Origin of the sequence: Catenulispora sp. GP43 (genome assembly GCF_041260665.1) — a bacterium.
Taxonomy (GTDB): Bacteria; Actinomycetota; Actinomycetes; order Streptomycetales; family Catenulisporaceae; genus Catenulispora.
Genome location: NZ_JBGCCT010000011.1, coordinates 225,609 through 283,279 on the forward strand (window position 1 = coordinate 225,609; position 57,671 = coordinate 283,279).

At 72.3% G+C, this 57,671-nt stretch carries 47 protein-coding genes and 1 tRNA gene (1 of these 48 only partly in view); 21 read left to right on the forward strand and 27 right to left on the reverse strand.

Annotated elements, in window-relative coordinates; translation table 11 throughout:
- Positions 1–132: the 3' end of a carbon-nitrogen hydrolase family protein gene (locus ABH926_RS23815; RefSeq protein WP_370367935.1), read on the forward strand. 897 nt of this gene lie to the left of the window's left edge; only the last 132 of its 1,029 coding nucleotides appear in the window; its start codon lies beyond the left edge, outside the window; the stop codon is at positions 130–132.
- Positions 133–151: 19 nt separating this feature from the next.
- Here ABH926_RS23815 and ABH926_RS23820 read toward each other — a convergent pair whose 3' ends face one another.
- From ABH926_RS23820 to ABH926_RS23830, 3 genes are all read right to left on the reverse strand, one after another.
- Positions 152–1,756, reverse strand: coding sequence for an alkaline phosphatase family protein (locus ABH926_RS23820; protein WP_370367936.1), 1,605 nt, complete (start codon positions 1,754–1,756; stop codon positions 152–154).
- 145 nt (positions 1,757–1,901) lie between these two features.
- The gene (locus ABH926_RS23825; RefSeq protein ID WP_370367937.1) at positions 1,902–2,918 is read right to left on the reverse strand and encodes a DMT family transporter; all 1,017 of its coding nucleotides are present in this window, start codon (positions 2,916–2,918) and stop codon (positions 1,902–1,904) included.
- A 172-nt stretch (positions 2,919–3,090) separates the two neighbouring features.
- Positions 3,091–3,489, reverse strand: a complete 399-nt coding sequence (locus ABH926_RS23830; RefSeq protein WP_370367938.1) for a hypothetical protein — start codon at positions 3,487–3,489, stop codon at positions 3,091–3,093.
- A gap of 217 nt (positions 3,490–3,706) precedes the next feature.
- On the opposite strand from ABH926_RS23830, the gene ABH926_RS23835 reads away from it, so the two are divergent.
- Positions 3,707–5,011, forward strand: coding sequence for a helix-turn-helix transcriptional regulator (locus ABH926_RS23835; protein WP_370367939.1), 1,305 nt, complete (start codon positions 3,707–3,709; stop codon positions 5,009–5,011).
- Positions 5,012–5,033: 22 nt separating this feature from the next.
- Here ABH926_RS23835 and ABH926_RS23840 read toward each other — a convergent pair whose 3' ends face one another.
- Positions 5,034–5,606 carry a class IV adenylate cyclase gene (locus tag ABH926_RS23840; RefSeq protein ID WP_370367940.1) on the reverse strand — a complete coding sequence of 191 codons (573 nt, stop codon included), beginning with the start codon at positions 5,604–5,606 and terminating at the stop codon, positions 5,034–5,036.
- A 175-nt stretch (positions 5,607–5,781) separates the two neighbouring features.
- A tRNA-Ser gene (locus ABH926_RS23845) sits at positions 5,782–5,872 on the reverse strand.
- A gap of 88 nt (positions 5,873–5,960) precedes the next feature.
- Here ABH926_RS23845 and ABH926_RS23850 point away from each other — a divergent pair.
- Together ABH926_RS23850 and ABH926_RS23855 are read left to right on the forward strand one after the other, a co-directional pair.
- Positions 5,961–6,092 carry a hypothetical protein gene (locus tag ABH926_RS23850; RefSeq protein WP_370367941.1) on the forward strand — a complete coding sequence of 44 codons (132 nt, stop codon included), beginning with the start codon at positions 5,961–5,963 and terminating at the stop codon, positions 6,090–6,092.
- Between the two features lie 148 nt (positions 6,093–6,240).
- Positions 6,241–9,588, forward strand: coding sequence for a PAS domain-containing protein (locus tag ABH926_RS23855; RefSeq protein ID WP_370367942.1), 3,348 nt, complete (start codon positions 6,241–6,243; stop codon positions 9,586–9,588).
- A gap of 91 nt (positions 9,589–9,679) precedes the next feature.
- Here the strand turns inward: ABH926_RS23855 and ABH926_RS23860 are convergent, their stop codons facing one another.
- The 7 genes from ABH926_RS23860 to ABH926_RS23890 are packed head-to-tail and all read right to left on the reverse strand — an operon-like array spanning position 9,680 to position 25,225.
- Positions 9,680–11,698, reverse strand: a complete 2,019-nt coding sequence (locus ABH926_RS23860) for a hypothetical protein (RefSeq protein ID WP_370367943.1) — start codon at positions 11,696–11,698, stop codon at positions 9,680–9,682.
- A complete protein-coding gene (locus ABH926_RS23865; RefSeq protein ID WP_370368019.1) occupies positions 11,695–12,810 on the reverse strand; it encodes a VWA domain-containing protein in 1,116 nt (371 codons plus the stop codon). Before ABH926_RS23865 ends, ABH926_RS23860 begins: the two co-directional genes overlap by 4 nt.
- A gap of 50 nt (positions 12,811–12,860) precedes the next feature.
- The gene (locus ABH926_RS23870; RefSeq protein WP_370367944.1) at positions 12,861–15,227 is read right to left on the reverse strand and encodes a DUF5682 family protein; all 2,367 of its coding nucleotides are present in this window, start codon (positions 15,225–15,227) and stop codon (positions 12,861–12,863) included.
- Positions 15,227–16,372, reverse strand: coding sequence for an AAA family ATPase (locus ABH926_RS23875; protein WP_370367945.1), 1,146 nt, complete (start codon positions 16,370–16,372; stop codon positions 15,227–15,229). Before ABH926_RS23875 ends, ABH926_RS23870 begins: the two co-directional genes overlap by 1 nt.
- Positions 16,369–18,639: a DUF4132 domain-containing protein gene (locus ABH926_RS23880; protein WP_370367946.1), complete on the reverse strand. Its 2,271-nt coding sequence runs from the start codon at positions 18,637–18,639 to the stop codon at positions 16,369–16,371. The genes ABH926_RS23875 and ABH926_RS23880 overlap by 4 nt, the downstream gene beginning before the upstream one ends.
- Positions 18,636–21,863 (reverse strand): DUF4132 domain-containing protein, encoded by a 3,228-nt coding sequence (locus tag ABH926_RS23885; protein ID WP_370367947.1) that lies wholly within the window; start codon positions 21,861–21,863, stop codon positions 18,636–18,638. The genes ABH926_RS23880 and ABH926_RS23885 overlap by 4 nt, the downstream gene beginning before the upstream one ends.
- A complete protein-coding gene (locus ABH926_RS23890; protein ID WP_370367948.1) occupies positions 21,860–25,225 on the reverse strand; it encodes a DUF4132 domain-containing protein in 3,366 nt (1,121 codons plus the stop codon). The genes ABH926_RS23885 and ABH926_RS23890 overlap by 4 nt, the downstream gene beginning before the upstream one ends.
- 232 nt (positions 25,226–25,457) lie before the next feature.
- On the opposite strand from ABH926_RS23890, the gene ABH926_RS23895 reads away from it, so the two are divergent.
- Genes ABH926_RS23895 through ABH926_RS23905 form a run of 3 tightly spaced genes read left to right on the forward strand, consistent with a single transcriptional unit; the run spans position 25,458 to position 29,492 of the window.
- A complete protein-coding gene (locus ABH926_RS23895; protein ID WP_370367949.1) occupies positions 25,458–27,716 on the forward strand; it encodes a putative bifunctional diguanylate cyclase/phosphodiesterase in 2,259 nt (752 codons plus the stop codon).
- Positions 27,716–28,972, forward strand: coding sequence for an aminotransferase class I/II-fold pyridoxal phosphate-dependent enzyme (locus ABH926_RS23900; RefSeq protein ID WP_370367950.1), 1,257 nt, complete (start codon positions 27,716–27,718; stop codon positions 28,970–28,972). The genes ABH926_RS23895 and ABH926_RS23900 overlap by 1 nt, the downstream gene beginning before the upstream one ends.
- Before the next feature lies 1 nt (position 28,973).
- Entirely contained in the window at positions 28,974–29,492 is a 519-nt protein-coding gene (locus tag ABH926_RS23905) for an MgtC/SapB family protein (RefSeq protein ID WP_370367951.1), read from the forward strand.
- 56 nt (positions 29,493–29,548) lie between these two features.
- Here ABH926_RS23905 and ABH926_RS23910 read toward each other — a convergent pair whose 3' ends face one another.
- The 7 genes from ABH926_RS23910 to metG form a co-directional block, all read right to left on the reverse strand.
- The gene (locus ABH926_RS23910) at positions 29,549–29,839 is read right to left on the reverse strand and encodes a YiaA/YiaB family inner membrane protein (RefSeq protein WP_370367952.1); all 291 of its coding nucleotides are present in this window, start codon (positions 29,837–29,839) and stop codon (positions 29,549–29,551) included.
- A gap of 59 nt (positions 29,840–29,898) precedes the next feature.
- Entirely contained in the window at positions 29,899–32,409 is a 2,511-nt protein-coding gene (locus tag ABH926_RS23915; RefSeq protein WP_370367954.1) for a protein kinase, read from the reverse strand.
- Between the two features lie 73 nt (positions 32,410–32,482).
- Positions 32,483–33,433: a 4-(cytidine 5'-diphospho)-2-C-methyl-D-erythritol kinase gene (locus ABH926_RS23920; RefSeq protein WP_370367956.1), complete on the reverse strand. Its 951-nt coding sequence runs from the start codon at positions 33,431–33,433 to the stop codon at positions 32,483–32,485.
- Complete coding sequence (rsmA, locus tag ABH926_RS23925; protein ID WP_370367957.1) at positions 33,430–34,443, reverse strand: 16S rRNA (adenine(1518)-N(6)/adenine(1519)-N(6))-dimethyltransferase RsmA; 1,014 nt, start codon at positions 34,441–34,443, stop codon at positions 33,430–33,432. The genes ABH926_RS23920 and rsmA overlap by 4 nt, the downstream gene beginning before the upstream one ends.
- Before the next feature lie 49 nt (positions 34,444–34,492).
- Positions 34,493–35,623, reverse strand: coding sequence for a ubiquitin-like domain-containing protein (locus ABH926_RS23930; RefSeq protein ID WP_370367958.1), 1,131 nt, complete (start codon positions 35,621–35,623; stop codon positions 34,493–34,495).
- A gap of 209 nt (positions 35,624–35,832) precedes the next feature.
- On the reverse strand, positions 35,833–36,768 hold the full coding sequence (locus tag ABH926_RS23935; protein ID WP_370367959.1) for a TatD family hydrolase: 936 nt from the start codon (positions 36,766–36,768) through the stop codon (positions 35,833–35,835).
- 10 nt (positions 36,769–36,778) lie between these two features.
- Complete coding sequence (gene metG / locus ABH926_RS23940) at positions 36,779–38,596, reverse strand: methionine--tRNA ligase (protein ID WP_370367960.1); 1,818 nt, start codon at positions 38,594–38,596, stop codon at positions 36,779–36,781.
- Between the two features lie 80 nt (positions 38,597–38,676).
- Between metG and ABH926_RS23945 the strand changes: the two genes are divergently transcribed.
- Both ABH926_RS23945 and ABH926_RS23950 read left to right on the forward strand, forming a co-directional pair.
- Positions 38,677–38,814, forward strand: coding sequence for a hypothetical protein (locus ABH926_RS23945; RefSeq protein ID WP_370367961.1), 138 nt, complete (start codon positions 38,677–38,679; stop codon positions 38,812–38,814).
- Positions 38,811–39,182: a type II toxin-antitoxin system death-on-curing family toxin gene (locus ABH926_RS23950; RefSeq protein WP_370367962.1), complete on the forward strand. Its 372-nt coding sequence runs from the start codon at positions 38,811–38,813 to the stop codon at positions 39,180–39,182. The genes ABH926_RS23945 and ABH926_RS23950 overlap by 4 nt, the downstream gene beginning before the upstream one ends.
- A gap of 21 nt (positions 39,183–39,203) precedes the next feature.
- Here the strand turns inward: ABH926_RS23950 and ABH926_RS23955 are convergent, their stop codons facing one another.
- The 3 genes from ABH926_RS23955 to rsmI all read right to left on the reverse strand — a co-directional run bounded on the left by ABH926_RS23955 (position 39,204) and on the right by rsmI (position 40,703).
- A complete protein-coding gene (locus ABH926_RS23955) occupies positions 39,204–39,464 on the reverse strand; it encodes a Txe/YoeB family addiction module toxin (RefSeq protein WP_370367963.1) in 261 nt (86 codons plus the stop codon).
- Complete coding sequence (locus tag ABH926_RS23960; protein ID WP_370367964.1) at positions 39,461–39,742, reverse strand: type II toxin-antitoxin system Phd/YefM family antitoxin; 282 nt, start codon at positions 39,740–39,742, stop codon at positions 39,461–39,463. The genes ABH926_RS23955 and ABH926_RS23960 overlap by 4 nt, the downstream gene beginning before the upstream one ends.
- An 85-nt stretch (positions 39,743–39,827) precedes the next feature.
- The gene (gene rsmI / locus ABH926_RS23965) at positions 39,828–40,703 is read right to left on the reverse strand and encodes a 16S rRNA (cytidine(1402)-2'-O)-methyltransferase (RefSeq protein WP_370367965.1); all 876 of its coding nucleotides are present in this window, start codon (positions 40,701–40,703) and stop codon (positions 39,828–39,830) included.
- A 68-nt stretch (positions 40,704–40,771) separates the two neighbouring features.
- Here rsmI and ABH926_RS23970 point away from each other — a divergent pair, with 68 nt between their 5' ends.
- The 8 genes from ABH926_RS23970 (at position 40,772) to ABH926_RS24005 (ending at position 49,197) form a co-directional block, all read left to right on the forward strand.
- A complete protein-coding gene (locus ABH926_RS23970) occupies positions 40,772–42,493 on the forward strand; it encodes a dolichyl-phosphate-mannose--protein mannosyltransferase (RefSeq protein ID WP_370367966.1) in 1,722 nt (573 codons plus the stop codon).
- A 94-nt stretch (positions 42,494–42,587) separates the two neighbouring features.
- Positions 42,588–43,382: an alpha/beta fold hydrolase gene (locus tag ABH926_RS23975; protein ID WP_370367967.1), complete on the forward strand. Its 795-nt coding sequence runs from the start codon at positions 42,588–42,590 to the stop codon at positions 43,380–43,382.
- 123 nt (positions 43,383–43,505) lie between these two features.
- Positions 43,506–44,753, forward strand: a complete 1,248-nt coding sequence (locus ABH926_RS23980) for a TNT domain-containing protein (protein ID WP_370367968.1) — start codon at positions 43,506–43,508, stop codon at positions 44,751–44,753.
- A 168-nt stretch (positions 44,754–44,921) separates the two neighbouring features.
- Positions 44,922–45,785, forward strand: coding sequence for a M48 family metalloprotease (locus tag ABH926_RS23985; protein WP_370367969.1), 864 nt, complete (start codon positions 44,922–44,924; stop codon positions 45,783–45,785).
- Positions 45,786–46,066: 281 nt separating this feature from the next.
- Positions 46,067–46,450: a group 1 truncated hemoglobin gene (locus ABH926_RS23990; protein ID WP_370367970.1), complete on the forward strand. Its 384-nt coding sequence runs from the start codon at positions 46,067–46,069 to the stop codon at positions 46,448–46,450.
- A 2-nt stretch (positions 46,451–46,452) separates the two neighbouring features.
- Positions 46,453–47,571 carry a globin domain-containing protein gene (locus tag ABH926_RS23995; RefSeq protein WP_370367971.1) on the forward strand — a complete coding sequence of 373 codons (1,119 nt, stop codon included), beginning with the start codon at positions 46,453–46,455 and terminating at the stop codon, positions 47,569–47,571.
- Positions 47,568–48,335, forward strand: a complete 768-nt coding sequence (locus ABH926_RS24000; RefSeq protein WP_370367972.1) for a hypothetical protein — start codon at positions 47,568–47,570, stop codon at positions 48,333–48,335. The genes ABH926_RS23995 and ABH926_RS24000 overlap by 4 nt, the downstream gene beginning before the upstream one ends.
- A 55-nt stretch (positions 48,336–48,390) precedes the next feature.
- Entirely contained in the window at positions 48,391–49,197 is an 807-nt protein-coding gene (locus ABH926_RS24005; protein WP_370367973.1) for an NAD(P)-dependent oxidoreductase, read from the forward strand.
- A gap of 172 nt (positions 49,198–49,369) precedes the next feature.
- On the opposite strand, the gene ABH926_RS24010 is transcribed toward ABH926_RS24005, so the two are convergent.
- Complete coding sequence (locus ABH926_RS24010) at positions 49,370–50,224, reverse strand: class I SAM-dependent methyltransferase (protein ID WP_370367974.1); 855 nt, start codon at positions 50,222–50,224, stop codon at positions 49,370–49,372.
- A 17-nt stretch (positions 50,225–50,241) separates the two neighbouring features.
- Between ABH926_RS24010 and ABH926_RS24015 the strand changes: the two genes are divergently transcribed.
- Positions 50,242–51,063: a TrmH family RNA methyltransferase gene (locus ABH926_RS24015; protein WP_370367975.1), complete on the forward strand. Its 822-nt coding sequence runs from the start codon at positions 50,242–50,244 to the stop codon at positions 51,061–51,063.
- A 39-nt stretch (positions 51,064–51,102) separates the two neighbouring features.
- On the opposite strand, the gene ABH926_RS24020 is transcribed toward ABH926_RS24015, so the two are convergent.
- From ABH926_RS24020 to ABH926_RS24030, 3 genes are all read right to left on the reverse strand, one after another.
- On the reverse strand, positions 51,103–51,474 hold the full coding sequence (locus ABH926_RS24020) for an ADP-ribosylation/crystallin J1 (RefSeq protein ID WP_370368020.1): 372 nt from the start codon (positions 51,472–51,474) through the stop codon (positions 51,103–51,105).
- A gap of 425 nt (positions 51,475–51,899) precedes the next feature.
- On the reverse strand, positions 51,900–52,739 hold the full coding sequence (locus ABH926_RS24025) for an amidohydrolase (RefSeq protein WP_370367976.1): 840 nt from the start codon (positions 52,737–52,739) through the stop codon (positions 51,900–51,902).
- A gap of 2 nt (positions 52,740–52,741) precedes the next feature.
- Complete coding sequence (locus ABH926_RS24030) at positions 52,742–53,068, reverse strand: L-rhamnose mutarotase (RefSeq protein WP_370367977.1); 327 nt, start codon at positions 53,066–53,068, stop codon at positions 52,742–52,744.
- Between the two features lie 101 nt (positions 53,069–53,169).
- On the opposite strand from ABH926_RS24030, the gene ABH926_RS24035 reads away from it, so the two are divergent.
- From ABH926_RS24035 to ABH926_RS24045, 3 genes are all read left to right on the forward strand, one after another.
- Positions 53,170–54,240 (forward strand): FUSC family protein, encoded by a 1,071-nt coding sequence (locus ABH926_RS24035; protein ID WP_370367978.1) that lies wholly within the window; start codon positions 53,170–53,172, stop codon positions 54,238–54,240.
- A gap of 99 nt (positions 54,241–54,339) precedes the next feature.
- Positions 54,340–55,491, forward strand: coding sequence for an LLM class flavin-dependent oxidoreductase (locus ABH926_RS24040; RefSeq protein WP_370368021.1), 1,152 nt, complete (start codon positions 54,340–54,342; stop codon positions 55,489–55,491).
- A gap of 470 nt (positions 55,492–55,961) precedes the next feature.
- Positions 55,962–56,627, forward strand: a complete 666-nt coding sequence (locus ABH926_RS24045) for an FMN reductase (RefSeq protein WP_370368022.1) — start codon at positions 55,962–55,964, stop codon at positions 56,625–56,627.
- A gap of 9 nt (positions 56,628–56,636) precedes the next feature.
- On the opposite strand, the gene ABH926_RS24050 is transcribed toward ABH926_RS24045, so the two are convergent.
- The gene (locus tag ABH926_RS24050) at positions 56,637–57,656 is read right to left on the reverse strand and encodes a beta-ketoacyl-ACP synthase III (protein WP_370367979.1); all 1,020 of its coding nucleotides are present in this window, start codon (positions 57,654–57,656) and stop codon (positions 56,637–56,639) included.
- Positions 57,657–57,671: the final 15 nt, after the last annotated feature.

Sequence of the window (57,671 nt, forward strand, 5' to 3'; positions counted from 1 at the left end):
GACGACGGCGCGGCAGAGGTCGAGATCGCCGTGCGCCACGCGCGGCCGTGGCGGCGGGAGGCGCGCGGCGGGTTGTACGAGCAGCATCGAGTGGTGGCGGATCCGCGCAGCGAAGCGCGGAGCGCTTTCTAGTGCGATGCCTGGATAGTCACTAGGGAACGTCCGGCCGAGCAGGCGTGCTCTCCTGCACCGGCATGCTGTTGGACGTCGGCAGCGGATAGGGGATGCCGACGTCCAACGTGCCGGCCAGCGCGTTGAGTACCGCCTGCTCGGCCACCGAGGTGTCGCCGATGGAGACCACCGGCAGCGTCGGGAACGCCGGGTCCGCCGGTGCGGTCAGGTTCAGGGCGCCGGTGAAGTCGCCGGTCACGCCGCGGCGCCAGGCCGACAGGTTCGGCACCTCGACGCCGAAGCGGGTCTCGATGAACCGCAGCACCGAGGTGTGGTCCAGGGTGCCCGAGTACTTGAAGCCGCCCGCGCTGAACGGCGAGATCACCAGCGCCGGGGTGCGGAATCCCAGCCCGATCGGGCCGTTGACGCCGCCGGCCGCCGAGGGCAGGGTCGCCAGCCACTCCCCGGCCGTGCCCTCGGGCGCGGTCGGCGGCGGGACGTGGTCGAAGAAGCCGCCGTTCTCGTCGTAGACCACGAACACGACGGTCCGGGCCCACACCTCCGGGTTGGACACCAGCGCGGCCAGGACCTCCTGGACGAAGTACTCGCCGTAGTAGGGCGGCGCGGCCGGGTGTTCGCACTGCGCGACCGGCGGGATGATCCACGACACCGCCGGCAGCTTGCCGGAGGCGATGTCGGCTTTGAAGTCGTTCGGGTAGTTCGGCGTCAGGCCGCGGCCTATCAGCTCCAGGCCGGTGATGGAGAACGGGTTGTCGTAGTTCTTGAAGTACGGCAGCGGGCTCAGCGCGAGCAGGCCGATCGGGTCGTTGTAGACCTTCCAGCCCACCCCGGCCGCCAGCAGCCGCTCCGGCATCGTCTCCCAGCTCAGCTTGCCGGTCTCGCCGATCCGGTTGCCGAAGGTCTCGACCACCGGGCCGCCGTGCGCGCCCTCGGGGTCGATCGAGGCCGACATCAGCATCAGCCGGTTGGGGTCGGTCGGGCCGAGCACCGAGCAGTGATAGCCGTCGCAGATCGTGAAGGCGTCGGCCAGGGCGTGGTAGAAAGCGAGATCTTGGCGCGTGAAATAGCCCATGGTCACCGGGCCGTTGGTGGCGCCGTCGGCGGCCAGGTGCGCGGTGACGAAGGAGTCCAGCGCGCCGTCGTTCCAGCTCTGGTGCTGCGTGGCCCAGCTGTGCGAGACGTCGTTGGTGGTCTGCCCGTTCTCCAGCGGCGGGTTGCTGACCAGCTGGAAGGGCTGTAGATACCCGGTCGCGGAGGCGCCGATGCCGGGCGCGAACCCGAACTGGTTGAAGACCGGGTACTGCGTCCCGCCGACGGTCTGCGTCGGCACCGCCGGGTCGGAGAACCCGCGCACGCCGGACAGCGTCCCGAAGTACTGGTCGAACGAGCGGTTCTCCTGCATCAGGACCACGACATGCTCGACGTCGCTCAGGCTCGCCGCACCGCTCGCCGACGCCGCCAGAGCGGTGTCCAGGATCTTCTTCTGCGCGTCGGTGGGCTGCCCGGGCCCGCTGTGCGCCCCGACACCGGCCAGCGCGGCCGCACCGAGCGCACCGGCGGATCCGGCGATCAGGTCCCGGCGGCTGAAGTCGGGCTTTTCCGGACGTGCGGATGGGTCGCTCATGGATTCCTCCGTTACAGACGGTTCCGATGGCTGCGCTACGCGTCAGTAACTTAACGATCCGGGGCGTATTGACAAGCTCTGCGACCGGTCGGGGCGGCGACGATCCGGTGAAAAGGGGCCGCCGTCCGCGTTCCAGCGGGCTGCTTCAGCGGCGGTTGCCCGGCGTGAGTTCGAGCACGAGGTTCTCCGACGGAGGTTCGGGATCCTCGACATCCTCGACCGGCGCCGCCCGCGCGGGTTCGGGGGCAGGCGGCCGCGTCCGGTTGGCGGTGTTCAAGCCGACCGCGCAGGCCACGATGAGCGTCCCGCCGACCAGCTCCCCGACCCCGGGCACCTGCCCGAAGAAGATGAGCCCGAAGGCCAGACCCCAGACGCATTCGAGGGTCAGCAGGTTGCCCGCCCGCACCGCGTCCACGCGCTCGAAGGCGTAGTTGATCAGGAAGACGTTCAGCACGTTGAGCACACCGGCCGCGGCCACCGCGAGCCACAGCCGCCAGGAGTCCGTCGCGTGCGGCAGGCCCTCCCGGTGGAGCAGGGACAGCGCGGCGACGCTGAGCGCGCCCACGCCGACCAGCAGCGCGGTGATCTCCTGGTTGTTCAGCGGTACGCGGGACGGCCCGACCGGCCGGTGCCAGGGGCGCGTGAAGTAGCTGACGGCGATGGCGAGCATCGCGACGAGCGCCATCAGGTCGCCGAGATTGGCCTCCGAGAGCCTGGTCAGATGCCAGGCCGGCGCGCCGCCTCCGGAGCTTCCGAACCCGGACAGGATCGCCGCGCCCACGGCCGACCCGAGGACCCACGAGGTCCGCGCGCCCGTCGCCCGCGTGCGGCGGGAGACCAGGCCCAGCGCCGACACCAGGGGCAGCGCGGCGATGAAGGACACGTCGCCGACCGAGGTCATCGTCGCGGCGCGGGAGTAGATCGTGGTGCCGATCGCGTACAGGAGGACGGCCCGCAAGACGATCACGCCCCATTCCCGCGGGCCCACCCGGCGCACCACGGCTCGCCACCGGATCTTGCGGCGGAAGGCGACGACCGCCACCAGGAACGCCATCAGGGAGCGCAGGTACACCTGCTGGGCGATCGTGAAGCCGGTGTTGAGATAGCGCGCGAGGACGGTCAGCAGGGCGAACGAGGCCGCCAGCACGATCAGCGCGAACACGCCTCGCAGGTCATCGCCACGAGAGCGCGCTGAAGCGGATTCGTTCTCTGAGATCTCGTCGATGGTGTCAGCGTAGCGCCAACGCCAAGCCGGAAACGGGCATCTCACAGGACTGCGGGACACGGTGTGGCTTGCGCGCCGGGGGCGGAGGCGGGCGGGACGGCGGCGGCCGTCACCGCTCGCCGTCTGCCACGTCCCGGCCCCGCTTGCGGAAGGCCCCGCGCCCGCGACAGCGACCGCGACCGCGCGTGCGGCTCTCGTGGCGGTGTCCGCCGCGACTGTGGGACAGGTGTCCGCCGCGGCCGTGGGACAGGTGTCCGCCGCGGCCGTGGGACAGCAGCGTGATGGCCACCCACCCGGCCGCCAGCGTCGCCGCGGTGGTCACCCGCAGCGCCCAGGCGCTGGACAGGAACACCCCGAACAGGCTCATCGCCATCGGCGCGACCTGCACCAGCTGCAGCAGGAATCCCATGTGGTCCAACCGGTTCGGCTGCCTGGACGTCCCGTCGTCGGCGACGACCGGCTCCGGCGGCGGGTCCTGGCCCGCGAGGAGGTTGCTCGGCTCCGTCATGGCTCGAGGATCGGCGCTGCTCAGGGCCGCGCACCACAAACCGGCGGCTCTGCTCGCGTCGCGCGAAACCCGGTCTGCACGCGGCGCGAGAAAAGCGCCGGCGGCCTCGACGTGCCCGGCGCCCCGCCGTACGTTCTCAGTGGCCGCACAGCGGCTGCACTCGGTCTTCAGTCGGGGCTGGAGGTGCTTCGTGGGGGACAGGCGTTCGATTCACCCGGTGTCGTGCGGGCGGAGGCTCGCGCGGGGTGTCGCCGAACAGGGCGGCACGACGTGGGACGCGGTACAGGCGGTCCATCTGCACTGCGGGGTCACACTGCTGCGGGCGCACCGCATCGCGCACAACATGACCCTCGCCGAGGTCGCGGAGCGGATATCGGACATCCTGCGGCGCGAGGGGATCGACTGCGGCGTGGTGCACCAGAGCGTGTCCCGCTGGGAGAAGCAGCTGGATCTGCCCTCGCACCACTTCCTCAATGCGCTGTGTCAGCTGTACGAGACGCGGACCGATCGTCTCGGCTTCGGTGCCGACTACACACGCGGCGGGGACAGCGCATCTGGCGGCGCGGAAGGAGCGGCGGGAGCGGACGGAGCGGCGGTCCCGCTGCCGCCGTTCCAGCCGTCGCCCCTCGCACCGCCCACGCAGCGGCAGAACCGGGCGGCGACGTCCGCGGTCCGGACCCTCGAGGAACGGACCGAGCGCAGCGGGTACTACATCAACGCGCTGCCGCCGTCAGAGTTCATCGAAGCCCGGATGCACGATCTGGCCCAGGTCTACGGCCTGCTCCGCACGGTCCGCTCCGAGGACAGCCGCAAGCGCCTGCACCGGGTGGAGGCCAAGAACGCCGGCTTCATCGCCGGCCGCCTGGGCGACGTCGCCGAACTGGAGGAAGCCCTCGGCTGGTTCCGCCTGGCCCAGCGCGCGGCCCGCCAGTCGGGGGACGTGAGCCTGGAGGCGTGGGTCTGCGCGTACCTGTCGTACGTCCACGTCTGCTTCCGCCGCTCCCTCGACGCCGGCCTCGGCGCGGCCCGGGCCGCCCAATCGATCGCCGGCCCCCGCCCCACCCCGGCCCGCGTCCTGGGCCTCCTGGTCGAAGCCGGCGTCCACGCCCGCCGAGGCCGCCGCCGCGAGACCCTGGACGCCATCCGCGAAGCCGAACAAGTCCGCGACCGCCTCCCCAGCTCCGCGACCGAGGCCGACGGAATCGGCGCATCGGAATACCGCCTCCGCTGGCACCAGGCCCACAACCTGGGCGCCCTCGGCGAACAACGCATAGCCGCCGAACTCCGCCACCGCGCCCTGGAACTCCCCCAGGCGGGCCCCGACCTCGTCGGCCGCGCCATGCTGGAACTCGACGAAGCGGTGATGCTCCTCCGCAAGGGCGAGGCCGAACACGGCTGCGAGCAGATCCGCCAGGTGTGGCAGTCCCTCCCGGCCGAATACCGGCACGGCCTCGTGGCGCGCCGGCTCACGCAGATCGCGAGCGAGGTGCCGGCGGCGCAGCGGGTGCTGTTGGGGGGTTGAGGGCGCGGAGGCCCGGACTCAGCTACGCGGCGGACGCCCTCATCGCCGCCGCGACAGCGTCGGTGTAGAGCTCAGTGGTCAGATCATGGTCGGCGATACCCAGCTCCACGAGCGTGGCCCGGGCCGCGTCCAGCGCCGCCGAGAGGTCCCCATCGGCCTCGGCGACGGTCTCCAACTCGACGAACGTCCCCTCGATCTCAGGCACGGTGACGACGGTCGCCAGCAAATCCCGCCCACCCTGCCGCCACCGGTAGTTCGAGCACTGCTTCCACAACGCGACCATCGGCCGGTACCCGAGGCCCAGCACGATCGACTCGGCGACGTCGGCATCACCGACGGTGGTCTCGTACTCCGGCCGGGAGCCGCTGGCCGCGTCGGCACCGGACTTCCGGAACGTCAGCAGATTCCGCACACCGGCATCGGTCTCGACGGTCCGGATCCGCAACTCGTGCCCGGCCGACGCGAAGGTTCCATCAGGACTGTCGAAGTAGCGGTCGTGGCAAACGACCATCTCCCGCTCAGCGCGCCTGTCCAGCGCAGCCAGCAGCGCGGGCACGTCACGGACGCGGGCCTTCAGCTCGGCTTCGATCGGCATGATCGCGGGTTCCCTCGTCCTCCCAGGCGAAGAGTACGGCCGTCTCGGTCATCTCCCGAGGGGGGCGGCGGAAACCTCCAGCGGATGTTCGAATGCGGGAACATTCGGTGACGACAGGAGTGGCGCAGGCAGCAAAAAAGGCCGGAAGATCATCTAGATCTCCCAGCCCTTACTGCGGAGGCGGAGGGATTTGAACCCTCGATGGGGTTTAAGCCCCAAACCGCATTAGCAGTGCGGCGCCATAGACCGGACTAGGCGACGCCTCCAAAACCCACCCCCGCCGGGTCACCGGCGGTTGTACGGTCGCCGATAGCGTACCCGGTCGTCTCACCGGAGACAAAAGCCTTTGCCGACGTGGTGCGAGAGCTGGTCGCAGACCTGCTGACCGACACGCCCGGCGACGCGCTCACCGACTCGCTCGCCAACCTGGCGGTGCGCCGGGATCTCGTAGGCGGGGGAGACGTGCTCGGGGTGCTTGTGGGATAGTCGCCTATCGGTGACCATCGCCACCTTTTCTTCCTCTGCCGCCATCCCTGGTGCCGGTGTGGGGCGGGATGGTGGGCCCGGCGACGAGTACCTGTCGCTCGCGGGGGTAGTGGCGCCTGACGCACGCCACGAGGAGGGCCACGGCTGGATGGACCGTTCACCGGTGCGGGGTGTCGCCCGGTTGGCGGCGATACTCGACTCGCTGCCCGAGGCGCTGCTGCTTGTCGACGGCGGCGGGCGTGTGGTCAACGCGAACGCCGTGGCTGTGGGGTGGTTCGAGGCGCCGGGTGCGCCGCTGGTCGGACGGCCCGTCACTGATCTTCTGTCCGGCTTCGGTACCGCCTTGGCGCGGGTCGCCTCGCCGGATCCGACTGCTGGGGTCTGGACCGATCCGGGGGAGTCCGGGGGCGGGTCCGTTTCCGGTTCCGATGCCGGGGTGCCCACGCGGATGGTCGCCAAGTTGGCCGACGGGTCGGGGTTCCCGGCCGAGGTCGTGCGGTCCTTCCTGCCGGCCGGCCATGGCGGGCTGGAGGTCGTGGTGGTGCGCGACGTCTCCGGGGTCGCCGATGCCGAGGCCGAGTTGCGGCGCCAGCAGCGGCAGACCGAGCTGATCCTGCGTGCCGCCAGTGAGGGCATCGTCGGGGTGGACACCGGTGGGCGCGTGGTGCTGGTCAACCCGGCCGCCGCTCGGGTGCTGAAGTACCGGGCCTCCGAGCTGGGCGGGTTGGAGTTCGACGCGCTGATCGGCGGGTCCGCGCCGGGCGAGCCGTCGCCGGTGGCCGACACGCTGCGCACCGGGCGCAAGCACCGTCTCGGCAGCGAGGCCGGGTTGCACCTGGTCGCCAAGGGCGGCGGGGCCGTGCCGGTCGAGCTCTCGACCGCGCCGGTGATGGAGGACGACGCCCTGGTCGGGGCGGTCGTCACCTTCGTCGACCTGTCCCGTTTCCGGCTGCCGGCGGTGCAGACCCCGCAGCAGTCCGGCGGCATGGGCGGCCACCCCGGCGTGGGTGCCTTCAGCGGGGTCAACGCCTTCGGCGGGGCCGGCGCGGCCAACGGCGCCGGCGCGGGCCCTGGCGCGGAGACACTCAACGCCCTGCAACGCCCCCTGGACGCCGCCCGCAACGGCCTGGCCCGGCTGGCCAACTCCGGCGACGCCCTGACCCCCTCGGCCCGGCACCAGCTGGCGCACGTCACCGCCGAACTCGCCGAGGCCTCGCGCCTGGTGGAGGAACTGCTCGACGCCGCCGCCGGCCCCACCGGCCTGCGCAAGCGCCCCGCCGAGCTCGGCCGGATAGTGCACGCGGCCACCGACGCCGCGACCGACCTGGCCGGCGCGGCGGGCATCGACCTGGCCGTGCACACCGGTCCGGCCGAGGTCGTGATCGACGCCGACCGCATGACGCAGGCGGTCCGCCACCTGCTCGTGGACACGGTCCAGGCCTCTCCCCCGGGCTCCACGGTCGTGGTCGCCGCGGCCCGCCGCGGGCCCATCGCCCGCATCGAGGTGCGCGGCGCGGAGGTCGCCGGCGTGCCCGAGCACCTGGGCTTCGCGCGCACCGTGGTGGAGCGGCACGGCGGCCAGCTGACCGTGCACCGGGTGGACGGCAAGGGCGTCACCTATGTGATCGAGCTGCCGGTCGGGCCCGAGGGCGAGAACGAGCTGGCCTCCGGGGCCTCCTCCGCCTCGCGCAACCTGGTCGAGGAGACGCGGATCATCCCGATCGTCCGGGAGATCGAACCCGCGGACTCCGCCGGCCTGCAGGGCGGACCGGGCAGCCACGGCAGTCGGCGGCGGATCGACTCCGCGGCGGCCACCACGACCACCATCCCCCGGCAGATCGCGCCGATGGAGGAGCTCGGCTTCGGCCAGGCGCTCGCCATCCCGAGCGCCGTCCCCAGCGCGGCCTCGGCCGCCGGGAACAGCGCGGCGGCGGCCAACGGCTCGGGAGGGCTGGCGCCACCGGGGCCGGGAGCGGCGTCGGGATCCGGGCCGACCGAGTCGGCTCCCCGAGGACGCCGGCGGGCCGCCCAGCAGCAGTCCTCCGACAACTACCTGATCCAGCACGTCGAGCCGGCGGCCGACGCGGCGCTGCGCACGTCCGGCTCGTACCAGGACGAAGCGGCGATGGCCACGTCGGGGAACTACACCCCGGAGGCCCAGCAGGCTGCTTCGCTCTACGGCGACTCGATGTTCCGCGAACTCGACGGCGGCGACTCGCGCTTCGGCGCACCGCGCGCCGTCGGATCGGGGAGCCTGTACGGTCCGGATCCGGCGCAGCCGCTGTTCCGCGACGAGGTGCCCGGGGGCGACACATCCGGTTCGGCCGCCGGTGCCGGTGCCGCTGCTGCTGCCGCCGCCGCCACAAGTGGACGGCACGGACATCACTCCGACGGGGGAAACCTCAACGCGCACGACGAGGGATTCCCGCCAGGTGCGTTCGGCGAGGCCGTCGCCTTCCCGCCGGCCGCGCCTGTCGCGCCTGTCGCGCCGGCCGCTCCGCAGCCTCCCGTCCCCTACTTGAGCGACGAGGCACCGCCCCCGTCGCCGTTCGGCGAGATCCAGGGTTCTGCGTTCGGGGCCCCCGCGCCCCAGCCGCAGGCCCAGCCGCCCGCGCCCTTCCTGGCCGACTCCGGCACCGCCTCGCCGTTCGGCGCGCTCGCGCCGTCGCCGTTCGCGGCCTCGAAGCCGGCGATGAACGAGCCGCAGGCGTGGCCGAACCCGGAGCAGCCGGATCCGGCCGGCGCGGACGCCTGGCCGGCGCCGGGCGCCGAACGCGAGTTCGCGCCGACGCTCCTGGTGTGGCCGACGCCGGAGGCCGGGGCCGAGCAGGTGCTGGCCTCGCAGGGGTTGGCGCCCACCGCGTTGAAGGCGCCCGCCCAGTTGAGCGAGACCGGCGCGGCGCGGCCGGTGGCCCTGCTGGCGGACCCGGTCGGGGTCCCGGTGACCCGGGCCGCGCTGCACACGCTGCGCGCGGCGGCGGCCGACTCGGGCATCCCGCTGTTCGTGACCGCCGGGCTCGGCGCGGTCCCGGCCGCCGCGATGTCCGCGACGGCGCGGCGCGGCGCGGATCCGTCCGCGCTGCTCAGGGCCCTGACACCGGAGCAGGTGCCGGCGCCGCGGGTGCTGCTGATCGAGGAGAACCCGGACCTGGCGGCCAGCTTCGCGATCTCGCTGGAGCGCGACGGGATGCGGGTGACCCAGGCGGCCGGCGAGAACGACGCGATGGCGGCCATGGTCGCCGAGCATCCGCAGCTGATCGTCATGGACATGTCGCTGATCCGGCGGCGGCGCTCCGGCGTCGTCGACTGGCTGCGGACCTACGAGCGGCTGCACCTCGCCCCGACGGTGCTCTACACGGTTCCGGCGGGCATAACGGATCCCAACACGCTGCGTGCGCTTCGCTCGGGCGAGGCCGTGGTGCATCTGGTCGACCGCGAGGTCGGGCCGGAGCCGGCGCAGCGGATCGGTGATCTGATGGGCAAGATCGTGGATTGAGACGGCGGTCGCCGCCGACGCGGGAAACCGGCGTCGGCGGCGGCCGTCGTGCTGCCAGTCATGGCGGCAGTAGCGGTGGCAGTCGTGGCGGCTAGCGCAGCTCCGCCATCGTGATCAGCCGGATCGCGGCGTCGGACCACGCGTCGAACGCCGCACGCCCCGGGGCCGGGCCGAGCGTGCGATTCAGGCCTCGAAGATCCGCGCCGCAGCGCCCGAGCCCGGCGGAGTCAAGGCGGTCGGCCGTCGTGTCCAGGCGCGTCCCGAACGACTGCGGCAGATGCCGCGCGCCACGGTGCACCATCTCGGCGAGGAGTTCGAAGGCGCTCTCGATGGCCGCGGTGAGCGGGTCGGGGACCAGGGCGGCGCCGTCGTCGAGGTCCTTGGACCCGTCGCCCGCCGCCAGATCGGGCACCACGACGCGCCCCTCGGCCACCACCGCGATCGGGGTCAGCACCAGACCGCCACGGCCGCGCCGCACGGTGGCCGACACGTAGCGCGGCTCGCGGTGCAGCGCGTCGGCGAGGGCGTCGAGCGCGCCGGGGGCGACGGAGCGGTGCTCGGAGACGATCCGCGCGGTACCACCGGCCGCGCCGTGCACCACCGCGGTCAGCCGCTGGCTGCCGGGCTCGTACCAGAGGTGTTCGACCTCTGCGACCTCCACCACCCGCACGTCCTCGGCGTCGACCCGCGGCCGCACCAGGCGCGGCGGCAGCCGGTCGAACTCGGCGGCCAGCGCGTCGAGGTCGCGGGCCAGCAGCGTGCCGGGCAGGTGGCTCCAGGCGCCGCCGGACTGGCTGACGGTGGTGCGTGCGACCCGGTTCACGGCCAGGCGCAGCCGGCGGTCGGCGCGCCGGTGCGCGGTCTCGGTCACGACGTTGCCGCCGGCCAGCACGCCCACTGTGCTCCCGGCCAGCCGCCGCCCGACCAGGTCGGCACCGGTCGCGGCGCCCTGGTACCGGCCGTCGAGGGTGAGCACGACGCCCGCGGCCGGATCGGCCAGGAACACCAGGGCCCTGCGATCCCCGCCGACCGCCTGCACCCGGCAGCCGAGCGCGGTCAGCCGGAGCCGTCGCAGCGCCACCTCGGCCGCCTCCTCGGTCCCGAGGACGCGGGAGCGGGGCTGGCCGACCGAAGAGCCGGCGACGCGGGCCCGGGCGACGAGTTCGGCCAGCAGGTCGGCGACGAGCACCTGCTGATGCCGCGCCGCGCGATCGGCGTGCGCGGCGAGCTGGTCGGACAAGTCCTCGGCGGCGAGCAGAGGCCAGCGCAGGTTCGCCGCCTCGAGATCGCGGCGGACGCGCGCCAGGCGCGGGGTGAAGCCAGCGGCCAGGTTGGAGACGCCGGTGAGGAAGACGTCGGCGGCGAGCTCGACGGCCGAGGCGAGTGCGTCGGGGCCGGCTTTCTGAACGTCATCGGTGCTCGCGGCGGGACCATCGGCCACGTCGGGCGATGCTGCTAGGTCGTCGACATCGGCACCGGTTTCGCCGGTGTCCGCACCCCCGACCGCGAAGTGCCGATCCCCCGGCTCCCCCGACTCCTTCGTCCAGGCGTGCCAAGCCCATACCGCGAGCGCCACCGCTTCCTTCGTGTCGCGTACGTCGCTGCGCGCGTAGGCCAGGTCGTGGGGCACCAGAAAGCGCACCGAGCAGTTCGGGAGCTCTACCCACGGAACCGGTTCGCGGGCCGTCGGCGGGTGGACGCGAGCCAGGTAGCCGGCGGCGAAGCGGCGGCGGGCTGTGGCATAGCTGCGTTTGCCGAGGAGGGCTTCCAGCTCGTCGTCGGTGAACTCGGCGGGCGACCATTCCTCGCCGTCGTCCGGGCCGTCCGCGGCCGTGGTCTGGTGAGCGGTCTGGTACGCCAGCACCACCGCGACCACGTGGCGGCAGGCGCCGACCGCGCCGCAGGTGCAGTCAGCCGCTTCCAAACCGCCGGGGTGCAGTGCGCAGACGACGCCGTCGGGGAACGTGCCGCGGACCGCTTCGGCGTCCTCGGCGACGGCCGGGCCGGTGCCGGCCGCGACCTCCTTCGCCGCGCGCTTGTACAGGCCGCGGTTGGTCAAGGAGACGAGGGCGTCCTCGGTGAGGGCGAGCAGGTCCGCGCGAGGGGTCACGAGTTCACCGCCTCGGCCACGAACGCCGCCAGCTCGCCCGGGGTCATGGCGCCGACGAAGGCGCCGAGGTCCGCGAGGCGTTCGCCCAGGTCGCGGTTGAATGCGGGGTTGGCGTCCTCGTCGAGGGCGCACAGGGCCAGGAAGCGGCCGCCCTGCTCGATCAGGGAGCGGGCGCCGCGCAGCAGGCCCGCCTCGCTGCCACCTTCGTAGAGGTCTGATATCAGGGCCACGATGGTGCGGCGCGGGTTGGCGACCAGTTCGCCGGCATAGGCCACCGCGCGGGAGATGTCGGTGCCGCCGCCGAGCTGGACCTTCATCAGGAGCTCCACCGGATCGGTGACGCCGCTGGTCAGGTCCACCACCGAGGTGTCGAACGCGACCAGGTGGGTGCGCACGCCCGGCAGGCCCCACAGACAGGCGGCCGTCACCGCCGAGTGGATCACCGAGGAGACCATCGATCCGGACTGGTCCACCAGCAGGATCACCTGCCAGTTGTCGACGTGGCGGCGCGAGCGGGTGAAAAAGTGCGCGTCCTCTATATAGAGCTTGCGTTCCTCCGGCTGGTAGTGGCCGAGGTTGCCGCGCAGCGTGCGCTTCACGTCGAAGTTCCGCGCCAGCCTGACCTGCGACGGCCGGCGCAGCCGGGTGCCGGAGAACGAGGCGCGCACCTCGGTGGCCAGTTTGCGCATCAGCTCCTCGACCACCGCCGCGACCAGCTTGCGGGCCAGTTCCAGCACCCTGGGGTCCATCAGGTGCTTGGTCCGCAGCACCGCCTTCAGCAGCGCCGGGCTCGGCTCGACCCGCTCCAGCACCTTCGGGTCGGTGACGATGTCATGGATCTGATACCGGTCCACGGCATCGCGGGTCAGCCGCTCGACCGTCTCCTTCGGGAACAGCTTCGTGATCCCGTCGAGCCAGTCGACGGTGGTGAGCACCGAGTCCCCGCTGCCGCCGGGGCCCTTCGGCCCGCCCTTGGATCCGGCGCCGCCCTTGCGGACACCTCGCGCCGCCAGCTCGTCGTCCCGGCCGTACAGCCAGTCCAGCGCCGCGTCCCGCGAGGCGTTGCCGCCGCTGAGCGGCATGCCCCCGGAAGCCGGGGCGCCGAGGATCATCCGCCAGCGCTCCAGCGCCGCCGTCGTCTCAGGATCCTGGGAAACCTCGTTCACCGGACCAGCCCCTCCCGCTCCAGGACGGCCTGCACATGGCTGTCCAGTTCCCGTCCCCGGGCCAAGGCCACCGGATCGTCGATCCCGGTCCGGATCATCGACCACGCGGAGTCCTGGACCCCGTGCAACACCAGCACCTGGCCGGCGATCGTCTCGCGCTCCCGCGGCGGGAAGTACCCGAACGCCTGCCGCAGGGCGGGCAGGGCGACCAGCAGGTCCCGATCGGTCATCGCCGTCACGAGATCGTCCAGCACCGCCAGCACCGAGGCCTCCTCCAGGCACTGCTCCCGCGCCAGCGCGAACAGTCCGCCCAGCCAGTCCCCGAGGCTCGCCGGAGTGCCGGCGGCCCGGATCGTGCGCTCGGCGTCCGGCGGCGGCGTACCGAGCGACCAGGCGAAGCCGAACGCGGCGCCGCGCAGGTCCGGCGGAGCCTGCGCGTTGTCCGCGATGCGCGCCATGACCTCCAGCGCGCGCGCCGTGTCCAGGCCGAGCGCGGCGGCCGCGTGCCTGACCGCGTCACGCACCGCGCGCACAGCGGCGATCCGGCGCGGCTGGGCCGGCGATCCCGCGGGCCCCGGCACCGATTCGACCAGCCACAACAGCCGGTCCACGGACGCGCCGATGACCGTCCCCAGCGTCTCGGACTGCTGGGCCGCGAGCAGCTGGTCGTGCCGCCACAGGCCGAGCACGGCCGCCAGCACCTCCCCCAGCGGCTCGACCTCGTAGCCGGCGCCGACGGACTGCGCCAGCGAGCCCAGGACCTCCTCCGACAGGTCCTCGATCCCGCACAGCACCGCGTCGAAGAGCGCCTGCGCGGCCGTCTCCAGGCTCCCGCCGGCCTGCACCCGCTCCCCGAGCCGGGCCCGCGCCGCCAGCTCGACCGTCGGGCCGTAGCCGCCGGCCTCGATCAGCGCGGCCAGCCGGTCCGGGTCGGCGCTGATCCGCCACTCCTCGGTGAACGTGCTGTCCTCGGCGGCCGGATCCGGGCCCGAGAGGCGGTCGTGGCCGGGGACGCGCAGGACCCTGAGACGGTGCAGCAGCCGCGAGGCTTCCCGCTCGGCCGGGACGGTCAGATCGAGCGTCACCGCGTCCCTGCCCGCCAGCCCGTGCCGCTCCAGCTCGGCTTCGGCGTCGTGCACGAGCGGCGGCAGCGGGGTGTCCGGATGCAGGCGTCCGACGCGGTCGCCGGACAGCGCCGCGACCATCTCCACGACGGCCGGATGCGTCCCCGGGGCCAGCACCCGGCGCCCGGTCCACGGCAGCGGCTGGTCCAGCGCCTCGGAGACCAGCGCCGAGACCAGGCCGTCGAGCAGGTCGGCGCGGGCCGGCTGCCGGTGGCCGCGCACGGCCGCCAGGCCCTCGCCGTTGGCCCGCGCCGCGATGAGGTCGGCGGTCGAGACCCGCTGGCTGCGCTCGCGCAGCCGCCGCACGACTTCCTCGGTCAGCGCCGCGGCCGCCGCGCTCGGTCCCAGCTCCCACAGCCGCTGGTAGTAGCCGGGGGACGGCATGCCGGACTGGTAGCCGTCGAAGGCGTCCAGGCGCTTGAACGAGTACGGGACGAGGTAGCTGACGGCGGACTCGACGGGCACCGGCTCGGGCTCCGGCCACGCGGCTTCCCCGGGCTCGCCCGCGAGCCGCAGCAGCGCCGGCCGGTGGAATCCACCGCACACCACCAGGACCGGCCGGTCAGGGCTCTGCCGCAGTGCCGCCGAGATCCATCGGGCCATGTACCGCTCGCGGATCTCGTCGGACGTCGGCTCGGCCGGCCCCGGCCCCGATCCCGATCCCGGTCCCGGTCCGCGATCGGCGTCCGAGGCCGTCCGGACCAGGTCGAAATACGTGTTCAGGCGCTCGGCCAACTCGGCCGGCGGCGTGTGCCCGGCCTCGATCTCCGCGATGTGGTCCCACAGCGTGTCGATGTTGTCCATCCCGAACCGCCGGCACAGCTCGTCCACGGTCTGGGTGAACCGCAACTCGGCGTCGGCGTACCGGTTGGTCAGCGTCGAGAACGCCGGGTGCCAGGCCGGCAGGTCGATGAAGCGCACCTCGGCGCCGGCCCGCGTGCCCTCGGCCAGCGCGACCCACTCCGGCGAGTACTCGCAGAACGGCGACCACGATCCGCGCGCGAACGAGCCGTCCCGCACCGAGGTGAACACCGCGACCGGCAGCTCGTGGCCCAGCAGGAACTCCCCGATCCGGTCGTTCATGTCCGACGGGCCCTCGATGAGCACGTGCGCCGGACGCAGCCGCTCGATCGCCTCGCGGACCAGCCCCGCGCACGCCGGGCTGTGGTGCCGGACGCCCACGATGGTGAGGTTGGTGAGGTCGGCGAGGTTCCCGACCGCCTTCTCAGGGCCCGCCATCAGCCGGGCAGCCGGTGCCGCGCGTCGTAGAACTCCTGCCACTGGTCGCCCTTGCGGCGCTGCGCGTGCTGCTCCAGGTACGTGCGCAGCTTGGCCAGATCGTCGTTGTTGTCCTTGGCCGCGGTCCCGGCCAGGCACTCCACGATGTCCGCGGCCGACCCCGCGTCGCCGCGCAGGAACCAGCCGCGCAGACCCACCGCGTGCGCCACCGACACCGCCTCGGCCGTGCTCATCACCGACGACAGCCGCTCCATCGCGTCGCCGCGCTCCGTCTTGCCCTCACGCAGTTCGCGGAACGCGGTGACCAGCACCTCCAGCACGTCGCGGCGCGGCGGCACCGTGACGCCGGACCCGTGCAACAGCTGTGTCGCCTCCTGCTCGACCAGCGCGAGCTCGGTGGCGAAGTCGGTGATCGCGAACACCGTCTCGAAGTTGAAGCGCCGCTTGAGGGCCGCGCTCATCTCGTTCACCCCGCGGTCCCGGGTGTTCGCCGTCGCGATGACGTTGAACCCCTCGCGCGCGAAGACCAGCGCGTCCTCGCCGGTGAGCTCCGGGACCGCCATCACCCGGTCCGACAGCGGCGAGAGCAGGCAGTCCTGCACCTCCAGCGGGCAGCGCGTGATCTCCTCGAACCGCACCACCCGGCCCTCGGTCATGCCCCGGTACAGCGGCGCCGGCACCAGCGACTTGGTCGAGGGGCCCTCGGCGACCAGCAGCGCGTAGTTCCACGAGTACTTGATCTGGTCCTCGGTGGTGGCCGCGCCGCCCTGCACGGTGAGCGTCGAGTCGCCGCTGACCGCCGCGGCCAGCAGCTCCGACAGCAGCGACTTGGCCGTGCCCGGCTCGCCGACCAGCATCAGGCCTCTGCTGGTGGCCAGCGACACCAGCGCGCGGTCGATCAGCGAGGGGTCGCCGACGAACTTGCGGGTGATCCCGGCCGGCTCGTCGCCGAGGATGAAGCGCCGCGCCGCGCGCAGGCTCAGCGCCCAACCCGGCGGCCGCTCGCCCTGATCGTCGGCGGCCAGCCGGGCCAGCTCCTCGGCGTAGCGGACCTCGGCGGCCGGGCGCTGGACGCGCTTGCCGTCCGCGGCCGGGCCGGCGGAGGACTGCGCCGCGGCCGTCCCGGCGGTGTGCTTGGCGCTCACTGTGCGGTCACCTCGGTCAGATCGCGGAGTATTTCGGATGCGGTCACAGGGTCGAGTGTGCCGAACGGGTCCGACCGCCCGGGAAGGGGGCGGTGGCCCAGCGGCAGCGCGTGGCGGTCGTAGTCGGGGTCTTCTTCGGTCGCGCTCAGCCAGACCGCTTTGATCGCCTGGTAGGACGACTGCGCGGCGGCGCCGGCCGCCAAGCCCGGTTCGAGCTCCATCACCACGCACCGTCCCTCGCCGACCGGCCGGAGCAGCCGCGACCACAGCCGGTCGGCGCCGATCGGACCGCGCCGCCATCCGCGCGACGCCAGCGCGTCGAACTTCGCGGGGCCGAAATGGACCACGCCCAAACCATGCGAGCCGGAGACTGCGTCCGGGCAGATGTACGTTCGCACGAGGTGCTTGCCCGCGAGTTCCTCAGCGTTCAGCGCCAGCGGCGGACGTCCCAACTGGTCGAACGGCTGCAGGATCTCGTAGTCGGAGAACACCTCGGACCACCGTCCCAGCGCCGGACCGAGGTCCACCGGATGCACGACGCCGATCAGAGCGTCCTCGGGGACTTCGTAGTGCGCGTCGTCGACGTCTGCGAAGCTCAGGTCCTCGGCGACACGGAACGACCCGATCAGCCGGCCGTCCACGGCGTACACCCCCCACACCAGCCGCCGCACGAGCCGGCCGAGCACCAGATGGCGGACCAGGTACGAGGCGAACTCCTGCGGGATCCAGCGGCGGCGCTCCAGCATCGCTCGTTCCAGCCGCAGGGCCTGCTCCTGCGCGCCGACCCGGGCCTGCGTCCTCAGCGTGGAGAACTGCTGATAGGCGGCGGGAGCCAGTTCGGGGTCGTCGCGCTTGCCGGGCTTGGGCAAGGTTCGCAACAGCGCACCGCTCTCGTCGGTGACGACCGGCCGCAGCAGCTCGTCGAAGGACACGTCGAAACGGCGTCTGCCGTAGTCCAGCCGGACGGTCCCCTCGGCGCTCAGGCCCGAGGTCGGGACCAAGCGGTCGGCGAGGCGGTCCGCGGACAGGTCCATGGACTGCGCGAAATCGTCGAACGTGGCCTGCGCCTTGCGCTTGGTCCTGGGCGTCCACGAACGGCGGGCGAAGCCGTACAACGCGACGAGCGCGCGGTCGCCACCGATCGCGGCGAGGGTGTCGAAGCCGTCGTAGACGTCATCGGTCCTCGACTGGCCGTACCAGTCGCGGATCAGCCGTTCCAGTCGCGCGACCGTGCTTTCGTCGCCAAAGGTCCCGAGGGCACCGAACACCCAGCGTTCCTTGTCGGGAGCGCCCTCCTGGTCCCAGCCGTCGTACAGAGCGCCGACGAACTGCGCGAGCGAAGACGGATCGCAGAGCTCTTTGACGATCTCCAAGCCGGGATAAGGCGCATCCGACTTGGAGAACATCAGCATCTCCACGACCGCCTGTGCGGCATCGGGAGGAAGCGTGGTCTCGCGATCCTTCAAACGGATCTCGGGCAGCCGCTCTGCGCGCGCCCACTGCGGCGCCTCCGGAACGGTCCGGGGATAGGTCTCGAAGCCGAGATCCGCCAGTACCTCCTTCATCGCGGTACCCACGTCCTCGCCGTACGCCCGCTGCGCGATCCCGACGACGTCCACACCATCCGCTTCCAGCAGCCGAAGCGCGGACACCGTGTTCTGCCGCAGCTTGCCGGGCTTGCCCAGGGCCGTCGGCACGAGACCCCGCACCGCGGCTTCGGGATGGCGCCGGAGCCAGGCGACGGCGTGGGGCCGCATGGAACGCAGGCGCGCGAAGCCGTCCGCCATGATCGCCGCGATCTCGGCACTCGCGAACGGCTGGAGTAGCTGGGCGCGCACGGCCGGGAGCCGCGAGACGGACAGCACGGCCGGGAGCGCGAGGGTCTCGTACTTCGCGACGAAGGTCCGGGCCCGGTTGGTGACCTGGCGGATCGGCGGCTGCCAGGCCGGGAGTGCCGCACGGACCAACCCGTCAGGGGCGTACGCGGCGAAGTAGGCGGCGAGATGTTCGTCCGCGGTGCCGTCGAGGATCTCCGGCAGGACCGCCTCCCACCCCTGCTCCGGAGTCCAGCCCGCCCCGTGGGCGGTGAGCCAGTCCTCGCGTTCGCCGGGCAGCCAGACGACCTCGACAGTCGCCGGCGGCACCAGCCCCTCGACCACGACCGGCTTGCCGCGTTTGCGCTTCTTGTCGCGCCACGGCGGGGCGGCCAGGAGCTCGGGCAGGATTTCGGGCAGGAGCTCGGGCAGGGCTGCGATCCCCGCGGTCATCGGCCCGTCACCTCGGTCAGGTCGCGCAATATCTCCGACGCCGGGACGGCGTCGAGTTCGGACAGCGGCACCGCGTGCAGTTCGAAGGAGGCGTGCTCGCCGGCCATGCTGAGCCAGACACACTCGATGCGCTGGTAGCCGGAGCCCGCCGCGACACCGCCCTTCAGCCCCGGCGAGATGTCCACGATCAGGTATCGGTCGTCGCCGAGCTGCCGCAGGAACCGCGACCAGACCGGCGGATCGCCGACCGGTCCGCTGTACCAGCCGCGGGGTTCCAGAGCGGCGATCTCGCCGGCGTCCAGCACCACACGCTGGAAACGCTCCAGCATCCGGCCGGACCGCTCGGCCTCGGTCAGTTCCAGGGCCGGCCGGCCCAGCTGGTCCAGGGGCTGGAGGATCTCGTAGTCGGCGAACACCTCGCTCCACTCCGCCACCGCCGGGCCGAGCTCCACCGGGTGCGCGACGCCGACCGCGGCGCCTTCGGGGATCTCGTACCGCGCGTCGTGGACATCGGCGTAGCTGAGGTCCTCGGCGATCCGGAAGGAGCCGACCGTCGCCCCGTCGGGTCCGTAGACGCCCCACACCAGCCGCCGCGTGATGTGGCGCAGCAGGGGATGCCCGACCAGGTAGGCCGCGAAGCCCTCCGGGTCCCAGCGCCGGCGGGTGAACATGGCCTTCTCCAGGCGCTTGATCTGGTCCACCGCAATGGTCTGCGCGGCCTTCTTCACCTCGGTGTAGTGCAGGTAGGCGGCCGGCGCCAGGTGCGGGTCGTCGGCCTTGACCGGCCGGGGCATCCGCTGGAGCACCTTGCCGGCGGCGTCGGTCACCCGCGGCCGCAGCAGCTCGTCGAAGCCGACGCCGAACGAGCGCGGGCCGTAGTCCAGGTGGAGCAGGCCGTCGGGGTCCAGGCCCAGGGTCGGGACCACCCGGTCGGCGAGGTCGTCGGCCCGCAGGTCGAGCGAGGCGGCGACGTCCTGGAAGCGTTCGGCGGCCCGGCGCCGGACCGGCTTGCGCCGCCCCTTCTGGACCACGGCGTGCAGGGCCGCCAGGGCCCGGTCGCCGCCGATCATGCCCAGCACGGTCAGCGCGTCGCTGACGAGCGCGTAGTCGCGCTCGGTGGTCCACGGGCCGATCAGCGGCTCCAGCCGGTCCACGGTGCCGTCGTCGCCGAGCAGGCCCAGCGCGTCCAGGGCCCACCGGTCCTCCGGCACGGACCCGGATTCGCGCCAGTTGTCGAACAGCGCGAAGGTGAACTCGCCGAGCGAGGACTCGTCGCAGAGCTCTTTGACGACCTCCAGACCGGGATGCGGGGCCTCGGGCTTGGAGATCTGGAGCATCTCCACCACGGACTGGACCGCGCGCGCCGGCAGCTCGGCCGTCCCGTCCTTGAGTCCGATCGGCGGGAGCACCGCGGGCTTGGCCCACATGGGGATCTCGGGCATGGTGCGCGGATACGTGCCGAGCCCGCCTTCGGTGAGCAGGTCCTTGACCGCCACGCCGACCGCCTCTCCGTACGTGTCGGCGACGATGCCCACGACGTCGGTGCCCTCGGCGGCCAGCCACCGCAGCGCGGCGTCGGCGGTGCGCCGCTGCGGGCCCGCCTTGCCGAGCGCGGCCGGGGCCAGAAGGCGCACGGCCGCTGCCGGATGGCGGCGCAGCCAGCCCAGGGCCGCGCCGCGGGCCACGCTGCGCCGCCGCGTCATGCCCTCGACCATGGAGGCGGCGATCTCCGCGCTGACGAACGGCTGGAGCAGGCGGGCCCGGTCCGCAGGCAGCCCGCGGATCGCCTGCACCGCCGGGAGCGCCAGCATCTCGTAGCGCGCGACGAATGACAGGGCTCGATCATCAGCGCGGCGCAGCGGCGGCTTCCAGCCGTCCGCCAGCATCGGCCGCACCAGATCCGGGGAGGCGTAGGCGGCGAAGTAGAGGGCCACCGGGGTCATGGGGTCGTCGGACTGGAGCGGCTTGGCGCGCCAGGCATCGATCTGCTCGGCGATCACCGCCCACCCCTGGCTCGGCTCCCAGCCGGCGCCGCGGCCGAGCCAGCGCTCGCGCTCGCCGGGAAGCCAGGCGGCCTCGACGTCCGCCGGCGGCGTCAGTCCCGCGACCACGATCGGCTTGGGCCGCTTGGCCTTCGGATCCGACCACGGCGGCTGGACGAGGATGTCAGGGATCTGGATCGCTGTTGTGACGTCCGGCGCGGTCCGGGTGAGCGCGGCCAGAACGTGGGTCGTGGCCCGCGTCGGCTCCATGGCGGACAGGACGCGCAGCGCGCTTTCCGGGAAGCGTTGCGCGGCGGCGTGCAGATAGGAAAGGGTCTCTGGCCGTCCGTTGTCCCGCTCGGCGAGCGCCCGGATCGCGTCGTCGCCGGGGATCCGGGACATCAGGTCCAGGGCCGCCAGCGTGGCTCCGGTCAACGCCTTGCCCTTGTTGGACTGGCCGTCGTGCCAGGCGAGCAGGAAGGGCAGGGCACGGTCTCCGGCGATCGACAGGAACGTCAGCTCGACGGCGGGATCTCCGGGCCAGACCCACCTTCCGCCGTCCCGCAGGAGTTCCCCGACCGCGGCCGCCTGCTCGGCGGTGGCGACGGAGGGTAGCAGCGCGGCGGGCGGAAGCTCGCCCCGGCCCGCCGCCGCCAGGTCCTCCTCAAGCCAGTCCGGACGCTCGGGGAACAGGAACGTGGCCAGAGTCCGGGCGAACCACCGGCCGTCTTCAGCCGTCCTGGTCCGCTCGGCGGCGGCCATGGCCTCGGCGTGGACGTCGTCCGGCGCCGAGCGGACCAGATCCAGCAGGTGCCGCGCCGGGCCCATGCGGTCCAGGACGCTGAAGCGTTCTCGATAGCCCAGCTGGCCGTAGATGGCGAACGCCTCCAGCGCGTAGGCCACGCCCCGCACGTGGTTCCAGACGTCGACCGCGACCTCCGCCCCGAAGTCGTCCAGCCGATCGAGCGTGCCTTCGGCCAGGGCCGCCTGCCGCGGCGTCAGCGTTGTCAGGTCGCCGAAGTCCATCCCGGTCATCGACTCGACGGTGCGCTTGTCGCTACCTGGATGCTTCAGGGCAGCCTCGATGAGCCCCTGGGAGTTCTTGGCCATGCCCCGCCGGCGCTCGTACAGCCGCTGCACTGCTTCGGTGTCGGTCTGCGGGATCTGGTCGGGACGGCAGCGGCCGCGCGCGATCGGCTCGACCTTCTGGTAGGCCTTCGGCAGTTCCACGGCGCCGCTCACAGTCCGGTCACCTCGCTCAGGTCGTTCAGGATCTCCGAAACGGTCACCGGATCCAGCGACGACAGCGGCTCGGAACGCTCCCCGCGCCGCCAGTAGCCGTGGCGAAGGCTCTCGCCGGAGATCCAGACGCTCTTGAGCTCCTGGTCCTCGGCCTCGCCGGCCCAGCCCGCGCCGAACCCGGGGGCCAGGTCCACCACCGCGGTGCGGCCGTCGGCCAGCTCGCGCAGCAGGTGGCCCTGCCAGCCGCCGTCGGCCGGGGAGCTGCGCCGCCAGCCGCGGCGCTCCAGGCCGAGCACCTTGCCGGAGGGCGTCCGGATGCCGGCGAAGCGAGTCAGGAGGCTGACTTCGCCCTCCTCGGCGGTGAGCGCGAGGACCGGCCGGCCGAGCTGCCGGAACGGTTGCAGGATCTCGTAGTCGGCGAACACCTCCGACCAGCGGGACAGGTCGGCACCGAGGTCCAGCGGATGCGCGACGCCGATCAGGGCGTCGTCCGACAGGGCGAAGGGATCGTCGGCGGCGTCGGCGTAGGTGCCGTCCTCGGCGACCCGGAAGGCGGCGCGCACGCCGGTGCCGTCAGGCCGGAAGTCCGCCCACACCAGGCGCCGGACGAGGTGGCGCAGCAGCGGATGGCCGACGAAGTACTCCTCGAAGTCCGTCTTCGTCCAACGGCGGCGCGCGACCATCGCCGACTCCAGCCGGATGATCTGGTCGCCGGCCAGGGTCCGCACGTCCTTCTTCAGGCCGCTGAATCGCTGGTAGGCGGCCGGGGCCAGCTCGGCGTCGTCCTTCACTCCGGGCTTGGGCAGGGACTTCAGACGCTTGCCGCCCTCGTCGGCGACACCGGGCTTGAGCTGCTCGTCGAAGAAGACCCGGAACCGGCGCGGGCCGTAGTCCAGCTCCATCGAGCCGGAGGCGTCCAGGCCGAGGTCCGGGACGAGGCGGTCGCCGAGCTGGTCGCGGGTCAGGCGCAGCTCCCTGGCGATGAAGTCGACGCGCTCCTGGGCGCTCTCCTTCAGCCCGCGGAACTTGCCCTTCTGCGCTATCCCGTAGAGGTGGAGCAGCGCGGTGTCGCCGCCGATCGCGGTCAGCACGTCCAGACCGGCGACGGCCCGGGAATGGCCGCCGTCGCCGGGCCAGACCCGGATCAGCGGGGACAGGCGGCGCACGGCCTCGGCGCCGCCGAACCAGCGCAGGCTGTCCATGGCGAACGACTGCTTCGCCGGATGGTCCGCGATCTGCCAGTTCTCGAACAAGCCCCAGGCGAAGTCCTCGAGGGAGCGGGTGTCGCAGAGTTCCTTCACCGTCTCCAGCGCCGGATAGGGGTTCTCGGCGGTGGAGACCATGAGCATCCGCACCACGTTCCGCACCGCCGCCGGCGGAAGCGCCTCCTTGCGGCCGGCCAGCAGCAGCTGCGGCAGGCCCTCCGGCTCGGCCCAGCCCGGCACGTCCGGCATCGTCTTCGGGAGCCCGGCGACCAGCGGATCCTGGGCGAGCAGCTGGACGACGCCGGCCTCGGCCTCGGCGCCGTAGGACGCCGCCTCGGTGTGGACCCCGTCCTGGAATCCCGCGGCGACCAGGAAACGCAGCGCCGCCTCGGCGGCCTGGCGGGTCCGGCCCGCCTTGCCGAGCGCCGCGGGTATCAGGGTCCGGGCGGCCAGGGCCGGGTGCCGGCGCAGCCAGGCCTGCGCCGGGGCGCGCAGCGTCTTGAGCCGCAGCCAGTCCGCGGCCAGCGGCGCGATCTCGGAGCAGGCGAACGGCAGCAGCAGCTCAGCGTTCTCCACCGGGCTGCTGCGCACCGCGCTCATCACCGCCGGGAACGCGTCGATGCCGAAGCGCGCGGTAGCGGTGCTGCACCAGGCGAGGGCGTCGTAGGAATAGCCGGACGTGAGATTGCGCAGGGCCTGCCGGGCCTGCTTCTCCGGGGCCCGCATGACGATCACCATGAGCTGGTAGGCGTTGCGCCGGCCCAGGGCCTTGGCCAGGCGCTTGTCCCAGTTCTCGTCCTCGCGGTGCGCCACGCCGAGGGTGTCGGCGCGCCAGTCCTCGCGCTCCTGGTCGTTCAGCCACCGGACCTCGCTGCTCGAAGGCGCGGCCAGATCCCTGATCACGACCGGCTTGACCGTCTCGCGCTCCCGCTCCCACGGCGGCGTGGTCAGCAGGTCCGGCACCGTGCCGGCGGCCGCGGCGGGCAGCGGCGCGGCCAGGCCGCCCACCAGCTTCTCCACCCGGGTCCGGGCCTGGCCGGCCAGGTGCGGGACCACCGCGCGGGCCGCATCCGGCCGGCTGCCCACGGTCAGCCGCAGCACGCGCTCGACGGGGGTGCGCGCGGCCGGCTGGTCCGGCGCCGCCTCGGCGAGCAGCCGGACGCCGCGCTCCGGGAACCGCCGCGCGGCCTCGGCCAGGACGGCCGCGGTGCCGCGGTAGGCGAGCTGGCCGAGCAGCGCCAGGAAGGCGGCGTCGCTGTCGAAGCCGGCGAGCAGCCGCTGCACGCGCTGCCTGGCCTCGACGCCGTCCCAGTAGTCCTCGGCCCAGTTCGCGATCGCCGGGATCAGGTCCAGCCCGACGGTGGCGGCCATGGTCGCGGTCGCCGCCGAGCACAGCCGCAGCGCGTCGGCGTGCACCCACTTGGTCAGCCGCTCGGCCTGGCCCGGCGTGCTCACCGCGCCGATCAGCAGCCAGGACGCCAGCCCGTCGCGGACCTCCCAGCGGCGGCCGATCGGGCCGGTGACGTCCGCCTCGACCCAGTCGACACGCTCGGGGAACAGGAAGGAGACGAAGATGTTCCGGACGTCGGACGGGTCTCGCAGAGCGATGGCCTCCTCAAGCGCCGCGGCGTAGTCCCCGTCGCCCGCAGCGGCCAGGTGGCGGCGCATCCGGGCGGCCATCGCGAACCGCTCCTGCGCGTGCACGGCGTCGTGGTCCAGGCGGCGCAGGGCCGGAGTCTTCTGGCCCTTACGCTGGATCCAGACCCCGAAGCCGCCGAGCTGGCCCGTCGCGGAGGTGGCGAACGGGATGCCGCGAGCGGCGACCCAGGCGTCGACGAGGACGTAGGGCTCGTAGTTCCTCGGGGCGTCGTAGAGGACGATCGACGCGGCGATGGCAGCCTGCTGGGACGTCATCGCGGCCAGGTCGCCGAACCCCGGCCGGCTGATGGCCTCGGCCAGGTCGGAGTCGGTACCGCTGTGCGCGAGCACCATCTCGACGGTCCGCGCCGCCTTGCCGAATACGCGTTCGAAGTCGGCGACGGCGCCGCCGGGGATCGCGACGGCCCCGGCCGCGCTCGCCGCCTTCCCGTCGCGGCGCGGTATCACCAGCGCCCGGGGGTCGAACCGCCTGTCGAACAGTCCTGCGACAGCGTCCACCGGTTCCAGGACGTTCCCCACTAGCCCTCCCAAGCCGTCATGCGCGCCCGAATGGCCAGAACCATAGCGAGGCAAGCCGACAGGGGTGGCAGAGTCCGGCGACCGCGGGCCCGGAGCGTGGGCCCGGCGTGGGGCGGCACGGGCCGGCGCGGGTCAGAACCGTGCCGCGGGCGTCATCCGCACGTAGCCCTCAAGTTGCTGACCCGTTCGGGTGCATGATCCCCTCGAACGTATGGCGCTCCGGTTCGCGGCATTCATGGCGCTGTGGACCGTCTTCTACTACTCGGTTCCCAGTTTGCACCTGCTGACCTGGACCGTGATCGGCCTGGGCGGGGTCGGCGCGGTGCTGGTCGGCGTCCGCCGCTACCGCCCGCACACCCCGCAGGCCTGGTACCTGCTGGCCGGGGCGATGCTGACGCTGGTCAGCGGGGACACCGCGTACAACCTGCTGACCGACGTCTTCAACCAGGTCGAGCCGTTCCCGTCGGTGGCCGACGCCATCTATCTGCTGACCTATCCGCTGGCCGCCGGCGGGTTGTTGCTCATGGTGCGGCGGCGCAGTCCACTGCGCGACCGGGCGGCGCTGATCGACGCCGTCATCCTGAGCACGGCCGCGGCGCTGCTGCTGTGGGTCTACATCATCACCCCGACCGTGGACAACGGGGGGCAGTCCTGGGTGAGCAGCGCGGTGTCCATCGCCTACCCGCTCGGGGACGTGATGCTGCTGGCGGTGACCGCGCGCCTGGCCACCGGCGGCGGGCTGCGGGGGCCGGCGGTGCGGCTGCTGCTGCTCGGCGTGGTCGGGCTGACCGGGTCCGACGTCGCCTACGCGCTGGTCCGGCTGTACGGCACCTGGCACGTCGGCGGCCCGGCGGACCTGGGCTGGGTGGTGTTCTACATCTCCTGGGGCGCGGCCGGGCTCTCGCCGTCGATGACCGAGCTCACCGAGCCGGTGGCCGGCAGCCGGCGCGGCGCGGACAGCGCGCGGGTGATCCCGCTGGCGGTCGCGGCCCTGGTCGCGCCGACCGTCCTGATGATCGAGGCGCAGCAGGCGAACCTGCGCGACGGCCCGGTCATCGCGGTGACCTCGGCGCTGATGTTCCTGCTGGTGCTGCTGCGGCTGTATCTGGCCGGCCGGCAGACCCGGGAGCTGGACAACCGCGCGCACACCCGGGCCATGCTGCGCGAGCTGAAGTACCGCGCCTACCGGGACTCGCTCACGGGCCTGGGCAACCGGCTGCGGTTCCAGGACCGGGCCGAGCGCGCCCTGGCCCGGGCCCAGGACTGCGGCGGCGTGGCGGCGATGCTGCTGATCGACCTGGACAACTTCAAGGAGGTCAACGACACCCAGGGGCACAAGGTGGGCGACGAGCTGCTGGTGGCCGCGGCGTCCCGGATCGCCGAGTCGGTGCGGCCCGGCGACCTGCCGGTGCGCCTGGGGGGCGACGAGTTCGCCGTGCTGCTGTCCGACGGGGCCAGCCAGGGCGCGGCCACGGCCCTGGCCGAACGCCTGATCGGGGTGCTCGCCGAGCCGTTCCGGCTGTCCGGGGCGCCGGTGATGGTGCGGGCCAGCATCGGGGTGGCCACCAGCCCCGGCGGGGCCGGGGGGACCGAGGAGGTGCTGTTCCGCAACGCCGACCTGGCGCTGTACGCGGCCAAGGCCGACGGCAAGGGCACCTGGCGGCTGTTCGACCCGAGCCTGTACGACGCCGCGCTCCAGCGGCTGGCCCTGCGCACCGGCCTGGACCGGGCCCTGGCCGTCGGCGAGTTCGAGCTGCACTACCAGCCGATCGTGGACCTGCAGGGGCCGGTGCGGGTGGCCGGGTATGAGGCGCTGGTGCGCTGGCGGCACCCGAAGCTGGGGCTGCTGTCCCCGGGGAACTTCGTGCCGGTGGCCGAGGAGACCGGGCAGATCACCCCGATCGGCGCGTGGATCCTGCGGCGGGCGACCGCGGACGCGGCCGCCGCCGGGTTCGGGTACGTGGCCGTCAACGTCTCCCCGCACCAGTTCGGCGACGGCGGCTTCGTCGACACGGTGCGCGCGGCGCTGCGCGCGGCGGAACTGCCCGCGCACCGGCTGACCGTGGAGATCACCGAGAACGTCTTCCTGCACGAGGCGACCGCCAACGCCCTCATCGACCTGCAGCGGCTGGCGCTGCTCGGGGTGCGGATCGCCATCGACGACTTCGGGACCGGCTACTCCTCGATCGGGTACCTGCGGGACCTGAAGTTCGACGTGATCAAGGCCGACAAGTCGTTCGTGGACAACATCGCCGACAAGAAGGACCACGAGCGGCTGCTGCGGGGGATCGTGCACGTGGCCAGGACGATGGACATCTCCGTGGTCGCCGAGGGGGTCGAGACGGTCGGGCAGCGCGACCTGCTGCGCGACATGGGGTGCGCCTACGCGCAGGGCTTCCTGTACTCGCCGGCGGTGCCGCTGGCCGAGACGGCAGCCGTGCAGGCCGCCATAGAGATGGGAGAGAGCTGATGGCGCGACACGAAGTATGGGCGGAGCTGGCCCGGCTGAAGGACACCACGCGGTTCTACGACGCGGTCATCGAGGAGCAGGACCGCGCCGAACCCCGGCGGATCCGGATCGGCGACCACTGGATGTCCGACTTCGCGTCCTGCAACTACCTCGGCTTCGACGTCGACCCGGAGATCATGGCCGCCCCGGCGGAGCTGATCGCGAAGTGGGGGACGCACCCGAGCTGGTCGCGGCTGCTCGGCAACCCCCGGCCGTACCTGGACATCGAGGACCAGCTCACCGACCTGATACAGGCCCCTGACACCCTGGTGCTGCCGACGATCACGCACATCCACATGACGGTGATCCCGGTCCTGGCCGGCAAGGGCACGGTGTTCTGCGAGGCGCAGGCGCACCGCACCATCTACGACGGCAGCTCGGTGGCCCGCGGCAACGGCGCCACGCTGCACCGCTGGCGGGCCACGGACCTGGGCGGACTGGCCGTGGCGCTGCGCAAGGCGCCCAAGGACCTGCCGCGCCTGGTGTGCATGGACGGCATCAACAGCATGACCGGCAACGAGCCGGGGCTGGCGGGGATCGCGGACATCTGCCGGGCCGAGGGCGCGCTGCTGTATGTGGACGACGCGCACGGGTTCGGCGTGATCGGCGAGCGGTCGGCGGCGGAGACCTCGCCGTACGGGGCGCTGGGCAACAGCATCGTGCGGCACCTCGGGGAGACGTACGAAGGACTGGTGCTGGTCGGCGGGTTCTCCAAGGCCTACTCGTCGCTGCTGGCGTTCCTGGCGCTGCCGACCCAGATGAAGGAGTACCTGAAGTTCGCGGCGGCGCCGTACCTGTACTCCGGGCCGTCGCCGACGGCCTCGCTGGCCACGGTGCTGGCCGGCCTGAAGGTGAACCGGGAGCGCGGCGAGGAGATCCGCGGCCGGCTGTGGCACAAGACCGCGCAGGTCATCGACCACGTGCGCAAGCTCGGGCTGTCCACCCCGAACACCAGCGGCTTCCCCATCATCGAACTGCCGGCGCGGCAGGCCGCGGACATCGACGAGATCGCCTCCGTCCTGTGGGAACGCGGCATCTACGTCACACTGGCGGCATACCCGCTGGTGCCGCGGGACCAGGCCGGCTTCCGGGTCCAGGTGACCGCGGCGAACACCGATGAGGAGATCGACCAGTTGAACGCGGCACTGACCGAACTGGAACCGCTGCTGCGCAAGGCCGAGCACCGCGGCGCCGGCCCGGGGACATCAGGGAGCTGATGTGCACCTGCACCTGGAGAGCCTGAGCCAGCTGGGGCGCCTGTCGCTGGCCTTCATCCTGACCTACCTGCTCGGCTTCGAACGCGACCTGCGCGGCTCGCCGGCCGGGGACCGCACGTTCTCGCTGATCGGCGTGGGCAGCGCCATCATCGCCGTGCTGGCCAAGGACGGCAACGCCCCCAACGCCCTGGCCGGCGTCATCACCGGCGTCGGCTTCATCGGCGCCGGCGTGGTCTTCCGCCCGAACCTGACGATGTCCGCGCGCTGGCACCTGATCGACACGGTCAAGGGCGTGACGACGGCGGCCACCATCTTCGCCGCCGCCGCGATCGGCGCCGCCGCCGGCTACAGCCGCCTGCTGCTGGCCACCAGCGGCACCGCGCTGGTGCTGCTGGCCCTGGAGGTGCGGCACATCCCGCTGCTGAAGTTCGCCGACGGACGGCGGTGGGCTTCGCGGTTCGCGAACGACGATGCGGTGCTGCCGGACCCGGCCCGGCAGGCTGAGGGGCAGGACTCCTGAGGCACCGCCCGCGCGGCCGGCGGCGAGCCGGAACCCGCCGCCCGCCATCAGCGCTCTTACGGCACGTCCACCCGGTACGGATCGTGCTCGGTCAGCAGCTTGTCCAGCCGCGCCTGGTCGACCCGGCCGACCAGCTGCGCCTCGTCCTGCTTGTCCCGCACCACCTTGGCCAGCGTGATCGCCGAGGTGATGGTGTACAGCAGGCCCAGGCCCAGGAAGGCCCGCTCCCAGGCGTTGACCGGGAGGTAGCAGATGCCGACGACGGTCGCGCCGGCGGACACGATGAACGAGGCGACCGCCTGGAAGTAGTACGCGGCCGTGTTCTTGTTTGCCAGTGGCGTACTCATGCTTCGATGATGCCGCCGCCGCGGTCATCGATCGTGAGTACGGGTACTCATCCGCGTGCTCATTGGTTCCGGCGGTACCCGAGTACCTCGCCGCTGGCCGTGAGGACGTACGCGGCCTGGCCGGAAGGATCCGGGACGGTCAGGTCGGCGCTGCTGGCGGTCGGGCCCTCCGGCATCGGGTAGTTGTGCACCACCTGGCCGTCGGCGGTGTTCAGCACGGTCATCGCCAGCGGGTTCTGCGAGGTCGGGGTGTGCACCTCGACCCAGACCTTGTCGCCGACCAGGGCCGGGACGTTGGCGATGCCGTTGAACGTCGCAGGGTTCTTCCACAGGGGCGTTCCGCCCTTGGCCGTGGTGCTCACCTGCAACGCGTAGATGCGGTTCGCGTCGGCGGCGTAGACCGAGTCGCCGGACTCCAGCACCAGGCCGGTGAAGCGGCGGTCGCTGGACGGCGGCGTCTTGTCCAGGGCGCTGGGGTAGGTCCACATCCACTTGCCGGCCACGTCGTAGGCGTGGACCGAGCCGCTGTGCATGTCGGTGAGGTAGACGTGCTGCTCGGTGCCGGTCACGGTCGGGTTGGCGGTCCCGGCGCCGTTGTCGCTGTACGCCGCGAAGGGGACGTGCCAGGCTTCCTTGCCTGTCCGCATGTCCATGCCCCGCAGGATCCGCAGCGAGTTCTGGTCGCACAGGGCCACGTAGAACAGGCTCCCCGCCTTCGGCACCGACACCCCGACGCTGGTCTGGGCCAGGACCAGCCCGCTCGGCGGCGAGGCCACCACCTGCATGTCGGTCGGCGCCATGGACCAGATCGTCTTCCGGGTCGCGACGTCGAACGCGGCCAGGCAGGGCGGGAAGCTGGGGTCGTAGTTGCCGGAGCCGACCATCAGGATGCCGCCGACGAGCCCCAGGATGCCGGTCGGCGGCATGTTGTTGGTGGAGGTCGAGGCCTGCAGGCCGGTCTTGGCCGTCCAGGCCTGCGTGCCGTCGGCGAGGTTCCACGCGTAGACGGTGCCGTCGCCGTAGCTGTAGATGAACTTGTCGTCGGCGGCGATGCCGGCGCCGCCGACGTTGGCGACCGCCGGGATCGACACCGGGGGGAAGGCCGAGCCGCCCGAGACCGTGTCGATCGCGACCAGGTCCTGCGGCGGGTTCGGGTTGACGACGCTGGTGGCCGTGTAGACGCCGATCAGCTTGGTGCCGCTGATCACGGCGCCGCCCGAGGCGCCTCCCAGGTCGGTCTTCGAGCTCCAGTCCTCGCCCCACGGGCCGGCGGCGTGCGTCGGGGTCGGCGTGGGCGTCGAGGACGGGGACGAGGAGGAACTCGTCGCCGGGCCGGTCGGGGCCCCGGAGACCGAGGAGCTCTTCGACGGCGTCCCGGGCGGATACGTGGCCCCGGCTTCCTGCGTCGCCGACTTCTTGCCGCTGGTGCGCGTCGCGGCGTACCAGGCGCCGCCGCCGGAGGCGGCCACCGCCACGGCGCCGGCGATCCCGGCCAGCATCCGGCGCCGACCGGGGTTCGCGACGGCGTCCGGGCCGGACGCCGCGGGCGCCGCCGTCGTGCCGATCGCCACGCCGCTGCTGGTGGCGTCCGGGCCGTCGAACCCGGCGTTCGTGGGGTCCGCGGCGGCCGGGGCGGGCGTCGGCGTGCCCTCGCCCTCCCGCGACTCGCCCGCCGGGGTCGGCGCGGCCAGCATCGGGGCGGCGGCGTACTTGCGCATGTCCCGGTTCACGGACTCGGGCAGCCAGTCGACGTCGCTGATGTCGACGTCCGGCGGCAGCAGGCTGTCCAGCAGCTGGTCGGTGGTCGGCCGGTTGGCCGGGTTCTTCTCCAGGCACGCCGAGACGATCGGCCGCAGCGCCATCGGCACCCCGGTGAGGTCCGGCTGCTCGTGCACCACGAGGTACAGCTGCACGTGGTCCGGGCCGTCGCCGAACGGCGGGACGCCGGTGGTGGTGTAGACCATGACGCCGCCGAGCGCGAAGACGTCCGAGGCCGGCCCCAGCTCCGGATCGGCGCGGCACTGCTCGGGGCTGGAGTACCGCGGCGAGCCGACGACGATGCCGGTCGTGGTCAGCGAGCTGCCGCCCTCGGAGGCGCTGATGCCGAAGTCGATGACGCGCGGGCCGTCCGGGCCCAGGATGACGTTCGAGGGCTTCAGGTCGCGGTGGATCAGGCCCGCGCTGTGGATCGCGCCCAGCGCCTCGGCGATGCCGGCGCCCAGGACCCGCGCCGAGCGCTCCGGCAGCGGGCCGTGCTCGTGGACGGCGCGCTGGAGCGAGGGGCCGGGTATGTAGGCGGTGGCGAGCCAGGGCTCGGGGTCGTCGGGCCCGGCGTCCAGGACCGGCGCCGTGTACATGCCGTCCACGGTGCGCGCGGCCTGCACCTCGCGCCGGAAGCGGGTGCGGAAGCGCTCGTCCTCGGCGTACTCGGCGCGGATCACCTTCACCGCGACCGGCCGGCCGCCGCGGGACCGGGCCAGGTAGACCCGGCCCATGCCGCCCGCGCCGATCCGCGCGAGCGGGATGAACGGCCCGACGCGAGACGGGTCTTCGGGCTTGAGCGCATCCATGAGGTCCCCCTTCAAGGGGAAAGCGTATCGGCGAGTTCCTGGTTCGGTGGCAGCACGGGGACGTTCGCCGTCTTCACAGCACGTGCGCACCGGCTGCGGGCCCTAGAGCCCGCCTTACGGCGCGGACCGACGGCGCCGCCGCCAGCGCGGCCGCCAGGGCGGCCGCCGAGACCGCGTCGGCGGCCAGGAAAGCGCAGGTCGGGCCGGATCCGGACAGCAGGGTCCCGAGCGCCCCGGCCTCCCGGCCGGCCTGCAGTGTCGCACGCAGGTCCGGACGCAGGGAGGTGGCCGGCCGGGTCAGGTCGTTGCGCAGCGCCGCACCCAGCAGCGTTGAGTCTCCGGCCCGCAGCGCCCGCAGCAGCTCCTCGTCGACGCCCGGCGCCGCCGCCTGCTCGCCGGCCGCCTCGCGGAGCCGGTCCAGCTCGCGGAAGACGGCCGGGGTGGACAGCCCCTCGTGGGCGAAGGCGAAGACCCAGTGGAACTCGCCGCGGGCCAGCACCGGGGTGATCTGCTCGCCGCGGCCGGTGCCCATGGCGGTGCCGCCGTGGAGGGCGAAGGGGACGTCGCTGCCGAGCTGCGCGGCCAGCTCGTGCAGGTCGTCGCGGGACAGGCCGGAACCCCACAGCGCGTCGCAGGCGACGAGCGCGCCGGCCGCGTCGGCCGAGCCCCCGGCCATCCCGCCGGCCACCGGGATCCCCTTGGTCAGGTGCAGGCGCACGGCCGGGGCGCGCCCGACAGTCCGGGCCAGCAGCTCGGCGGCGCGCCAGGCCAGGTTCGTGCCGTCCAGCGGCACCTCGACCTGGCCCTCGCCCTCGCAGCTGACCGCGAGGGCCTCGGCGGGGGCGGCGCTGACCTCGTCGTACAGGCCGACGGCGTGGAAGACGGTGGCCAGGTCGTGGTAGCCGTCCGGACGCAGCGGGCCCACTGAGAGCGCCAGATTGACCTTCGCCGGGACGCGGACGGTCACGGACTCGGTCGCCCCGGGGCGGGGCGTGTCGTCGGGGCTGAGCGCGGCGGCCGTCATGCCGCGCCTCCGGAGCCGTCGGCCCCCCGCTTACGAGGCGGGTGCTCTTTGCCACCCGAGCCGTCCGCCGGCTCCCGCTGTGGCCGGTGCTCCGCCAGCCGGGCGAACTCCTCGACGGTCAGCGTCTCGCCGCGGGCCCCCGGGGCGATCCCGGCGGCGGTCAGCGCCTGCTCGGCCGCGGCTGGAGAGCCGGCCCAGCCGCTCAGCGCCGAGCGCAGGGTCTTGCGCCGCTGCGCGAAGGCCGCGTCCACGGCGGCGAAGACGTCGCGGCGCTCGGCCCGGGTGGTCGGCGGGACCGCGCGGCGGTCCAGCCGAACCAGGCCGGAGTCGACGTTCGGCGCCGGCCAGAAGACGCTGCGGCCGATGGACCCGGCCCGCTTCACGTCCGCGTACCACCGCGCCTTGACCGACGGCACGCCGTAGACCCGGCCGCCGGGCTCGGCCGCGAGCCGGTCGGCGACCTCGGCCTGGACCATGATCAGGGTGCGCTCGATGCTCGGGAAGCGCTCCAGCATGTGCAGCAGCACCGGGACTGCGACGTTATAGGGCAGGTTCGCGACCAGCGCGGTCGGCGGCGGGCCCGGCAGTTCGGTGACGCGCAGCGCGTCGGAGCGCACGAGCTCGAACTCCACCTCGCCGGCGGCGATGCCCGGCGCGAACTCGGCCAGCGTGTCCGGCAGCGCGGCGGCCAGGGTGGGGTCGATCTCGACGGCGACCACCCGGCGGGCCACGTCCAGCAGCCCCAGCGTCAGCGAGCCCAGACCCGGGCCGACCTCGACCACCACATCGTCGGCGGTGACGTCGCCGGCCCGCACGATCCGGCGGATGGTGTTCGGGTCGATGACGAAGTTCTGCCCGAGCTTCTTGGTCGGCGAGACGCCGAGCTTGTCGGCGAGCCGACGGACCTCGGCCGGTCCCAGGAGGCGGGCCGGGTGGCGATCGGGCTCAGCTGACCGGTCGAGCTCGGAGGACTCGGTACGCGGTGGCTGGGAGTGCGGGGTTTCGGACATCGCCAGCCATCGTAGCCGCGCTACCTCAGGAGGCAGCGCGGCTTCCGCATCACGTGAAGAGGTTCCGTCCGCAGACGGGCCACTGGCCCGCTCCCGAGCGTACGTACAGCAGCTTGGCCCGGTAGGTCTGCTCGGCCGGCGTGGCGTTCGACGGCAGCCCGGAGCCGCCCATCGCGGCCCAGGTCGACACCGAGAACTGGTACAGGCCGAAGTACAGACCGCCGCCGCCGACCGACTTGGGGTTGCCGCCGGATTCGCACTGCGCGACCCCGGCCCAGTTCAGGTTGTCGGCCCCGGCCACGGTGTTCGGCACCGCCTTGGTGCCGACCTTCACCACCGCGTTCACCGGCTGCTTGGTGACGGTCTTGCTGACGATCTTCGGCGCCTGCTTCACCCCGTTGACCGTCAGGTACGCGTACACGACCTGCTGCACGCCCGGCACGCCCTCGGTGACCGTGGTCCGCGACCCGACGTAGGAACTCGGGTCCGACTGCTCGGTCGTGGAGAAGTCGATCGGGATCTGCTTGGTCTCCTGCGTCCCGGTGATCCGCTCGACGGTGATGTTCTCGCCGTCGGTGGGGAAGGAGGCCGGGTCCGGGCTCGCGCTGTCCTGCCCGGCCAGCGTCACGTTGGCCTGGGCCAGCGCCTGGGCCACGGTCTGCGCGGTGGTGTCCACCGGGATGGAGCGGCCGTCCACGAGTATGTTGACGTGCCGCTCGGTCCGGACCTGGAAGCTCAGGCCCTGACGGCCGATCGCCTGGTCGCGGTTGACCGACAGGTACGGGTTCGCGCCGCCGCGCACCCCCATGTCGCCCAGCGCCTCGGACACGGTCGTGGCGGTGGACCAGATCTGCTGGTCCTTGCCGTCGACGTTGACGTCGAGCTGGCGGCCGTAGCGCACCGAGATCTGCTCGCCGTCCACGAGGTTGTCGCCGGGGGCCGGGGCCACCTGGTCGTGGGCGTCGGTGGCGATGCCCTGGGCCTTGAGGACGTCGGCGACCTTGCCGTCGAACGTGTGGATGGTGCGTTCCTGGCCGTCCACGGTCAAATGGACGGTCTTCTCGAAGCCGACGTAGGCTCCTGCGGCGCCGACGAGCCCCAGAAGGACCGTGCCCTGGACGGCGCGGACCTTGACCTTGGAACCCTCGCTGTGCCGGCTGGCGGAACGTCTACTGCTCACGCTGATCCAGACCTAGTGCCCTCCGGCTACGACGCCGGGCCTTTCGAAGGCTTCGAAGACCCGTTTGAATTCGCGTCGATCCGGCTGCCGAGGTGACACTAGCGGCAACTCTGCCGCACCCGCCACCAACGTCCGCTTGATGTCCTCCGACATCCCTTTGAACCCACGTCGGCCGTTGGTCGTCTGATATGACTAATTTGATCCCGCCATCATGCCCCCAGGTGGAAGGCATTGCGCAGGTTGCTGTCGAGGGCCTGACAGAGTTCGGCCAAACCGGTGTCACTGTCGATGCCTCGCAGTGCCGCCATCGCCCGGACTGTGTAGGGAACCAGGTAGGGCGCGTTCGGCCGTCCTCTATAAGGGAGCGGCGTCAGGAACGGGGCGTCGGTCTCGACCAGAATCCGGTCGAGCGGGGCCACCCGGAATGCCTCCTGCAATGCCTCGTTCGCCTTGTAGGTCAGGTTCCCGGCGAAGGACATGTAGTAGCCCCGTTCGGCACAGACTTCGGCCATCGCGGCGTCACCCGAATAGCAGTGGAAGACCACTGTTTCGGGGGAACCCTCCTCGACCAGGATGCGCAGGACGTCCTCATGCGCGTCGCGGTCGTGGATCACCAGGGCTTTGCCATGCCGCTTGGCGATCGCGATGTGGGCCCGGAAGGAGTCCTGCTGCGCCTGCACACCCTCCGGACCGGTGCGGAAGTAGTCCAGGCCGGTCTCGCCGATACCGCGCACCTGTTCGTCGGCCGCGAGCTTGTCGATCTCGGCCAGCGCGGCCTCCAGCGCCTCGGCGCCGCCGGGCGCGCGGTCCTGGCCGGACCAGCCGTCGGGGTCGCCCAGGACCAGGCGCGGCGCCTCGTTCGGGTGCAGGGCCACGGCGGCGTGCACGCGCTCGAAGGCGGCGGCAAGCTCCACGGCGGTCCGCGAGGACGGGACGTCCACGCCGACCTGGACCAGCCGGCGCACGTTCACCTTGTCGGCGGCCGCGATGATGTCCGCGGCCGCCGGCTCCTGCATGTCCATGTGCGTATGGCTGTCCCCGACCGGGGCCGGCAGCGGCTCCGGCGCCGGGGGCGGGGTCTCGTCCCGCTCCCGGGACTTCCGCTTGCGCTTCTTCTCGGTCTGCCCCGCCTCGTTCTCAGCCACGCGCCTAAGCCTAGGCGGCCTCGCCGCCGAGCCGGGCCAGCTCCTCGTCGACGATCGACGGGTCCAGCTTCTTGAAGATCGGCGTCGGCGGCGCCAGCTTGCGGCCGACCTCGATCGGCGTGGACTCCCAGCGCGCCAGCGCCTGGTCGTAGTCGCCGGTGAGCACCGGGTAGCCCGGTCCGCCGTCCAGGTCCTCGACCTCGCGCAGCTCCGGCATCGCCGACCAGGTGCCCTCGCCGCCGAGCAGGTGGAAGACCTTCTCGGAGGAGAACGGCAGGAACGGCGTCAGCAGGGTCTTGGCGTCGTCGACGACCTGCAGGGTGACGTGCAGGACGGTGGCCATGCGCTCGGGGTCGGTCTTGGCCAGCTTCCACGGCTCGTTGTCGGAGACGTACTTGTTGGCCTCGGCCACCACCCGCATCGCCTCGGCCAGCGCGGCCTTGAACCGGCAGCGGTCCAGCAGGTCGCCGACCGCCTCGAAGGCCCCGCGCGAGGCCGCCAGCAGCGCCTCGTCCTCGGGCGTGAGGTCCTTGGCGGCCGGGATCTCGCCGAGGTTCTTGGCCGCCATCGACACGGCGCGGTTGACCAGGTTGCCCCAGCCGGCGACCAGCTCGTCGTTGTTGCGGCGCAGGAACTCGGCCCAGGTGAAGTCGGTGTCCTGGGTCTCCGGGCCGGCCGCGGTGATGTAGTAGCGCAGGGCGTCGGCGTCGTAGCGGGACAGGAAGTCGCGGACGTAGATGACCACGGCGCGGCTGGAGGAGAACTTGCGGCCCTCCATGGTCAGGAACTCCGAGCTGACGACCTCGTGCGGCAGGTTCAGCGCGCCGAGCGAGCCCGGATTGCCGTTCTTGTCGCCCTTGCCGTCGTAGCCGAGAAGCATCGCCGGCCAGATCTCCGAGTGGAAGACGATGTTGTCCTTGCCCATGAAGTAGTAGGCGTCGGGCGCCTCGCCGTTCGGGCCGGTCTGCCAGAAGGCGCGCCAGGCGTCCGGGTCGCCGGAGCGGCGGGCCCACTCGACGGACGCGCTCAGGTAGCCGACGACCGCGTCGAACCAGACGTACAGCTTCTTGTCGGGGCGGTCGATCCAGCCCTCCAGCGGGACCGGGACACCCCAGTCCAGGTCGCGGGAGATGGCGCGCGGCTGCAGGTCGTCCAGCAGGTTCAGGGAGAACTTCAGGACGTTGGGACGCCAGGTCTTCTGCTCCTGCAGCCAGGAGCCCAGGACGCTCGCGAACGCGGGCAGGTCCAGGAAGAACTGCTCGGTCTCGATGAACTTCGGCGTCTCGCCGTTGATCCGCGAACGCGGGTCGATCAGGCGGTCCGGGTCGAGCTGGTTGCCGCAGTTGTCGCACTGGTCGCCGCGCGCGCCGTCGTACCCGCAGATCGGGCAGGTGCCCTCGATGTAGCGGTCGGGCAGCGTACGTCCGGTCGAGGGGCTGATGGCGCCCATCGTGGTCTTGGGGAAGATGTAGCCGTTGTCGTACAGGCCCTTGAACATCTCCTGCACGACCGCGTAGTGGTTGCGCGTGGTGGTGCGGGTGAACAGGTCGTAGGCCAGCCCGAGCGAGCGCAGGTCCTCGGCGATGACCCGGTTGTACCGGTCGGCCAACTCCCGGGCGGTGACGCCCTCCTTGTCGGCCTGGACCAGGATCGGCGTCCCGTGCTCGTCGGTCCCGCTGACCATCAGCACCCGGTTGCCCGCCATCCGCTGGTAGCGGCTGAAGACGTCGGAGGGGACGCCGAAGCCGGAGACGTGGCCGATGTGGCGGGGGCCGTTGGCGTAGGGCCACGCCACGGCGGTGAGGATGGTGCGCTGGGTGGACGGCATGAGGCCTAGGGTATCTGGCGTGGGGGGCTCACCTGGTGCGGTTGCGGTGGGGTCCAGATAGTGGACGTGGAGCGGGAGGCATGACCGTGGACGAGGACACATCCGAGGAGACCGTCGAGGAACCCGCCGAGGAGGCGGACCACGACCTGGTGATGGCCACGGCCCGGCGGATCGTCGCCAGCGACGCCGCGATCATCCACAGGCTGGGGACGGTATGAGATACCTGACCACCCGCGACCTGCTCGCCATCACCGACGCGGCCCTCGGCCCCGACACCCCGATCCGCGACACCGGCCTGATCGACTCGGCGGCGCACCGCCCCCGCACCACGGCGTTCGGCGAGGACGCGTACCCGGACCTGCACACCAAGGCCGCGTCGATCCTGCACTCGATCCTGCGGAACCACCCGCTGGTGGACGGCAACAAGCGGCTGGCGTGGGTCGCCTGCCGAACGTTCCTGGCGGTGAACGGCGCCGACTTCACGCCGGACGAGGACGCGGCGGTCGACTTCGTGATGCGGACGGCGGCTTCGGAGCTGGACGAGGTCGAGGCGATCGCGGCGGTGCTGCGGGAGTGGACGGGCTGAGGAGTCAGCCCTCAGCAACGCTCACTCGTAGTGATACCTGCACAAAACGATCCGCACGTCGTCGTCGACGACTTTATAGACCATACGGTGCTCATCGGTGATGCGCCGTAACCAGTAGCCGCTGAAGTTGCGCTTGAGCGCCTCCGGCTTTCCGATGCCGGTGTCGTTGCCGTTGCGGGCGATGTCCTGGATGAGCGCGTTGATCCGCTTCAGAATTTTTCGGTCCTGCGTCTGCCACCAGAGGTAGTCATCCCACGCTTGCTCGTCGAAGCTGATCTTCATGGGGTCTGGTCCGGATCGATCAGCTCATCCAGCTGGACCTCGACCGTCCCGCCGGTACCGCGCTCCATGCGGTCGATCGCGGCGAACAGCCGGCGCGCGTTGGCCGGCGACCGGAGCAGGTACAGGGTCTCCCGCATCGACTCGTAGTCGTCGAGGGCCATTATCACCACGGCCTCCCGATTGGCGCGGGTCACTATCACCGGCTCGCGGTCGTCCACGACCTTGTTCAGGGTCTCCGCGAAGTGGGCGCGAGTGTCGGAGAAGGTGAGCGTGCGCACGGCGGCCTCCACTTGTACAAGTTCCTGCTAGTACAAGGTACTGTACAACAGCGTCCGGCATTTCCGCCCGACTTTTCGCCGATATTCACTCCAAAATGGACTCCTTCGCCGCCACCACCGCGTCGAACACCTCCCGCTTCGGCAGCCCCACCTCGGCGGCGACCTCCGCGATCGCCTCCTTCCGCCGCAGCCCGCCGGCCTCCTCCTTCGCGAACACCAGCTCCGCGAGCTCGGCGCCGCTCAGCTCGCGGCCCGCGCCGGGCACCGCGCCGCCGACCACCACCGTGATCTCGCCGCGGACCTCGCCCTCGTCGGCCCATTTCGCCAGGTCGCCGAGGCCGCCGCGCTTGATCTCCTCGTATGTCTTCGTCAGCTCGCGGCAGACGGCCGCCGGGCGGTCGGCGCCGAAGGCCGCCGCCATGTCCGCCAGGGAGGCGGCGAGGCGGTGCGGTGCCTCGAAGAAGACCATCGTGCGCGGTTCGGATGAAAGTTCCGCCAGACGCGACGTGCGGCCGCCGCCCTTGCGCGGGAGGAAGCCCTCGAAGCAGAAGCGGTCCACCGGCAGGCCGGACACCGCCACCGCGGTCAGGACCGCGGAGGGGCCCGGGACCGCCGTCACCCGGATTCCGGCCTCGACCGCCGCCGCTACCAGGCGGTAGCCGGGGTCGCTGACCGAGGGCATCCCGGCGTCCGTCACCACCAGGACGCGCGCGCCGGCGAGCAGGTCCTGGACCAGGTCGGGGGTGCGGGCCGTCTCGTTCGCCTCGAAGTAGGAGACCAGGCGTCCGCGGGGGGTGACGTCCAGCACCCGCAGCAGCCGCTTGAGCCTGCGGGTGTCCTCCGTGGCGATGACGTCGGCCGAGGCCAGCTCGGCCGCCAGCCGGGGGCTGGCGTCCTCGTCCTGGCCGATCGGGGTGCCGGCCAGGACGAGCAGGCCCGGGGTCGGTTCTGTTCCAGTCACGTGACCATCCTCGCCCAAAAACGCTGATCCCCTGTCCGAACGGCCGGACGACTCCCTACGATGACCGGGTGACGAGCCTTGCCCCGACCCGTTCCTCGCTGCCGGATGACGACAGCGAGGAGGACTACGGCGGCCGCCGTCGCGGCCGTAGCGGCTCGCACCGCGAGCGCGGACGCGTCTGGTGGCGCCCCAACCTGACCCCGCGCGACGACGAGCAGGGCGAGCTGACCCTGCGCGAGCGCCTGGTGCCCTCCTTCGCGCGCGAGCCGTGGTGGGTGTCCTGGGGCTTCCCGGTGCTGATCATGCTGGTCGGCGGGTTCATGCGGTTCTGGCACCTGGGCCTGCCCAAGTGGGTCATCTTCGACGAGACCTACTACGCCAAGGACGCCTGGGCCACCATCCACTTCGGCCACGAGATCGGCTGGCACGACGACGGCCCGGGCATCGGCATGGCCAACGACGACAAGGCCATCATCGCCAACCCGCACATCTGGCGGACGCTGATCGCCAACCACCAGGGCAACGCGGTGCACCCGCCGGTCGGCAAGTGGATGATCGGCGCCGGCGAGTGGCTGTTCGGCTTCACCCCGTTCGGGTGGCGCTTCATCCCGGCGGTCTGCGGCACGCTGGCGATCCTGATGACCGCGCGCATCGCCCGGCGCATGTTCCGTTCCACGCTCATCGGCTGCCTGGCCGGCCTGCTCCTGGCCTCCGACGGCCTGGAGTTCGTGATGAGCCGCACCGCGCTGCTGGACATCTTCGTGATGTTCTGGACGCTGGCCGCCTTCGGCTGCTTCGTCATCGACCGCGACAAGATGCGCACCAGACTCGTGGACTGGCGCGAGACCTATCCCGACACGCCGCTGCCGGACGACGTCAAGGCCCCGCCGCTGGGCTGGCGGCCGTGGCGCGTCGCCGGTGCGGTGTGCCTGGGCCTGGACCTGGGCACCAAGTGGAGCGGTCTGTGGATCATCCCCTGCTTCATCGTGCTGTCCCTGCTGTGGGACCACGCCGCCCTGCGCGCCGTGGGCATCCGGCGCCACTGGGCCGGCTTCTTCCGCCGCGACACCTGGCAGACCGCCCTGCTGGGCCTGCTGGTCCTGGCCACCTACACCGCCACCTGGACCGGCTGGTTCGTCACCAAGGACGGCAACTACCGCCAGTGGGCCGCGCAGAACAACGCGATTCACTTCCCGGTCCTGTCCGCGCTGAGAAGCTGGTGGGAGTACCACTGGCAGACGTACCACTTCCACGTGAACCTGGACTCGCCGCACGCGTACATGTCGAACCCGTGGAGCTGGCTGGTCATGGGCCGCCCCACCGACTACTACTACTGCTCCAAGGGCGCCACCGGCTGTCCGCCGCTGGCCGCCGACCAGCACCAGCAGGTCCTGGCCCTAGGCACGCCGCCGCTGTGGTGGTTCGCGACCCTCGCGCTGGTCTGGTGCTGCTGGCGCTGGATCGCGCGCCGCGACTGGCGCGCCGGCTCGATCCTGTGCGGGATGCTCGCGGCCTGGGCGTTCTGGCTGAACTACCAGCACCGCACGATCTTCACCTTCTACGCCGTGGCCTTCGTGCCCTTCATGTGCATCGCGGCGGCGTACCTGCTCGGGGTGATCGTCGGCCGGGCCGACGCGCTCCAGTACCGGCGGGTCTGGGGCGCGGTGGTGGCCGGGGCCATCACCGTCTACATCCTGGTGATGTTCATCTACTTCTATCCGATCCTGTCGGCGCAGACGATCACCTACAACCAGTGGCTGGACCGCATGTGGTGGCCGAGCTGGATTTAGGACCCGACAGCGGGACAGCCCCGGCGACACGCCGGGGCTGTCTTCTTTTGTGCCGTCTTCCGCAGCGCCGAACCAGCGGCTACCGTCCAGTAACGTGGAACTCTCCTACGCGCGCCGCGGCTCGGGCGAACCCCTGCTCCTGATCCACGGCATCGGCCACCGCTGGCAGGCCTGGGAACCGGTTCTGGACCGCCTGGCCGAGCACCACGACGTCATCGCCATCGACATCCCCGGCTTCGGCAGGTCCGCCCCCATGAAGCTGGCGCCGGGCCAGCGTCCGACGATCGGCCTGGCGATGGAGCGCATCGCCGAGGCCTTCCCCGGCTTCGGGATCGAGCGGCCGCACGTGGCCGGCAACTCCCTCGGCGGCGCCCTGGCGCTGGAGATGGCCCGGCACGGGCTGGCCACCTCGGCGACCGCCTTCTCCCCGGCCGGCTTCTGGCACACGCGCTGGGAGACCGCCTGGGCGCTGGGGAACCTGAGCGTGACCCGCGCCGCCGCCTTCGCCCCCATGCCGGTGCTGCGATACGTCGCCGACCACGAGACCGCGCGGGCCCTGGCGTTCGGCATGATCTTCGGCAAGCCGCGCGCGCTGGACCCGAAGCTGGCCCTGGAGGACACCCTCGCGCTGCGCGCCGGGCGCTCGTTCCGGCCGATAGGCAGGGAGGCCAAGCACTACCGCTACGCCGGCGAGAGCGACGTGCCGACCACCGTGGCCTGGGGCACGAAGGACCGGATCCTGCTGCGCCGCCAGTTCGCGCAGGCCAAGCGGGTGCTGCCCAAGGCCCGGTTCGAGGACCTGCCGGGCTGCGGCCACGTGCCGATGAACGACGACCCGGAGCGGGTCAGCCGGCTGATCCTGGAGACCACCGGCGCGGTTCCCCGCTGAACAAGAGCTGCATCCACCGAAACAAGAGCTGCATCCACCGAAACAAGATCTGTCATCAGCCCATACGACTTGTAGACTCGCGGGCAGGGACGTCGTTGCCACCAGGGGGATGGACCGCAGCTGATGACGGAGAACTGGCAGCAGGAACCCACACCGTGGCTCTCCACCGCGCGTGATCGTGCCGAAGCGGGACCGGAGTCGATTCCGGCGATGCCGCACGGGCTGGAACCGGTACCGATATCCCGGCCCGGCGAGCCGGCGCCGCCGGTGCCGAACCGGCCGATCGCGGCGTCCGGCCCGCGGCCGGAGATAGCGCCGCCGCCCGCGGCTCCCCCGATTCCCCCGGTTCCCCCGCCGCCGTTCGTCGACTCGTCGTACGGCGCGAAGCCGTATGAGCCCGGCTCTTATACCCAGCCGTCCTTTACGCCGCCCACGCCCTATGCGCCGCCGGCACCGCCGTTGCCATACGCGGAACCGGTCCGCCCGGAGCTGGCACCGGGCCCGGCCGCCTACATCGCGAACCCGTATATCGAAACCGCGTATGTAGAGAACCCCTATGCACCGCCGTCCCCGCCGCCCCCGCCTCCCGTCGGCGAACCGATCACCAGCAGCCCGATCATCGGAAATCCCGACGACGGCGCGTCGACGATGATGGTCGCGGTCGGCACAGTCCAGCCCGCGGCCGCGCGCCCGCCGGAGGTCAGCACCGTCGAGGAGGCGGAGCGCATCCTCGGCTACGCCGTGGAGTCCCTCGACGCGGACCCGGACCTGTACTCCATCGGCACCGTCACCGACGGCGCGGTCTGCCTGATCCCGGACGACGGCCGCTGGTCCATCTTCCTGGCCGACGGCGGCCGGCGCCGCTTCGCCGGCTCCTTCGACAACCCCGAGCAGGCGGCGATCCACTTCGCCGGCGTCCTTCTCCTCGCCGCCGCCGAACGCGGAGCGCTCCCCAAGCACGCCAGCCAGGCGGCGCTCCCCGGCCGCAGCGCCGACCCGCTGGCCGAGATGCTCGCCGGCCCGCCGATCACCCCGCTCGCCGGCGACCCGCCGACCACGCTCTACACCGACCAGCGCCTCACGATCCTGACCCCGGGCACGGAGATCGACCGCTTCGGGGACCAACTGGGCAACACCGTCTATGCGGCCCGCACCAGATACCCGCACCGGTCCCTGCCGCCGGACTACGTAGAGCGGCCCTACCGGGTGTACCGGGTCCGTGATCCGCTGCGCGCTCTCACCGGTACCGCGATCCCGTGGTTCGGTCAGCCGGGCGGCGGAATGGCGTACCTGCTGCCGCGCTCTATACGGGACCTTCTCCACGAGGGCGTTCTAGTGGAAATCCCCTCCGCCACGGTCGCCCCGTCCTGAGGTTCCTCGACAGCGGATCGGGAACGCGCGACACTGGTCACGCGTTTTCCAGTTAAAAGCCGTATTACGTGCTGTCGAGGTGACGCAGTGTCCTCTTCGCTCTCAGATCGTCGAACGGCCGCCCGCTTCCGGGCCGACCGAAACCTCAGCACGCGGATGCTGTCCGTGATGGTGTTGCTGGCCGCCGTCTACGGCGCCGCCATCTTCCTGATGATCCGCTTCATGGGACGCGCCTGGCCGCTCGGGCTCGCCGTGGTCGTCGCCTTCGCCGTGTTCCAGATCCTGACCTCCGGCAAGGTCGCCCTGCGCACGATGGGTGCCCGCGTGGTCACCCCCGAGGAGGAGCCGGAGCTGCACGCCCTGGTCGACCGCCTGTGCGCGCTGTCCGGCATGGACAAGCCGGCCCTGGCCGTGGCCGAGTCCCGGGTCCCGAACGCCTGCGCGGTCGGCCGCTCGAAGGGCAAGGCGACCCTGTGCGTGACCCGCGGACTGATGGACGCGCTGGAGCCGCCGGAGCTCGAGGGCGTCATCGCCCACGAACTGGCGCACGTCCAGCACGGCGACGCCGCGGTGATGACCGTGGCCGCGTTCGTCGGCGTCCTGGCCGGCCTGGTCGCCCGGGTCGGGCTGCGCTTCATCTACATCGGCGGCCGGGCCCGCGGCCTGTGGCACATCATCGTCGCGGCCATCGGCCTGATCGCGCTGGCCGCCGCCACCTGGTTCGCCTCCCTGGTCCTGACCCGCTCGCTGTCCCGCTACCGCGAGTTCGCCGCCGACCGCTCGGCCGCGCAGCTCACCGGCAACCCCTCGGCCCTGGCCTCGGCCCTGACGAAGGTCGAGGCGAAGGTGCGCGGCGGCGGTGGCATCCCGCAGGCCGACCTGCGCCGGGCCGGCGCTCTGAACGCCTTCTACTTCGCCCCGGTGAGCGCCGCGAAGACCACCGCGCATCACATGCTCTCCACGCATCCGACAACGCAGGCGCGTCTGGACCGGCTGACGAAGATGTCCGCTCAGATGTCAAAGAACGACTGAAACTACACGTTCGGTCGGTGACGGCCGGGTCACGCCTCTCGGCGGGCCCGGCCGTCGCCGTTGTCGCCGTCAGTACCTTTACGCAGCCCTTGCGCAGGGCCGGAGCGCGACCATCGCAGTACTCACCCCTGATAACAACTCATTGATTTCAAGGTCCCCAAGGTCACAGACTGATCAAATACGAATGTTCGAGCCTTTTGATTAATGCCTGCTATGCTTCGCGGGTTTTCCGAGCCGCTCCACCTCCCTGAACTATGCAAGCATTCGGAAGGACTCGCGCCATGACCGAGAGCCAGACCCAGTCCCAGTGGGAGCGCGTCGGCGGGGAGCCGGCCGTCAAGGCCGTGCTGGACCGCTTCTACGAGGGCGTGCTCGACGAGCCGCAGCTCTCCGGCTTCTTCGAGAACGTCGCAGTGGACGACATCAAGCCGCACCTGGCGGAGGTGCTCAAGGTCGTGCTCGGCGGCCCCGGCGCCCGCACCGACATAGACCTGGCGAGCTACCTCACCGAGGCGCACTCCGACCTGGGTGTCTCCGAGTCCGACTTCGAGCTGACCGGCAAGGTCCTGCTGGACACGCTGGAGGAGTTCGACGTTCCGGCCGACATCGTCGAGACCATAGAAGATGTGCTGGCGACGGTGCAGCCCTTCGTGGTGGCCGCGTAGTCGTGGTGGATCCGCACCTCCTGCGCGCCTCCTGGGCGAAGGTCGCCCAGTACGGGGAGCAGGTGCCGCTGTTCTTCTACGGCCACCTGTTCCTCAGCCACCCCGAGGTGCGCTCGATGTTCCCGCCTTCCATGGCGGCACAGCGCGACCGACTGGTCGCCGCCCTCGGAGCCGTCGTGGCCAACGTCGACAACCTCGACGCGGCCGTGCCGTTCCTGCAGGGCCTGGGCCGGGACCACCGCAAGTTCGCGGTGGAGCCCGGCCACTACCCCGCGGTCGGAGCGAGTCTGCTGGCCACCCTGGAGCAGTTCCTGGGGCCGGACTGGACGCCGGCGGTCGCCGAGTCCTGGACCGCGGCCTACGGCATCGTCGCCGGCGTGATGACCGACGCCGCCGCCGCGGCCGCGGAGAACACCCCGCCGTGGTGGGAGGCCGAGGTCGTGGCGCACGAGGTGCTCGGCGGCCGGCGCGACATCGCGCGGGTCACCATCGCCACCCGGCAGCCCTATCCCTACGCCGCCGGCCAGTCCATGACGCTGGAGACGGCGATGGCGCCGGCCCGCTGGCGCTTCTACACCCCGGCCAACCCGCCCCGCCAGGACGGGTTGATCGAGCTGCACGTCAAATTGATCGGCACGGTCTCCTGGCAGCTGGTGAACGTCATGGGCGTGGGCGACCGGCTGCGCCTGGGCCCGCCGGTGGGCCGCCAGCTCACCCTGGCCTCCACCGCGCCGGGCACCGACCTGCTGCTGATCGCCGGCAGCACCGGGATCGCCCCGCTGCGCGCGATCGTCGAGGAGCTGGCGCTGACGCCCGACCACGGACGGCACGTCAGCGTCTTCTACGGCGCCCGCATCGCCAGCGACCTGTACGACCTGCCGCGCCTGGAACAGCTGGCCGCGCACCACGCCTGGCTCAGCGTGATCCCGGTGGTCTCCGACGACGCCGCCTGGGAGGGCCGGCACGGCCTGGTCGGCGACGCCGCGGCGGCCTACGGGAACTGGCCCGGCCACGAGGTCTTCATCGTCGGTTCGGCCGGGATGTGCGAGCACGCCGCGGCCCGGTTGAAGGAAGCGGGAGTGATCCCGGGGGCCATCCACCTGGAGGAGAGTCAGCCGTGAGCTTCAATGAGTACGACGGAGGACCGGGCGGCGCAGGCGCCCGGCGTCCGGAACGGCTCAGCGCCGAGCAGATCGACGCCTGGGAGTTCCCGCGCGCCGGCCTGACCCACCGCGGCTTCGACGAGGAGGGCGTGCTCCGCTTCAAGCGGCGCGTGCTCGGCGAGCTGCAGGCGGCCGCGCAGATCGAGACCGAGCTGCGGCAGCGCAACGACGAGCTGACCAACCAGCTGCGCACCTCCTACGCCGGCAGCGACCCGGCCAACGGCGGGGCCGCGGCGGCGCCCTCGGCGCCCACGGCCTTCGCCCCGGAGCAGCGGGTCACCGCCGCCGCGGTCAACGCGATCGCGATGGCGCAGCGCCAGGCCGAGGAGCAGATCCGCGCGGCCGAGGAGTACGTCCGCAACGTCACGGAGTACGCCCGCAACCAGTACGCGGTCACGGTGAACGAGGGACACCGGCAGGGACTGTTGGCTGCGGAGTCGGCGTTCCAGCGGCGCAGCGAACAGCTCTCGACCAGCCTGAAGTCGCTGGAACAGCAGTTGGAGTTCCTCAAGGCGTTCGGCGTCGCCTTCGGCGTGCAGGTGGAGGGCGCGCTGGAGAAGGCGCGCGAGGAAGTACACGTGATGATCAAGAACATCCACCAGGCCTTCGACGCGCTCAGCCGGAACCCGCCGGCCGGCGCGGGCGCCCCGCCGGCCGGCATGCCCGGCATGGCCGGCGTCGCCGGCTATCACGCCGGCTCCGCACTGCCGGGTACCGCCTGACACTGGTCACCGCACGACCAGGCACGCCCGCGCACCCCTGCCTAGGCTGGGAGCCATGACGACAAAGGTTGCTTTCCTGGGGCTGGGGGCGATGGGCGCGCCGATGGCGGCACGCGTCATCGGCGCCGGCCACGAGGTCGTGGTGTGGAACCGGACCGCCGCGCGCACCGAACCGCTGGTCGCGCTCGGCGCGAGCGCGGCGGCCGACCCGGCCGAGGCGGCGGCCGGCGCCGAGTTCGTGGTGACGATGCTGTCCGACCCGGCCGCGGTGGCGGCGGTGGCCGAGGCCTTCGCCGGCGCGCTGCGCCCGGACGCGGTGCTGGTCGAGATGTCCACGATCGGCCCGGACGGGACCGAGCGGATCAGAGAGCTGATCCCGGCCTCGGTCGGCCTGGTCGACGCCCCGGTGATGGGCAGTGTGGACCGCGCCGAGAGCGGAACGCTGGCGGTACTGGCCGGCGGCACCCCGGAGGACCTCGCGCGCGTGGCCGACCTGCTGAGGCTGTTCGGCAGCGTCACCGACTGCGGCGGGCCCGGCAGCGGCTCGGCCCGCAAGCTGGTGCTGATCAGCGGCATCGTCGCCGGGGTGGCCGTGGTCGGCGAGACGCTGGCGCTGGCCGAGCGGCTGGGCGTGGCCGATCCGCGCGCGGTGCTGGAGGGAAGTCCGCTCGGCCCTCTGGTGGCCCGGGCCTTCGCCACCGGCGTCGACTTCTCCGCCGAGATGGCCGCCAAGGACCTGCGGCTGGCCGGCGAGGTCCTGGACCTGCCGGTGATCGCCGCCGCGCAGCGCGCGCTGGAGTCGGTGCCGGATGCCGACGCCGATCTCGGCGAAGCGGTGCGGGCGCTGAACGCGAAGCGCTGAGTCGGGCCGCATGGGACGGCTGGGCGGCTCGGCGGCTCGGCGGCTGGGCAGCTCGGCGGCTGGCCGGCTGGCCGGCTCGGCGGCTCGGTCTGCCGGCCACAGCCAGGCGGGCACGAGGTCGGGCCGCCCCGAAACAGCGGCCCGGCCCCGTGCGTTCAGGGTGCGCCTGCTTCTACTCGCTGTCGACCACGGTCCCGGATGCCAAGAGCGCGCGGTACGGGAGCCGCAGGGTCCCGTCCTCGTCCGTCATCTCGGCGGCGACCCGCAGATAGTTCTCGTGGAAGGCGGCGCGGACCTCGGAAGTCTGCGCCTGGTAGGTCCGGCCGGACGGCCCGACGCCGGACCCCATCGACATCCACCACTCCTGCGCGGTGGTGAGGTGGTCCCAGTCGATGACGCTGGTGGTGACGTCGGCCAGTCCCACCTCGCGGAACAGCCCGGCCAGGCCCTCCTCGGTGCGCGGGTAGTCGTCGGCGAGGACCAGCGGCGGCATCTGCCGCGGGATCCAGCCCCGGGTCGCCGCCCCGGTCCGGGAGAACAGGCTCCGCCCGGCGGAACGCTCCGCGGGCCACAGCGTGAAGGCCACACGCCCGCCCGGCTTGGCCACGTCCCGCAGCGCCCGCAGCGCGACCTTCGGCCGCCCGAAGTGGTCGAGCACGAAGTTGCCGGCCACGGCGTCGAAGGTCCCCGGCTCGAACGGCAGGTCCGGCACCACCGCCAGCAGGAACTCCGCCTCCGGCGCCTTCATCCGCGCCAGGTCGAGCATCGAGGGCTCGGCGTCGACGGCCGTCACCCCGGCCCCGCGCGCCACGGCGGCCCGGGCGACGGTGCCGGTCCCGGTGCCCACGTCCAGCAGAGTGCGGCCGGCCGCGACCCCGGCGGCGTCGAGCAGGGCGGGGATCGTGTGCGCGCACAAGGAGGCGTAGACGGCGTCGTAGCCGGAACCGGCGTCGGCCCACAGCACGCGCTCCGCCTCGTCGAAGGTCTGGATTGCGGAGGATGTCGATGGATCTTCGGGCTTGGACACGCCGGTAGCCTAGCGGGATGCGCGCACACCAACGGGTGGCTTCCCGCAACGCCAGGTTCCAGCAATGGCAGACCCTGCTCACCAACCGGCAGAAGCGTCAGCGCGCGGGCCGCTTCCTCGTCCAGGGCGTCAGGCCGCTGACACTGGCCGCGGAACAGGGCTGGGGCATCGAGGAACTGCTGGTCGACGCCGACCGCCGGCTGTCCCGCTGGGCCGAGGAGTACATCGACGCCGTGGCCGTCGCCGACGCCGAGGTGATCGCGCTGCCCGGCGACATGCTGGCCGAACTCGGCGAGAAGGACCAGGACGCGGCCCCGGAACTGCTCGCCGTGGTCGCCATGCCCCCGGACGACCTCGCCCGCGTCCGCCTGACCGACCGCTTCCTCGGCGTGGCCTTCGACCGCCCGACCCAACCGGGCAATCTCGGCACCCTGATCCGCTCCGCGGACGCCTTCGGCGCCGACGGCGTCGTGGTCACCGGCCACGCCGCCGACGTCTACGACCCGCGCACCGTGCGCGCCAGCACCGGCTCGCTGTTCGGCCTGCCGACGGTGCGCACGCCGTCCCACCGCGAGGTCCTGGAGTGGCTGAGCGGAACCGGCGTGACCGTCGTCGGCACCGACGAGGACGGCGACACCGACATCGAGGACTACGACTTCGGCGCCCCGACGCTGATCGTGGTCGGCAACGAGACCGTGGGGATGAGCACCGGCTGGCGCGAGGCCTGCGACCGGGTGCTGAGCATCCCGATGAGCGGGACGGCGAGTTCGCTGAACGCCGCCAACGCCGCCACGGTGGTGCTGTACGAGGCGGCGCGGCAGCGAAGAGCGGCGAAGTAGAGCCGTCGGAGGCCGGGCTCACCTCGGCGGTCGCGCGTCCTACGCCGAGAACTCCGCCACGACCTCGATCTCGCCGACGATCGAGGCGTTGAACGCGTCGAGTTCGTCGGCGGGGACCCACAGCTCCAGGTGCTCCGCGCCGCCGGCCGTCTGCGTCGGGTACGCACGCGCGGTCGGTGTCGCGACCCGGAAGCGGGTGACGTAGCCGGATCCGGAGGCTGCGACGTTCCAGTCCCGCGCGATCGTCGCGGCGTAGCGCTCGTTCAGCACGGGGTAGAAGATCGGCTGGTCCGCGAGGCGCGGCGGCCACGCCTTGAACCCGTCGGCGCGCAGGAGCTCCAGTTCCTCGGGGCCGACCGGGCGCCACAGGGTCGTGGTGCCGTCGGCGTTCTCCCGCCGTCCGCGGCGGATCTCAGCCAGGAGCGCGGCGACGTGGCGGTCCTCGGCGTCCGCGACGAAATCAGCTTCGGCGACGAACGCCACCACCGCGTCCCCGCCGCTGAGCGACCGCAGCACCGCGATATTCGGGTGCGGGATGTCGGTACACGCCTCGCCCGGTTCGACCATCGCGATCGCCTCCGCGATCGCCGCGGCGGGCAGCGGATACGACCCGCTGCCGCCGCGGTACCCCACCACCGTGGCCACCGCCACGCCCGGAAGGAGGCCGCCGCGCACGTTCGCGCGCACCACGGCGCCGTCCGGGGTCAGCAGCCCCCAGGCCGCCGGCTGCTCCCAGCCGAGGCGTTCCTCCATCGCGGCCCGGGCGGCGTTGATCGCCTCGACCGTCTCCCAGCGCTCAGTCACGGCGCCACGCTATCCATGCCCCGTCGCGGGAGCTATCCCAGCCCGTAGACCGCCGTCGCGGTCCCGCCGAACACCGCTTCGCGCTCCGCGTCGGTCAGCTCGGCCGTCAGCCGCATCGCGGTTTCCACAACCTGTGGATAGCCCGCGCCGAGTGTGCTCACCGGCCAGTCGCTGCCGAACATCACGCGCTCGGGCCCGAACGCCTCCAGCACCACGTCGGCGTAGGGCCGCAGGTCCGCGACCGTCCAGCGCTCCAGGTCCGCCTCGGTCACCAGGCCGGACAGCTTGCACGAGACGTTCGGCAATTCTGCCAGGGCCCTGATATCGGCGGCCCACGGCTCGCGCGCGCCGGACGCGATCGGCGGCTTGCCCAGGTGATCCAGGACGAAGCGGAGGTCCGGCACCGCGTGCGCGACGGCCGTGCAGGCCGGGATCTGGTCGGCGCGCACGATCAGGTCGAAGGCCAGCCCGGTCGGCGCGAGCCGGCGCAGGCCCCGGAGCGTGTCCGGCTCGGTGAGCCACGCGCCGTCCGGCAGCTCCTGCACCTGGTGCCGGATGCCCACCAGCCACCGTCCGCCGACGCCGGACAGCAGTTCGCTCAGCCGCTCGCCGAAGGTCGGCGCGGTGACGTCGGTCCAGCCCACCACCCCGGCGATGAGATCCGATGTCTCGGCCAGCTCCAGCATCTCCGGGGTCTCGTCGACCGCGTGGATGGTCTGCACCAGCACGGTCGCCGAGACGCCGGCCGCCGCGGCCAGCGGCTCCAGGTCGGCCAGGTGGAAACTGCGGCGCAGCGCCGGCAGATCCTCGGTCCACGGCTGGTCCCGGACGCTGAGATCCCACAGGTGGTGGTGCGCGTCGACGATCCGCATCCTCAGGCCTCCGGCAGTTCGAAAAGCTGGGGCAGTTCAAAAATCACCGGCAGCGGCTCGTCCCCGCCGGCGAGCGAGAAGTCCCGGAACACCCCGACCCGCGCCTGCCACGCGCGGTCGGCCTCCTTGTCGGCCATGAACGCCTTCAGCGCTTCCCAGTCCTCGCACTCGACCAGGTGGAACAGGTCCACCCCGTTGCGCCAGATCGTCCACGCTGTACAGCCGCCGGCCCGCAGCAGATCCGGGATCTCCGGCGGGATGTCGTCGTGCGCTTGCTCGTACCCTGTGACGCCCTCGGGCTTCAGCCGGGTGTGGATGGCGACCCGCACCTGGAACCCCCACTCCTGCGAGACATCGGATCTTTCACTGATCGGCCGCCGAGTCTAGTGCCTGTTTGCGTCGGGGGAAACGAACACGTCCAATGGCTCAGGTGAGGGACCGAACCCCGGTCAGGGACCACGCCGCGCGCCTCGTCCGCTTCCAGCGCATCGAGATCGACGCCACGCGGCTGGTGCTGTCCGGGATCGCGCTGGCGCTGCCGGTCGCGGTCGGCGCGGCGACCGGCCACGTGGCCGAGGGCCTGACCGCGGTCATGGGCGCGCTGCTGGTCAGTTCGGCCGGGCACGAGGGCGGCTGGCGGGCCCGGTGCGTCGACCTGGGCGCGACGGCGGCGGTCGGCGCGCTGGTGGTCTGGCTCGGGGCGGTGCTCGGCGCGCAGGGCGGCGTGGCCGGCGTCTGGATCGTGGCGGTGGCCTTCGCGGCGGCGCTGGTCGGCGGCATCGGGACGCTGGAGGCGCGGATCGCCGCGAACGCGACGGTGTTCACCGTCATCGGCGCGCACCTGGGCACGGGCCCTGAGTCGCCCCGGCACATCCTGCTGTACGTCGTGCTGGGTATGGCGGCGGCCGCCGCGCTCACCCTCGGCACGCACGCCCTCGGCCGTGCGCTGTCACCGCTGCGGCGCAGGGAGCTGGAGGGGCCGCCGGGGCCGGAGTGGCCGTTCCGGCGCAGCGTGCCGAAGTGGCGGGCCGGGCTGCGGACCTGGCACGGCTGGCAGTACGCGGTGCGCCTGACCGCGTCGATGGCGGTGGCCGAGGTGGTCGCGCAGTTCCGGCCCGGCGCGCACGCCTACTGGATCGCGCTGACGGTGTCGCTGGTGGTCCTGCGCGACGAGGCCGCGGCGCCGATGCGCGCGCTGGAGCGCGGCCTGGGCACCACGATCGGCGTGCTGGTCGGCGGCGGGCTGATCGGGGTGCTGCCGACCTGGGGCATCGTGGCGCTGATCGGCGTGATCGGGGCGGTGCGGCCGTATCTGAAACTGGCCAACTACACCGCCTACGCCGCGGTGATGACCCCGCTGATCACGATGCTGAACGAGCTCGGCGACGACATCTCCTGGGCGGTGCTGCGCGAGCGCGTGCTGGACACGCTGATCGGCTGCGCGGTCGGGCTGTGCGTGGGCTATCTGCCGTGGCGGATGTGGTCAAGCAGACAGCGCTGAAGGATAGGGGAACCTAACCTCGCGGAATACGATCTCCTCATACCCGGTTGAAGTGTTTGTTCAACTTTCAACCAACAGAAGGGTCCCATCGTGAGCCAGATGCAGTTCGGCGTCTTCACCGTCGGAGACGTGACGCCCGACCCCACGACGGGCCGCGCGCCGACCGAGCACGAGCGCATCAAGGCCATGGCCGCCATCGCCGAGCACGCCGAGCAGGCCGGCCTGGACGTCTTCGCCACCGGCGAGCACCACAACCCGCCGTTCGTCCCCTCCTCCCCGACCACGCTGCTGGGCTGGATCGCCAGCCGCACCTCCAAGCTGCTGCTGAGCACCGCGACCACGCTGATCACCACCAACGACCCGGTGAAGATCGCCGAGGACTACGCGATGCTGCAGCACCTGGCCGACGGCCGCGTGGACCTGACCCTGGGCCGCGGCAACACCGGCCCGGTGTACCCGTGGTTCGGCAAGGACATCCGCGACGGCATCGACCTGGCCCTGGAGAACTACGCGCTGCTGCGCCGGCTGTGGGACGAGGACGTCGTCGACTGGTCCGGCCGCTTCCGCACCCCGCTGCAGGGCTTCACCTCCACGCCCCGGCCGCTGGACGGCGTCCCGCCGTTCGTCTGGCACGGCTCGATCCGCTCCCCCGAGATCGCCGAGCAGGCCGCGTACTATGGGGACGGTTTCTTCCACAACAACATCTTCTGGCCGAAGGAACACACGCAGCGCATGGTCGCGCTGTACCGCCGGCGCTTCGCGCACTACGGGCACGGCACCGAGCAGCAGGCGATCGTCGGATTGGGCGGCCAGGTCTTCATGCGCAAGAACTCGCAGGACGCGGTCCGCGAGTTCCGGCCGTACTTCGACAACGCCCCGGTGTACGGCCACGGCCCCTCGCTGGAGGAGTTCACGGCCGAGACCCCGCTCACGGTGGGCACCCCGGAGCAGGTGATCGAGCGCACGCTGTCCTTCCGCGACTACGTCGGCGACTACCAGCGGCAGCTGTTCCTGCTCGACCACGCCGGCCTGCCGCTGAAGACGGTGCTGGAGCAGATCGACCTGCTGGGCGAGCAGGTGGTCCCGGTGCTGCGCAAGGAGTTCGCGATCGGCCGCCCGGCCGACGTGCCGGACGCCCCGACCCACGCGAGCCTGGCGGCCGGGTCCGCCGTGGACGAGGCGGGGACGGCCGGGACGCGGGATGATGAGCGGTCGGCTTTGTTCGACACGAAGGAGGCCATCGCACCGTGAGTGCTTACGAGGCGGCGAACAACGGGTTCGGCGACGAGGGCTTCACGCCGTCGGGCGGGAGCGCCTGGTTCGGCGGGCAGGCAAGCGCGCCGGTGAACGACGGCTCCGGTTTCGGCGACTCCGGTTTCGACGGCTCCGGTTTCGGCGAGGCGCCCGGCACGGGCTTCGCAGATCCCGGATTCGCCGACGGCGGCTACGCCAACGGCGGCGGCTTCGCAGACCTGCCCGGCCGCCCGGCCGCCGCCTCGAACGGCACCGCCTTCGCAGGCCACGGCTTCACCGACGGCGACGGCTTCCCGGAGCACTCCGACCTGCCCAGCCGCCCGGCCATCGGCACGAACGGCGCCGGCTCGAACGGCCTGGCCTACGCGGATCTCGGCTTCCCCGACATCCCCGCCCGCCCCACGTTCGCCGCCCCGCCCGCCACCGGCGCCCCCGATCCCGCCAGCAGCAGCGCCCTGCTCCCGGCCCTGGCCAACCCCGGCCCGCCGCGCCCCGGCCCGGCCGCCGACGTCCTGCGCCTGGTCGCCGTCACCGCGGGCCTGGGCCAGCCCTCGACCGCGCGCATCCTGGCCGACCGGCTGGCCGAGGCGGCGCGCGCCCGGCTCGGCGAGCGCGGGCGCCAGGTGCTGGTGGAGGTCCTGGAGCTGCGCGATCTGGCGCTGGACATCGCCGGCGCGATGGTCGCCGGCTTCCCCGGCGCCAAGCTGCGCGCCGCGCTGGACGCCGTGGAGGGCGCCGACGGCCTGATCGCCGTCAGCCCCATCTACACCGCCAGCTACAGCGGCCTGTTCAAGTCCTTCTTCGACGTCCTGGACAAGGACGCGCTCACCGGCAAGCCGACGCTGATAGCGGCCACCGGCGGCACCGCCCGCCACTCGCTGGCGCTGGATCACGCGCTGCGCCCGATGTTCGCCTACCTGCGTGCCTTCATCGTCCCGACCGCGGTGTTCGCCGCCTCGGAGGACTGGGCCTCGGCCGGGGAGGGCGCGCTGTTCGAGCGCATCGAGCGGGCCGGCGGCGAACTGGCCGGCCTGATGGCCGGCCAGCCGGCCGCCGCCCGCCGGCGCCGCGACGAGTTCGAGGACGTCGTGCCCTTCGAGCAGCGGATGGCGGCGCTCAGGTCCGGGATCTGAGATATCCCCTCACAACCGGGCCTTCCCCTCCAGCTTCGGCCACGTCAGCACCGCCGACCCCCACGCCAGCCCGGCGCCGATCGAGGTCAGCAGCACCCGCTGCCCGGCGGCCAGCCGGCCGGCGTCGTGCGCGTCGGCCAGCGCCAGCGGGATCGACGCCGCGACCGTGTTCCCCACGTCCTGGATGTTCGCGACCACGCGCTCCGCGCCGATCCCCAGCCGCTCGGCGACGCGGTGGATGATCCGGATGTTCGCCTGGTGCGGCACGAACCGCCGTACCGAGTCCGCCTCCCACTCGGCCTTGGCCAGCACCCGCCGGGAGGACTCCGTCATCTCCCGCACCGCCCGCTGGAACACCGCCGGCCCGTCCATGACCAAATACGGCCGCTGATTCGCCACCGGCATCCCCAGCCGGTCCCGCGCCCCGCCCGCCGGCACCTCCACGGCCGCCACCTGCGACCCGTCGCTGCCCAGATCGAACGCCCGCACCGCGCCGGGCTCGTCCGGCGTCCCGACCCGCAGCACCAGCGCTCCGGCGCCGTCGCCGAAGATCGCGGCGGTGAGCCGGTCCCCCGGGTCCACCAAGGTGGTGAACACGTCCGCGCCGATCACCAGCACCCGGTCGGCCATGTGCCCCCGGATCAGCGCGCTCCCCGTGGCCAGGGCGTGCACGAATCCCGCGCACACCGCGTTGACGTCGAACGCCGCGGTCCCGGTGTACCCCAGCCGCGAGGCCACCTCCGGCGCCGACGCCGGGCATAATCGGTCCGGGGTCGTGGTGGCCAGCAGCACCACGTCGAGCTCGCCGACCCCGGCCCCGGTGTCGGCCATCTCCAGCGCCCGGGCCCCGGCCTCCACCGCCAGGTCGACCGTGGACATCCCGTCGGCGACGTGGCGCCGGGCGATGCCGAGCCGCTCCCTGATCCACGCGTCGGACGTCGCCAACCGTGAGCTGAGTTCGATGTTGTCGACGGAGCGGGGCGGGACGCACCCGCCCACTCCCTGGACGACTGCCGCGCGTGTGGTCACGCGGTCGATTGTCCG

Bases quoted from the DNA above. Each gene is read 5' to 3' on its own strand.
- ABH926_RS23820 (WP_370367936.1), bottom strand. From the start codon at position 1,756: ATGAGCGACCCATCCGCACGTCCGGAAAAGCCCGACTTCAGCCGCCGG.
- ABH926_RS23830 (WP_370367938.1), bottom strand. From the start codon at position 3,489: ATGACGGAGCCGAGCAACCTCCTCGCGGGCCAGGACCCGCCGCCGGAG.
- ABH926_RS23840 (WP_370367940.1), bottom strand. From the start codon at position 5,606: ATGCCGATCGAAGCCGAGCTGAAGGCCCGCGTCCGTGACGTGCCCGCG.
- ABH926_RS23855 (WP_370367942.1), top strand. From the start codon at position 6,241: ATGGACCGTTCACCGGTGCGGGGTGTCGCCCGGTTGGCGGCGATACTC.
- ABH926_RS23865 (WP_370368019.1), bottom strand. From the start codon at position 12,810: ATGATCCTCGGCGCCCCGGCTTCCGGGGGCATGCCGCTCAGCGGCGGC.
- ABH926_RS23870 (WP_370367944.1), bottom strand. From the start codon at position 15,227: ATGGCGGGCCCTGAGAAGGCGGTCGGGAACCTCGCCGACCTCACCAAC.
- ABH926_RS23880 (WP_370367946.1), bottom strand. From the start codon at position 18,639: ATGACCGCGGGGATCGCAGCCCTGCCCGAGCTCCTGCCCGAAATCCTG.
- ABH926_RS23895 (WP_370367949.1), top strand. From the start codon at position 25,458: ATGGCGCTCCGGTTCGCGGCATTCATGGCGCTGTGGACCGTCTTCTAC.
- ABH926_RS23900 (WP_370367950.1), top strand. From the start codon at position 27,716: ATGGCGCGACACGAAGTATGGGCGGAGCTGGCCCGGCTGAAGGACACC.
- ABH926_RS23910 (WP_370367952.1), bottom strand. From the start codon at position 29,839: ATGAGTACGCCACTGGCAAACAAGAACACGGCCGCGTACTACTTCCAG.
- ABH926_RS23915 (WP_370367954.1), bottom strand. From the start codon at position 32,409: ATGGATGCGCTCAAGCCCGAAGACCCGTCTCGCGTCGGGCCGTTCATC.
- ABH926_RS23920 (WP_370367956.1), bottom strand. From the start codon at position 33,433: ATGACGGCCGCCGCGCTCAGCCCCGACGACACGCCCCGCCCCGGGGCG.
- rsmA (WP_370367957.1), bottom strand. From the start codon at position 34,443: ATGTCCGAAACCCCGCACTCCCAGCCACCGCGTACCGAGTCCTCCGAG.
- metG (WP_370367960.1), bottom strand. From the start codon at position 38,596: ATGCCGTCCACCCAGCGCACCATCCTCACCGCCGTGGCGTGGCCCTAC.
- ABH926_RS23945 (WP_370367961.1), top strand. From the start codon at position 38,677: ATGACCGTGGACGAGGACACATCCGAGGAGACCGTCGAGGAACCCGCC.
- ABH926_RS23950 (WP_370367962.1), top strand. From the start codon at position 38,811: ATGAGATACCTGACCACCCGCGACCTGCTCGCCATCACCGACGCGGCC.
- ABH926_RS23955 (WP_370367963.1), bottom strand. From the start codon at position 39,464: ATGAAGATCAGCTTCGACGAGCAAGCGTGGGATGACTACCTCTGGTGG.
- ABH926_RS23980 (WP_370367968.1), top strand. From the start codon at position 43,506: ATGACGGAGAACTGGCAGCAGGAACCCACACCGTGGCTCTCCACCGCG.
- ABH926_RS23985 (WP_370367969.1), top strand. From the start codon at position 44,922: ATGGTGTTGCTGGCCGCCGTCTACGGCGCCGCCATCTTCCTGATGATC.
- ABH926_RS23990 (WP_370367970.1), top strand. From the start codon at position 46,067: ATGACCGAGAGCCAGACCCAGTCCCAGTGGGAGCGCGTCGGCGGGGAG.
- ABH926_RS24005 (WP_370367973.1), top strand. From the start codon at position 48,391: ATGACGACAAAGGTTGCTTTCCTGGGGCTGGGGGCGATGGGCGCGCCG.
- ABH926_RS24015 (WP_370367975.1), top strand. From the start codon at position 50,242: ATGCGCGCACACCAACGGGTGGCTTCCCGCAACGCCAGGTTCCAGCAA.
- ABH926_RS24025 (WP_370367976.1), bottom strand. From the start codon at position 52,739: ATGCGGATCGTCGACGCGCACCACCACCTGTGGGATCTCAGCGTCCGG.
- ABH926_RS24040 (WP_370368021.1), top strand. From the start codon at position 54,340: ATGCAGTTCGGCGTCTTCACCGTCGGAGACGTGACGCCCGACCCCACG.